This is a genomic window from candidate division WOR-3 bacterium (genome assembly GCA_016934535.1).
Classification (GTDB): domain Bacteria; phylum SDB-A; class SDB-A; order SDB-A; family SDB-A; genus JAFGIG01.
Genome location: JAFGSQ010000007.1, coordinates 57,672 through 103,995, shown reverse-complemented (window position 1 = coordinate 103,995; position 46,324 = coordinate 57,672). Strand labels below are relative to the sequence as shown.

Here is a 46,324-nt window from a genome sequence, read left to right as displayed (position 1 = left end):
GGATTTTTTCGTCTGGTTCCAATAATTCCTTTAGATCGGAATTAATTTTCTGTTTATATTCCCATGCGTTCATTTTAATCATTCACCATATAAACATTGATTCGACTTCTGTCCCTGAAACATCGGCTCCTTTTCTGACTTTTCCGTCGAGCCACCAATCTCCCTCGCTGAGAACAAAAGTGACGTTTTCTTCCTCAACTATTATAACCGGTTCGCCATTGTCTCCCCATTCAGGTATAATTTCTCCATATATTTCAGAAATTTCACAATAAGTCGATCCGATACCCAGATTTTGTCTGGTTCTGAATTTACCGCTGTTGATTTCTATTTTATAAAATCCGTCGATTGAAATATCATAAACAAATTCAATAGAAGAATTAAGCTCCGCGTCTACAACTACTATATAAATTAATTCTTCTACACCTTCGTTGTTTATAATAAAACTGTCTAAAACGGCTGAATCATATATATTTACGAGATCAAAAAAATTATTTCGAGTCATTTCCAATCTGAAAGTGCCGACTCGCCCTTTATCAATCACGTACAGTTCTCCATGATCTACGCCAGCGGCGATAAGTGATTCAATGATATCAGCGTTTCCCTTTTCTATTGCCGTTTGAAGCGGAGAAATGCCCGTTTTATCGTCACATTGATTAGGATCAGCGCCTTTTGACAACAGAAAATTCACTGTTTCCCTGTTCTCCTTATTGACAGCATTTAGAAGAGGCGTCAATCCTTCACCGTTACGTCTGTTAATATCAGCGCCGGCCAATAGTAGGCTTTCGGCTATAACATAGTCGTCCGATTCCAGAGCCTTGCATAAAGATGTATATCCTTCAGAATTCAGAGAATTGACGTCTTCGAATCCGTTCTCGGAGAGAAATGTATCCACTACAGACCTGTGATTAACGCAAGAAAACGAAAAAACGACAATTGACAATATCAAAAATACTTGTTTCACGACTTCTCCTCAGTTATAAATCCGAACTATCAGTCAATTTTTTCTATTTTTACAGTTTTTTCCCCTTCAGGTCCTGAAATTCTGCAGAACAAGACTCCCGGCGGTAAATTTTTTGATTCAAGTGGAATTGTATATCTTCCCTGAATTAGAAAACCGCGAAAAACTTGCGTAACCATTCGACCCGATAAATCGAAAATTTCAAGAGTTACGTCACCAGGTTCAGTCAGTTCGAAATTTAGAGCGTTGGCTCCGGAAAAAACAGTTTTTTCAGATCTGAAAATGAATTGCGGGGGCGTCTCTTCGTTAATTTCTACTTCTACACTCAAAGAATTTATGAGAATGACTTTTATCGCCCAACAAATATTTATTCCGTACCCCGACATGTAACTCCAATTAGTTCCCGTTCTAAAATTATCAGTTTGTGTTGGTATGCATTGAGCCAGATAACTCGCATAAAACGGAATTTCTCCATTTCCGTGCGTAAAACCGACCTCAAACCACATGTCTCCTGTGGAGTTTACCGGAATTGCCGCGGTGTCATCATAGACAACACAATTCCAACCTGTGTCACCAGTCACAGTAAATACCTTCGAATGAATTATCGGACCGGGTATAACAGGTCCAGCTCCACCATAAATATTAACAACCGCGTCATTTATAGAATTAGTGCCATTTCTGAGATAAAAATAAACTTTTTTGATTTTCCATCCATTATAAAGCATTAGTAGGTTCGAAGTATATCTGTGAGCCATTCCAAAGAAAATATTAGGCGCGGAAGCACCAAATGATCCTGTAGAATCATTTTCATCATCAAAATAAGTCAAAACAGCACAAGTATTGGCCGTGTCGATATATATCGTGTCCTGGTAATACAGTTGGTCTTTTGCATATACTGTCAAAAGAAACGGCTGATCCGTTATAGCAAGATATTCGACGGCGGCTTTTCCTGTCGAACCTGTCTTCCCTCTGAACCAGAAAAGAGTGTCGTAAGGTCTTGAGAGGCAACACACGGCGCCTGATACTGGTTGTCCCTGCGAAGTCACTAGGACGTCCAACACTCCGGACATATTATGTATCGTATCAGCATTGGTTACTGTCATAGCGACAGGCTGTTTGGAATATATCTGAGTTTCCGGATCTCCGAAAAGGTTGAACTCATTCACGCACCAGTGTTCGCAGTCGTTGAATCCCCATGTCCAATTGATAAGCTCATCTTTTGAAAGCGCGTGAGCTCTGCCTATATTTCTAATATTATTTGAAAACACTTTTTCGGCCGTTCTTATGCACATGAATTCCGAGGGCCCGAGATACGGAGGATAACCCCAGCCGAAACGCGCGTTGAACATAACAGCTATGGCTCCACCCGCCGAAGCGTTGAAAATGTATTCACCAACGCATTCTCTGCCGTCAAACCATCCAGGTTCGCAAGCCATGGAAGAAATGACAAACAGACTGTCTCCGTTTGTGAGATTCTGCATTGAGTTGTTGTCGATTATATTCGGCCAGCTTTGATAATAATACCACGATATCGAGTTAGATGAACCGTGAGCGGCAATGTAAGACCAATGGAAACCCTTGCTCAACGAATCCGAAAAACCGGCAGGATATGAAAGCGTGTCGCTCTGGTACATTTTTCTTTTAATCCAAGCGGCAGGAAGTTTGTAATTAGCAATAGAATCACAGGAAGAACTGCCGTAATAACTCCAGGGCGGGCTGACGTTGAACCATAATCCGGCTCCTGCAAATAGTGCTTTGGTTATGAAACCTGAAGGTGGAGATTGTTCGTAATCAAGTACTTTTGAGACCCAGTTCTGAACTTCTGATGTGCTGTTCAAAGGCAATCTGCCAACGTATACGTCTGAATAGAAATCACAGCTGTCTAAAATGTACTGACCGAAAATGTTGTTGTTGTTTGCGTCCCAGTCACTCGAATACGGAACGACGTCAGAAAAATATAGATCTGATGGAAGATCGTAAGTGTAACCAGAACAGCTCACTCTTACCAATCTCGCCCCTAGATTGTCGTAATCTCCCGCCAGAACGAGATATATCATGCCTCTGTTCTGGTGACAGTCCTTGACAAAATTTCTTATGCTCTCCATCAGGTCGTACGCAGGATAATTTGACAAAACCCACGCGGTGGTGACAACTTTAGCGCCCACTCCTTTCGTTATTTTCCATCTTATAAGAGGTTCAAAAGCGGCGGAAAGACCAGTCGGGCATACTATAACGTATTCGTACTCTGAAAACGCTGATTTTTTTGTGAAAGGAGAAAATCTTTCTACGTCTGAAGGATTTTCAACCATCGAAATCACGTCTTGTCTGAACACTTCGAGTTGATTTTCCGTCAGGAAAACGGCTTCCTGAAGACCTTCTTCGTAAAATACATCGATTTCAGCGCTTATCAGCAACTGTAACTGACCGGAGACAGGATTGTATCTGAAAGGAGTCACTCCGAAATTGGCGAGAGCGAAGCCCGATTTGTTGCCGGTTCTGAAATGAGTGATTTGATTTTCCGGGTAAAAAGCGTCAATTGAGTAAATTTCTGTATTGGGAGCGGTAAAAGACTGTTGGCCCATCACAGGAACAGGTCTTTGTGCTGGAAAAATGTTGTAATTTCCAAGATCCTGCCATTTTTCGTTCTTTATAATAACTTTCGTAACAATTGACGTCGGCGGCATCAACACAGTTTTGGATACACCCGGAAGATCAGGATTCCCGGGTATTGAAGAAGTGGAACCGCCAGTCAAACGGATGAGATCATATTGACCGACTTTTTCAACGTAAAAATCGCTACTTTGAAAGTTGATCGAAATATTTATAACTCCAGCAAACACATACGACGCAAATAAAAAACTTATAAATACAAGCGTCATCTTTTTCATCGTTCGCCTCCTGAATTATTATATAATTTGTAGCTACAGAGCATATAATTTTGTAAAAAAATTATCATTCATCGTAATAAGAATCAATGTACGGAATCATCAATGGTTTTAATAGCTTTTTTTCGTCCAATGAGTAAAAATTAGCATAGCCAGTGTCATTATATTCTGTTCCTGAAAATCTGAATACAAATTTTGACGAATTATAGTCTGTTTCTATCAATCTTGCAAATGAAAAAATGGGGGCTTTGAATATAGGTGCTCCCTTCAATTGGGGATTGTCGTAAAAATCAACACCCCTGGGATCAATTACATAAAATCCATCAGGTCTAAAAGGCCCTAAAACCACGTAAATATATGATATGCACCATGGTATGCCAACAACAGACAAAGACTCAGCGCTGTTATCAGAGGCCATTCCGTATAGCTCCGCACCTACATCACCTATGTCCAAATAATAGGATTGAAACCTAAAATTTGATGGAGTAGGCTCTAAATCACTGAAATTCCATACTATTGCTCCACAATAATTTTTATTGAAATAGGGTCTGGAATCAGAAGTCCTGAAGAAGAAATTATCGTAAACTCCTTTCAAGGGTTCCGCAAAATACTCGTTTTCGTAAACCTCCGGAAGAGGAAGAAGGGATCCGCAATAATATTTTAGGGCTGATTCAGATTCCTCATCCTCAAATACAACTGAAATTTTGCCCTGACCTATTGAATTGGCCCATGAAGAACCAGTGAAAAGAGGGTAACTCAATCTGAACACTTTATCGTTGTAATCCGATGTCAGGGTGTAAGACTGGGAAAATTCCACAAGTCTCGGCCTGTTTCTCATAAAATCAACTTTCCAACACGCGAGAACTGAGACAGGCTCCATTATGGGATAAGATCTGTCTTCCGGGAAAAAAATCTCTTTGTAATATATTATTTCACCTTCTTCCGGTTCATTTTCGTTTAAAACTTTTATCGCGTCGGAAAAATCTTCCCAGGACATGTCCTTTTTTAACGAATTGTCGTAAAATGAGCAGAAAACAATTTCTATGGTCGCTTCCAAACCGTCTATTTTTACAGAAAAATCCATTTTTTGCCCGTTGTCGTCACTGCTATCCATTTCAATGAAATCGTAATAAATCGGATAAAAAGGAGTCCGAATACTCAAAGGGAACGCCATCATGACTTCCGAATTTGTTTCTATATCGTTAAAGACAAAAAGGCATTTCAGTTCAGCCGAATAAATACCCGTGTCTTCGCTTATGACAATGAGGACGTCTTCGTACGACATCTCCACTGAGACGGAATCCTCTTTGAAAATGACTGGAGACGGTCCCGATGAAACGGATCCCAGATAACCCGCATCAGAATAAATAAATGAATTTGAAAGACCGGACACAATCAAAAAAATAAAACCGCCCTTCAATTCGGCTAAAAACTTTTTTTCTTTATTTTTCGAGACAAAAAACAAGTTCACCCCCTTAGAGGTTTAACTCAAACAGTCCCGTAACAATCATTGAGATGAGCAGGACTCCCAGTATTATCCTGTAAAGAGCAAAATATTTCAATGAGGTTTTTTTCAGGACGGCCATGAAGGTCTTTATCGAGGCGGCGGCGACGACGAAAGATGTTATAAATCCTGCCGCAAGCAAAATGCCGTTATCACCTCTGAAAATGGCTTCTCTCGATTTGAAAGCGTCGTATAAAAAAGCTCCGGTCATCACAGGGACAGCGGCTATGAAAGAATATTCGGCTGAAGTCTTAACGTCCAATCCGCGAATCAGTCCGCCTGAGATCGTGCTTGCCGATCTCGACATGCCCGGAAAAAGAGCAAGCACCTGAAACAATCCTATTACCAAAGCGTCTCTATAGGATATAGAATCAATTCCATCTTTGCCTTTACGGCAATATTTTTCGGCAACTGCCATCATGATGCCCCCGGCTATCAGAGCAAACGAAACCGTCAGGGGATTGAAAAGATATTGTTTTACAGCCGAATGCAACAAAGTGCCTGCAACAACAGCGGGAAGCGAAGTCCAAAAAAGAGATATGATCGCCTTTTTGCCGTAGAATCCTTGTTTCGAAAAATTGAAAACTCCAATGAATCTATCTTTGTATAGCATGACAACGGATAAAATAGCGCCGAACTGTATTATCACTTCAAAAGCCTGTGCAAACTCTCTGTCCCTGAAAGGCATGAAAGCCTCGGCAATTATAAGATGCCCAGTAGAAGACACAGGTACAAACTCCGTCAGACCTTCAATAATTCCCAGAATAAAAGATTTTATCAATTCGACTGTCATTAGTATAAATTATCAGATCAGTAAATATTTATAAACATTATTTTTCCTTGTTTTTGATAAAATATATTGACTGAATTTTCTGTTTTTTCTTTAAAACCATCATTTAAGTTGATGAATGTATGAATTAGATATAACATATCTTTTTATAATCGAGAGGTGACGATGGAATTTTACTGTATGTTCGAAAATATTGTTTTTTATCCGAAAATAACAGACGAAGGTTCATGTCCGAAGTCCTGATATTCTGCTCGATAATGGCGATAATTACACCTGAATCAGTAGAAAACATAGTCCAGGACGTTAATTCAAAGAACCTGACGTCCGGACAGCGTATCGCACATTATTCGGAACTTTTTCTCGGGATAGAATACTATCTCGGTCCTCTCGGCGAAGGAGAAAACGGTTTTCCGGACGACGACCCTCTGTACGATTTTTCCAAAGTGGATTGCGTGACTTTCTGCGAACAGGTGCTTGCTCTTTCATTGACAGAATACGGTTTCAGCGATTTTCTAGAAATTTTAAACCACATAAGATACAGAGAAGGAATAATTTCATTCGAGACGAGAAACCATTATTCATACATCGACTGGCTGCCGGCCAACTCCTGGATATGCAAAGACGTAACGGGTTGTTTTCATGCAACTTGTTCGATATCAAAGACAATTGACAGATACGCTTTCCTCACGGAACACGGGTTCTCTCCCTCCGAATCCTTCCCGGCAAACGATGCGGAAATCATTTACATTGACAAGTCTTTTCTTGCAGAATTACCCGGCTTCCTCGAGGACGGAGACCTGATAATGATAGTCTCCGGAAAGCCTGGAATTGACATAGCTCATTGGGGCTTTTACATTAAAGAACCGGGTGTTTTCAGGCACGCCTCGATGAGCCGTAAATCAGTGACCGATCTTCCGTGGTCTTCTTTCACATCTTACATGAGGTCTAAAGTTGATTTTATCGGCGTTACAATCGTCAGAGTCGTTGAACATCCCTTCATCTACTGGCGGGTGGTATATGATTCTTCCTTTTGACGTCTATGTCCTGAGACAACACGCTGTCCCATTCATTCTCTCGTTTTTTGTCTACACTTTCGTTCTGATAATGAACCGACTGTTCGAACTCGTAGATCTTATTTTCGGAAAAGGACTCGATCCGGCGACGGTCGGGTTGATATTTCTTTACAGTCTGCCATTCATTATAGCCATTACTGCGCCCATGGCTTTTTTGACTTCCGTCCTGGCGGTTTTCGGAAGAATGTCCGAAGATTTCGAGATCATTTCAATGAAAGCCCTGGGCATCAATCCTTTGAGACTTCTGCCCCCCTTAAGTCTTTTTGCAGCCGTTTTTGTCGTTGCGATGGTGTATTTCAACAATCACATACTTCCTGTCACAAATCACAGAGTTAAAATCCTTTTACTCGAGGTCGGAGAAAAAAGACCTGTTGCCGAACTGGCTCCGAGGAGTTTCATATCGAATTTTCCTGGTTACCTGCTTTATGCAAGAGCCATAGACAAATCCTCCCATCCGGCTAAACTTGAAGACGTGCTTCTGTACAGTAAAATCGACGACGCAGTGGGCAACACGGAATTCATAATTTCCAGAGAAGCGTTTATTTCGATAGACAGGGACTGGAACCTCGTCACATTTACGATGACCGACGGCCAAAGGCATATACTGGGTCAGGAAGGGGCGTATTGGAGCATGGATTTCGACACGCAGATGATAAATATCTTTCTGCCTCCCGAAGCGAGACCCGACACTTCTTACAGAGGCGACAGGGAGATGTCCGCTCAAGAAATGGCTGAAAGGATAAGGACATGGAACCGGGAACTCGACTCGCTGAGAAATTACAAGGATTCCGCCGTTGCCGCCTCTTTGATTCCGCCCGATGAAATATTACTGTCTTCCGCCGACATTCAGATTCAGACAATAGAAAGCGAGATAGACAGGTACTCGGTTGAAATTCACAAAAAATATTCTCTTCCCTTCGCCGCTTTCACGTTTATATTCCTCGGAGTGCCTTTGGGTATACTGACGCGCAAGGGAGGCATGGGAGCAGCTTTTGGGATCGCAATACTAATTACAACCGTATACTACATCTTCATAGTCGGCGGTGAAACCCTCTCAGACAGAGGATTTCTAAACTCACTAGTGGCGATGTGGTCCGCCAACATTTTTTTTCTAGTTCTCGGTTTATGGCTTTATTGCGGATTTTTCTTCGACTCCATACATTTCTGGAAAAGATGAAGATTATAGACGGCTACATATTTTCAAAATACATTAAATTCGTTCTCATGGGAGGTTTCGGTTTTATCTTAATTTATATCACTGTCGACCTGATAGATCACATACACGTTTTTCTCGACAGAAGCGTTCCTCTTATAATAATTTTTAAATATTACTACTATCAAATACCGTCCCTGTTGGTTCTGCTTACACCGGTCGCTGTTCTTCTTTCCTGTTTTTTCACACTCGGCAAGCTTTCGAAGAATTTTGAAATAATAGCGATGCAGGCCGTCGGAATAAGTTCCTACAGAATAATGCTTCCCGTTATCATATCAGCTTTCTTCATTTTTCTCGTTCTTTTTTATTTGAACGAATTTTTCGTGCCTCAATACGCCCGAAAATTCATTTACACGAAAGAAGTGGAAATATACAGATCTCAACCGCCGTGGTTCACTCAGACCAGTGATTATTCTTTCAGAGGCAGAGAAGACGATTACTATTTCGCGAAAACTTTCGATCCGGGAAACAGATACATGGAAAGACCTACGGTTATTTTTATTGACGGCAGTTGGAAAGTGAGAAAAAAGATAGATTCCGAAAAAGCCCTGTGGACGGGCGAAAAATGGGTTTTCTACAATTGCTGGGTAAGAGTTTTCGATCCGGAAAAATCCGTCGGAGAATCCGGTTACGAAAGATGCTTTTTCTCAGCCGAGACTTCATTTAACTCGATAGCACCGCTTGAGGAAATGATAGTGAGACAGATAAGACAGGACGAGATGTCAATCAGGGAGCTCAGAGAGTATCTTTCCAAAGCCCAATCTTCGGGTGCAAGACCTGAGATAATCAGGAAAATCATTGTAGACATGCACAAGAGAGCTTCCTATCCGGCCGCCGCTTTTGTCATATCTCTTTTGGGGGCGCCTCTGGCTCTTGACAGACGCAGATCCAGCATAGGAGTCGGCTTCGGTCTAAGCCTTCTGATATCATTCGTTTACTGGGGTCTGCTTCAGATAGGAATCTCAATGGGTTATGCGGGCGCGCTCGATCCTTTTATAGCTTCATGGGGTACTAATATATCCTTTACTGTGTTCGGAATATGGATGTTTTTGAAAATAAGAAGATGAACCTGCTTTCGATATCCATAGTCCATTATGGTGACGGCAAACACACATCAAACCTGCTCGAAAAGCTCTTTTCAGATACAGATCTTCCTGAAAACACCGAAATCCTGCTTGTAAAAAACTCACCTCTCGATATTTGTCTCCCCTCGAATGTCATATCAATCGAACCGGGTAAAAACCTCGGTTTCGGCGAAGGACACAACGCGGCTTTCAGAAATTCAAACGGATCGCTCTTCATGGTCCTGAATCCTGACGTTTTGCCCGGAAAAAATTCGGTGGTCTCGCTCGTCAAATTTATGGCTGAAAATCCTCACGCGGGAATAGCCGCACCGAAACTTGTTCTTCCTAACGGTGAAAGGCAATTTTCAGCGAGAAAATTTTTCAACATTTTTGACGTCATCTTTTCCAGAGCCCCTGTTAAGAACAAAGAGTCAAGGACTTTTTATGCCAGACACCTGATGAGAGACATCAATCTTAAAAAACCAGAGAAAGTAGACTGGGCCGCAGGAGCTTGCCTTTTGATAAGACGGAGTTTGGCCGAAAAAAGAGGCTTCATTTTCGACCCCAGGTATTTTATATATTTCGAAGACGTAGATCTGTGCCTTTACTGCAAAAGATCCGGAATGCATGTCTTTTATGTTCCCGGAAGCGAAATGTTTCATGTTCACAAAAAGGAAAGCAAAAATATTTTCTCCCGCGCGGCTCTATATCACGCTTCGAGCACTTTAAAGTTTGTAACTAAACACTGGGGACTCCCCCAAAACTCCTGACATGCTGAAAAATTTTACAAAACCCAAAGTCGTTTTGAGCAGATGCGTCGAATTCGATTCCTGCCGCTGGAACGGAGCAATGATATCCAGTCCCGTCGTCAGAAAGTTCATCGGCTTTTTCGATTTTATAACGGTCTGCCCCGAATACGAAATTGGGCTGGGAGTTCCAAGGAAGCCGGTCAGGCTGATCCTGAAAAATGGAACAACGACGATGATTCAGCGCGGAACGGGAGCAGATCTGACAAAAATAATGCGGAACTATTCGGACGGATTTCTATATTCTCTAAAAGACGTCGACGGATTCATTCTCAAAGACAGATCGCCTTCGTGCGGAATAAAAGACGTAAAAATCTATGCCTGCGCCGAAGATACACAGCCGCTGAGTTTGAAAGGTTCGGGTCTTTTTGGGGAAAAGTCGAGAGAATTATACGGACACCTCGCCATCGAAACCGAAGGCAGGCTCAATGACAATGGAATAAGAGATCTTTTCCTCACCAAACTTTATGCTCTGGCTGAATTCAGGGTAATCTCACAAAAGCCTTCAATAAAAGGTCTGGTCGATTATCACTCCGACAACAAGTATCTATTCATGAGTTACAATCAGTCCGCTTTAAAATGTCTTGGAAAAATAGTATCAAATCCCTTTAAAGAACCGGTTATATCGGTTTTTGACAAATACGTAAAAATCCTGCCCAAGGTTTTTTCACGGCAATGCAGGAAAGGATCTGTCGTCAACGTCCTATTGCACGGATTCGGATATTTTTCAAAAAAACTATCAAAAAGAGAAAGAGATTATTTTCTCGGAATTTTAGACAAGTATTCGAATGACCTGACAACATTAAGCGAATGCAGATCGGTGTTGATGTCCTGGATAATCAGGTTTGACGAGAACTATCTGGCGCGCCAGACTTTTTTTTCACCTTATCCTGAAACAATTTATTAGAATTTCAGTCACAGTACGTTTCGATAACATTTTCCGCTATTGAAAACAGGAAAATACTTATTCCCGTCGAAAACAGCATGCCCGTACTGTACTGTAATATCCAGGATGAAGAGATAAATCCGAGCAGTTCAGCGATCCATTCCAGAAATATAAATACGGAGAAAACAGTTATTAACGCAAGATGTACCGGCCATATCCCCGGATCAAGATATCTTCTTAATAAAGGGTAAAAAACTGCACCGGTAAAAAAAAATCCGAGATCAATACCCGTACATCTGAAGCACACAGCGGCCGGCTGTCCGAAATAATGAGGGCATCGTTCAGGAAGACCGTGACAAAGGACTTTATAGAAAATCCTGATTTTCAGTGAACCAGCTTGTAATCCGCATGAATCCAAAAAAGCCGGAACAACTCCCAGAAGCCAAACCAGGAGAAATAATGTGCTGAAACTCAAAGCCCACAGAGGGTATTTCTTCCTGTCCGCTTCGAAGAATTTCATCCGGCCTTTTCGTTTTCGAATCAGCCAATCAGACACATTTTTAAAAGAGCCATTCTGACGAAGAGGCCATTCTGAACCTGTTTGAAATACAACGACCTCGGATTAGAATCCACTTCAGATGATATTTCGTCAACTCTCGGAAGAGGGTGTAGAAGGATCGAATCCTTTTTCATAGCATTTACAATTTCATTATCTACTATAAATTTTCCTTTTGCTTTTTCGTAATCGTCCGGCCTGTCGAGGAGCCTTTCCCTCTGAATTCTAGTCATGTATATGACATCGACTTTGGAAGCGACATCCTTCAGGTTTTCCGATTCTTCCCAGCTCACGGCATGTCTGTCGAGATACTCTTTGATGTCGTCCCTCATTTTAAGACATTCGGGAGAAACGAATACTATTTTCACCCCCTCGTATTTGGCCAGGAGATAAGACAGTGACCTCACTGTTCTTCCGTTTTCGAGATCACCCACAAGAGCGACGCTAAGATTTTCGATACGAGAAAAATTCTGTTTGATTGTATACATGTCAAGCAAAGATTGAGTCGGATGCTGGCCGGATCCGTCTCCGGCGTTAATTACAGGCACTGTCGCGACCTCTATGGCGGCTTTGGCCGCGCCGCTCTCGTAATGCCTCAGAACAATCAAATCCGAATAAGACTGAAGCGTCCTTATCGTGTCGTGCAGGCTCTCTCCTTTGGCCGCGGAAGAGAATTCCCGGGCGTTTTCAGTCGACACTATTTCGCCTCCGAGCCTAAGCATGGCCGATTCAAAACTGAGCCTGGTTCTCGTACTCGGTTCATAGAAAACTGTTGCCATAATGTTATGTTTCAATATGTCGCTTCCGCCTGAAAACGCTATCCTCTCCATCTCTTCAGATTCCCTGAATATTTCTTCGAGCATTTCTTTGTTGAACTGTTGAGACTCTATTACATGTTTTATTTTCATGCCGCCCTCCAATATCCGTTTTTAGTGAGTATCAAACCAGCTTTCTCCCCAGGCGGCGGAAACCGTCAGGGGAACGTCAAGTTTCACAGCATTTTCCATTGTATTTTTAACTATCTCCGCCGTTTTTTCAACGGATTTTTCATTTACTTCAAAAAGAAGCTCGTCGTGAATCTGCAGCACGAGCTCGGCTTCTTCTCCTTTCAGAGCTTCGGTTACGCCGATCATTGATATTTTTATTATATCGGCAGCCCCCCCCTGTACGGGCGTGTTGAATACTTTTCTTTTTGCCTTCTCTCTTTCTTTCATGTTCCTGCTTTCAAGGCCGTCTATCATTCTTCTTCTTCCCGTAAAAGTTCTTATCTCGCCGGTTTTTTCAGCTTCATTCACCAGTTCTTCCTGCCAATTTTTTATTCTGGAAAATCTGTTGAAATAATCATCTATGAAGTTCCTCGCTTCTTTGAGGGAAATTCCCATGTCTTTCGAAAGTTTAAACGGAGACATTCCGTAGAGAACACCGAAATTGACCGTCTTTGCAAGATTTCTTTCTCTCGTTCCGATTTTTTCAGGGTCCAGGGACAGAATTTCCGAAGCGGTTCTTGCATGAATGTCTTCTCCGTTTCTGAAAGCATCCAAAAAAGTCTTGTCCCGGGACAGGTGAGCCGCCAATCGGAGTTCAATCTGTGAATAATCGGCCGAGAGCAGTTTTTTTCCTTTGGGAGCTCTGAAAGCTTTTCTGATTTCTCTCGCCCTTGGATTTTTCATTGGTATGTTCTGCAAATTCGGATCGTAGGAGGAAAACCTTCCCGTAGCAGTCGCGCGCAGATCGAATTTGCAGTGGAGTCGCGAATTTTTGTCCAAAATGCAGGGGATGACATCTATGTATGTCGAAAGCATTTTGGAAATGAACCTGTGCTCGAGAATCATACCGACCAAAGGGTGAAGAGCCTTTATCTGCTCTAAAGCGTATGAATCTGTCGAAAATCCCGTTTTTGTCTTTGTCACGGGAGGCAGTTTAAGTTTATCAAAAAGCAAGTTTGCGAGTTGTTTGGGAGATCGCGGATTTATGTTGCAGTTTGCTTCTTTCCGGATTTCTTCCTCAATTTTTTTCAGGTCTTCTGAAAAAACCGCGCTCATTTTTTCGAGATAAGCCCCGTCAATGAATACCCCGGCTTTTTCCATTTTCGTCACGATGGGGATCAGGGGTTTTTCAATATCACGATACAGAGCGTAAAGCCCTTGTCCGATCATTTCTTTCTCGAGTTTTTTCCAAATAACAGGCAGAGAGCAAAGGGAGGTTTTAAAATCCGCAAATATTCCTTCGTGTTTTTTGACAAGAGAAACACAATCGTAAGGACCGCTTTCTGGATTTATAAGATAAGAAGCTGTTCCGGCGTCCTCAAAGACATGCGGCATAAAACCGGCCGTTACAGCTGTTTTTTTTATGTCGTCGCTAACCAAGATATTATTTCCGGCGATTCGCTCCAAATCTCCTGCCGAAACTTCCTGGCAAACATCTTTTTGAAGCACGAACAAACGATCGTCATCACAGGATGCTGCCGCAATTCCTTCAATATCCTCCGTACTGAAATCATGTGGAAAAAACTGCGGATTTTCTTTCAGTTCCAAGCCGAAATCTCCGGCTATTTTTTTCATTCCCCATTCCTTTAAAAACTCAGCCGCTTCAGGCGACACCGGAGTGTTTTTAAGATCTTCCGGAGCAGGTATTGAAAGGTCTGTTTTCAATTCAACCAATATTTTTGCTTTTTCGATCGTTTGCCTGCTTTGTTCGATGGATTTGGCTATCCTTTCAGTCGCGTACATTTTCGGATTTTCGATAATCGTTTCAATATCACGGCCATTTTCCAAAAGTTTGGCCGCGGTTTTAGAACCTATTCCAGGAACTCCTGGTATGTTGTCACTCGTGTCTCCTGTGAGAACAAGGAAATCTTTTATTCTCGAAGGAACGACGCCGAATTTCGCGAACACAGCCTTTTCGTTCATCACGTCCCAGTTGCCTGATTTTCCAGGATATATGAGCGAGACTCCCTTTTTTACGAGTTGAGCCAGATCCTTGTCTCTCGTCACAATAAAGATGTCGCCAAAGGAGCCGTATGCGGTAACAATTGAAGCTATGATATCGTCCGCTTCGAAACCCTCCATTCTCAATACCGGGTATCCGAAATACGGCAGACCTCCTACGAGACTTTCGATTTGTTTTGCGAGAGATTCAGGCATTCTCTCCCTGTTGGCTTTGTATTCTTCGAAAAATTTCCGCCTGAAAGAAGGTTTTGTGCCGTCGAAAACGGCCACCACATCATGCGAGGGAAAAGATTTCCTCAAAGACACGAGAGTATTGAGAAAACCGTAAATCGCCCCGCTTTCTCTGCCGTCCGGAGCCTTCAAATCGGCTTTCTGAAGAGCGAAGTAGCTCCGGTAAGCGATGGACGAAGAATCAATGATTATCAATTGTACAGCCCTGATTTTTTTACGTAATTATTCAGTTCATTCCCCAACAGATGTTCCGTTTCGAGGTGTTTTTTAACAAGGCCTCTGATCTCCGACGAAGACACGTCCAATCTTCTGTCAATAAAACTGAGCCTGCTTTCGGGTATGTCGGGTTTTTCTTCTTCAACTCCCCTTCTCATGACAATGAATCCAAGGGAATCTTTCAGTTCGGAAGATTTTTTCCACGTATTTATAAGTCTGGCCTGATCCATGCCAATCATTAGAAAATAATCGTTTGATTCACCCAATTGCTTTTTAATAAAATTCACTGAGTCATAAGTGTAGTTTGGCTTTTCGAGCTTCTCTTCCAGGTCGGAAATCGATATGAACTTGAAATTTTCCGATATAATTTCGCAAAAACGGATTCTTTCACTGAAAGGCGCAATGGGCATGGTTTTGTGACATGGAGTGTGATTGACCAACCATACTATTTTTTTTATTCCCAATATATTGTAGGCGTCCACTGAAAATATCAGATGACCTATGTGAGGGGGATCGAAACTTCCTCCGAAAATCCCCGTCTTCACTTATTCCTCCCGGGATTCTTCGATCGTGTCCGGCGAGAATGAATCGGTGGATTCGGTTATGGGGAGTCGAGAAAGCATTTCCCTCGCTTTTTCTGCATATTCGGTCTGATATTCCGATGCGTCGAGAAAATATCTGCGAGCGCTCGAAAGGTTTCCGGTTTTAAGAGCGGACAACGCTGCCTCGTACAGCGCTTGAGAAATATAATCTGAATTGGGATACATTCCGGCTGCGGTAACAAGGACTGCGAAAGCCGATTCGTGTCTGTTCATTTTTTTGTAAACTTCCGCCTCGTATATCAGTTTTCTAAGTAAAATATTTTCACAATGTCTCACGCGTTCAACGGCTTCCTGTGTTCGTTCGTCTGAAGGGAATCTCGCTAAAAAGAGACTGTATGTTTCCAAAGCGTATTTCAGCTTCAGAAGGTCCCTTTCAAAAGACGGCGATGATTTCTCATAGGAGCTCGCCCAATAGTACACGGTGCTCGATATAAGCGTATCGGAGGGGTATTTATTGTAAAACACTTTAAAAGTTTCAATTGCATCATCGTATTTTCCATCCATGTAATACGAAAGGCCGGACATGAATAAAGCATAGCTTTTATATCGCGTAAAATCAAAACTCAGATAAACGTAGTTGAAGGCTTCGGCGGCTTCTCCGTAATCATTGCTTTCGAACAATTCCCGCGCGACAGACAAAGCGGCTTCTTCATCAGTGTATCTATCCAGGTTGATCCTTTTAGGCGAACATCCGGACGCCGTTATGACTGCCACAACGAAAATAAATGTCTTTTTCACTTTTACTCCTAAATATTTTGCAGTAATTTGATGGCTTTTTCTCTGATAACCGAGCTTCTTTCAATCTCTAAAACCCTCTCGAGATACAGTCTTCCCTTGGCGTAATTTTCTGAAGCCACGTATAAACTTCCTGCAAGCCAGGCCGCTTCGGCAGAAGTTGTTCCCTGAGTCAGAAAAGACGCTTCAGAAAGATAATTGAGGGCTTCACCCTGTCTCCCTTTTTCGATAAGTTCCTTTGACATTTCGACCAGTATGTCAGCTTTATTCTGCATTATTTGTATCTTGTCGGCGTCAGGTTTTATTATTGCCGAATCGAGCCACGCAACTGCGATCTCGTGCATTTTTTTGTTTTTATAAATTTCACCGAGAAGTATGCAGGCGCTAAGAGAAAGTTCTTCGTATTTGAGTGATCGTGATAAAGTGCTCAATGCGTTGGCCGTGTCAGCTTCGAGAAGAAAAGATCTGGTGATTTCAGGGAGCAATTCTCTCGCAACCGCATTTTGTTCAATCAAAAATAATTTCTTGGAAAAATATATTTCCTCGGAAAATCTTCCTTCGAAAGATAATTTATCGATTATCTGCTGATATCTCATTACGATCGTATCTTTGAAATCTCTTCTCTGATAATAAACATTTTCAAGAGTCCCCGAAGAGCTCGCATACTCTCCGAGTTTTATATCTATGTCGGCTGAAAGAATCATGCCTTCAATTCTTTCATTTTCGCCCAGTTCTTCCGAGGAAAGGGAAGAATCGAGAACAACTTTCGCCCTGTCGTATAATCCTTCATAATAGAGCTGTCTGGCTCTGTCTATCCTTGCTTCCTGAGTTTTTTGAGAGCACGATAGTGTGAGCAAAAAGCACAAAAGCGCTAAAGAATTATATATTTTTCTGTTCAAATAGATTGTCAAGCGAAGGGACATTTGTCTTTATCTTGCGTTTGATGTGCGGAAAAGCGTCATCTATTTCGACTTTTTTGTATCTTATTTCTCCCGATTCTATAGCTTTTAACTGCGCCTCGAGAAAACTTTTTATCTGAGCTTTTATGCTTACCCTGTGTGTGTTGAGGGCTGAAATCTCACTCGTTATTTCCACAACCTGAGAACGGGCTCTCTCAACGATCGTCTCTCCCTGAAGTTTTGCGTTCTGTATTATCAGTTCAGCTTCCTGTTCGGCATTTTTTCTTATCTGCTCGGAAGATTTTTGAGCCGAAGTGAGGGTGTTCTGCAGAGTGGATTCCATACTCTTGTAATCTTCAAGTCTTTGCTCTAAATTCCTGAGCTGCTCTTTAATAGACATATTCTCCCTGTTCAGGCTTTCGAGCTGATCAGCGACTATTTCAAGAAAGCTTTGAACCTCCTGAACGTCGAGTCCGCGGAAGGTCTTCCTGAACTCCATCTTTCTTATTTCTAGCGGTGTGATTCCCATATCAATACCTCTTTCCAAAAAGGGCCGTACCCAGCCTTACCATCGTACTGCCTTCCTCGACAGCAACAGTGTAATCCGAACTCATTCCCATCGAAAGAGAACAGAGTCCGAATTTCTCTTTTATTTCAAAAAGAACAGAAAACTGCCTTCTTGTCTCAACTTCACCGGCGTATAAACCCGCCATGCCCATCACACCCTTTAATTCTATATTCTTACAGCTAAAAATATAATTTGTCAAATCGTCAACTTCTTCAGGTTTTACTCCGGACTTGGTTGTTTCTCCGGAAACGTTAACCTGAATAAAAACGCTGTATTTACACGCTTTTTCTTCAGGATTAATTTCGGCACATTTTTTTTCAAGTTTCTCTGCCAAAGCTAAAGAATCTACGGTCTGTATCACGTCAAAAAGTTTCAGCGCTTTTTCAACTTTGTTCTTCTGTAAATGTCCTATGAGATGTTTTGTAAAAGTATCCCGCTTGTGACTCAACTTCTCCCATGCTTCCTGCACTTTATTTTCTCCGATGTTCCTGATTCCTTCTTCCGCAGCCATATCAAGCGCAAGTCTTCCGAAATTCTTCGTCACCGCGAGAATGGCAACTTCACTTGGATCTCTCGAAACTCTGCGGCAGGATTCGTAAATATTTTCTCTCACAATCTTCAGGTTTTCCCTGAACGTTTCCGTTTCTAAAACTCTCATCCGTTCAGTTGTTTTGCCTTCTGAGGTAAGCCGGTTCGGTCAATTCATCAGAATTGTACAAATCGAGTTCGTCTTCTATAGGCCTGTTCTTCCTCATCCTCTGTCTTTTGTTAAACACTTCTTTTTTACGGTTTTCCCTGTCCTCATCGTTCTCTTCTGCCGTATCATCTCCTTTTTCTATTATTTCTGCTTCAAACAGATCTACCTGGTCTTCTTCAGGCGTCCAGATAAAATTCTTTTCGAGAGAATTTTTCTTATCAGAATCACTGCTTTGTTCACCGGTAAAAAATCCTTCCACCCTGTTTTCTTTCCTCGATTTTTTAGTTCCGATACCTGTAGCAATTATTGTAATCTCTATCCTGCTGTTGTATGTGGTGTCGTATCTGATCCCGAATAAGATTTCTTTGTCAGTGTCGTCTCCGATTTTTTCCTGTATGAGCTTCATCACGTTGTCTATCTCTTCGAGTTTGAGATCGTCAGGTCCTGTTATGTTGACAAGAACACTTGAGGCTTCGGTGATGGATACATTGTCGAGAAGAGGTGAATTGATGGCTTCGTTAGCGGCCTGTACGGCTCTGTCTTCGCCTGTACCGTATCCGATGCCCATGAGCGCTTTTCCTCCTTTTCCCATCACTCTTTTTATGTCGGCGAAGTCCAAATTTATATGTCCCTGTTTAATTATCAAGTCAGAAACGCCTTTTGTCGCTTTTACAAGCACGCCGTCGACATATTTAAAAGCGTCTTTTGCCGTGATCTGTTTGGAATAAAGAGTTCTTATGTTGTCGTTATGAATCACCAGAATTGTGTCAGACGATGAAGAAAGATCCTTAACTCCCCTGGTTGCGACATCATATCTTTTCTTCCCTTCCCAGTTAAAAGGCAGAGTCACAACCGAAACTGTCACTGCTCCCGATTGTTTTGCCGCTCTGGCGATTATCGAAGACGCTCCCGTGCCGGTTCCGCCTCCCATACCCGCTGTTATGAAAACCATATCGATGCCTTTGAAAATCTCTTCGATTTCTCTCATGCTCTCTTCCGCCGCCTTCTTGCCTTTTTCAGGATCAAAACCGGTGCCGAGTCCCCTTGTCGTCTCTTTACCTATTTGAATTTTTTTCTGGGCTCTGGACTTTATGAGATCCTGCAGGTCCGTGTTCACAACAACGATGTTCACGCCTTCAATGCCCTCTTCAACCATTGTGTTCACAGTATTTCCACCGGCTCCTCCGACTCCTACAACCACTATCTTAGCCAGCGGAAGTTCTTGCGGGGCCATTTCGAATATACCCATATATTCCTCCTTCATATTCCATTTAAAAAATGTTTAATTGACGCTTCGTTTATCCGGTCTAAAAGAAATCGCTTATCCACTTTTTCAGTCCTCCTACTATTTTTTTCTTTTTTTCTTTGTCCCCCTGGGATCCCGTTTCTTCCTGATCTGAAATCGAATATTTTATCAGTCCGAGAACCGTCGAGAATGCTGGCGATGAGACCGCTTCAACCATCCCGAGAAGATCGTCTCCCGGGATTCCAAGCCTGACCGGTAGTTCGAATATCTCTTCGGCGACCTCTATAATCCCTTTGAGATTCGCTGTTCCGCCAGTGATTACGACTCCGGACGCCAGGTTGTGCGCGTATTCACTGCGTTGGATTTTTCTGAACGAAAAATCGAGAATCTCTTCCACTCTGGCCTCGACGACATCGTGCAGTCTTTCAGTCGTGACTTTTCTGTTACCCCTTCCGGCGGTCGCTTGTATGTCTATAACTTCTTCCGGGTCAACGTATGTCGGGTGGGCAGAGGCTTTTTCTTTTTTAATTTTTTCAGCAAAAGCGTAAGATGTTGCCAAACCCATAGAAATGTCCCTCGTAATGGAATCCCCGCCCAGCTTGACAAGCCCCACATCCCTGAGAGAACCGCCATACCAGACGGAAATATTCGTAACTCCTCCTCCTATGTCGAGAAGAGCTATGCCTTGTTGCCTGTCTTCCTCGCCCAGAACCGCATAAGAAGAAGCGAGAGGCTGCAGTATCATTGATTCCACGGATAAACCCGAACCTTCGACTGCTTTTCTTATGTTTCCGAGCGCAAGGCTGGATGCCGTTATTATATAAATTATTGCTTCCAGCCTCATACCCATCAATCCGACCGGATCGATAATGTTGGGCTGATTGTCTACTATGAAATCCTGAGTCAACGTGTGAATTATCTCTCTTTCGGCCGGAATGGCTATCCCCTTTGCCGATTCTTTCACTCTTTCGACATCGGCTATGGTTATACCTTGTTCCTTGCTCGTTATCGATATAACGCCTTTACTCGCTATTCCTTTTATGTGCTCGCCTGTCACTCCAATACTTACAGGACCCGCCTGAACTCCCGCCATTACTTCAGCGTCATGAATCGCGTTTTTTATCGAAGAGATTGTTTTGTCAAGGTTTATGACCACTCCGTGCCTCATTCCTTCGGAAACAGCTTCTCCTACACCGATCACGTTAATTTTATTTCTCGATGCTATTTCAGCTATTACGGCGCAAACTTTACTCGAGCCGAGATCCAAAGCGGTCGAAATCATTTTTTTATCCATAATTCAGCCCCCGTAACAATCTTTGTTATTGGTTAAAGCGGACCTTTTGAATATCAATAGTTCTCCGGGGGAACTCAAATCGTAACAATACTTTCGGTCCCACCAATCAGTTCCCCTGACAGTCATTAATATTCTGTACGATAAAACAAAATCCGAATACCCGAAATAAGCGTACACTCCGTCTTTGGTTTTCACCGACAGACCTTTTTTGCAGACTATCACTTCGCTCAAAAAAGGGAAATTAATTCCTTGCGAACAAACAGACGCAACATCTTTCAGTATTCTGTCCTCTTCGGTCAGGAATAAATCGCTTTCTGTGTACTCGTTCATTGTTTTCGCTCCGAGCAATGCTTTTGATGAATCTATCGGCAATATATAACCGTCCGCGTCTACTCCCTTGCCGTTTCCAATATCCAGTGAAGGATATCTTTCAATTATTTCAATCTCCAGAGCGTTAGGTCCGGACTTTCTCACCAGTATCTTTTTTGCGAAAATCTCTTTTGACAGATTAAGCTCAGCCTCCGACAAATTGACAAAAAATACGCAATCTCCTTTTGAAACACCTGCTATCTCGAATATTTCATGAGAACTCAGTTCAGTGTTTCCCCTCACTATAACGGATTCAACTCTGAAAAAATGCAATTTTCCCGCTGCTACTCCGGCCGAGAACAATGTCGCTGTCAGAAACGCGAAAATAACCGCTTTAAATTTCTTTGGATTTTCCATTTTCATCGTATATCTTTAATTCTGTTTCAAGCGTTATTGAGAACTTTCTGAAAACGTCTTCTTTGACCGCAGTTACTGAATCAACAAAATCGGAGCATTTGGCTCCTCTGAGAGGGATGAAGTAATTTGCGTGCCTGTCTGAAATCATGACGTTTTTTATTATCTTTCCTTTCCACCCTGCTTGTTCTATCAGTTTACCGGCAGGCGGACTTCCGAAAGGATTTTTGAAAATACAACCGGCTGTTCTTGAGTTCCTCGGAAACCTCTCGCTTCTGAATTTTTTTATTTGAGTGATCGTCGATTCAATTTCGGAAACCTCCGCATTTCGCAATTCAAATTCAACACCGAGTATTATTTCATGTATGCCTTTTCTATAGCCGAACTGGTCCTTCGAGATTTCAAAATAATCCTTGCCTCTCGTTTTAACTCTTTTAACAAAATCTCCCGTGACACCCCATTTTGTGCCGGCGTTCATGTAAACAGCGCCTCCGACTGTTCCGGGTATTCCGTAAAGGCATTCAAGACCAGACAAGCCTGCTTCTCTTGATTTCCCTATTATTTCCGAGAGCGCTACGCCTGCTCCTGTACGGATCATGTTGCCTTCCAGAACAAAACTTCTAAAGCTCCCCGAAAGCTTGACAATACATCCTTTGAATCCCTTGTCGCTAAAGAGAATATTGCTGCCCGCACCCAATATGATGTATGGCAGATTATTTTTTTCACAATATGTAATAATTTTATCAAATTTCTGCTCATTATCAACATAACAAAAATAATCCGCTTTTCCGCCCAATCTCAAAGTCGTGAATTCAGCGAGATCGATTTTTCTCAAACAATCAATCATTTACTGTTCCCTTTAACATTTCTGTAATTTCATCCCTGTAAGAATCAGCATCTCCGGCTCCCAATAGAGCCAAAATGCCTCCTGAAAACGATTTTTTCAGAACAGACATCAATTCTTCCTTTGATCCTGTCACGCAGACTTCTTTACCAAGGGTTTTCAGGTCGTCGGCAATTAATTCCGAAGTCACTCCCGTCATCGGTTTTTCTCTTGCGGGATAAATCGGCATCAGTATAATGTTATCGGCTTTTAACAGCCCCTTAGCAAAATCCAGATGGAATTCTTTTGTTCTCGAGTATAGATGAGGTTGAAAAACAATCGTCAGCTTTTTATCGCCGGTTTTAAGAGCTTCTATCGAGTTTTTCAATTCAGTCGGATGATGGGCGTAATCACTTATAAAAGTACAGAAATCCGAATCAAAAACCGTTTCCATCCTTCTTCTGACTCCCGAAAAGCTCTTTAAAGCTTCCGCCGAATCCATCGGAGAAACGCCCATAAGTTCAGCTACGGCTAAAGCGCAGGACGCATTTCTGAGGTTGTGTTCTCCCCGCATGCGGATACTTATTTTTTCTCCTCTCATGAACAAACATTCATCTTCTATGACGTAGCGTATGTCGCAGGCAGGCGATTCACCCAGCGTCACCGATTTTACTGTTTTTGAATTGGCAATTTCAGCCGTCAATTTGTCGCAAACGTTCAAAAGGCATTTTTCAGAATTTCCGGCAAATTTCAAGAATGCCTCCGATACATCTTTTTCTCCCGAGTAATATTTTCCGATGTGATCAGCTTCTACTGAAGTTATGACTCCTATATTCGGATTAAACAGAAGAAAAGTCCTGTCGCTTTCGTCAAGTTCGCAAACCGCCGCGCCATTTTCCGACCATATCAGTCCGCTTTCCCATCCCACCGGTGATCCTCCGGTGATTCCGAGCACGTCTTTATTGTTATACATTAAAATATGCACAAGCATTGAAGACGTGGTGGTCTTCCCGTGGGTTCCGGCTATTCCAGTCAGTATCCTGCCCTCAAGCTGTTCTCTGAGAGCTTCTCCTCTAGATTGTATTTTGATCCCTTTTTTCAAGGCCTGGGATATCTCATTGCACGATTCATCCACGGCCCTCGAAAAAATCACCCTGGAAACACCTTCGAGATGTTTTGTCGAATGACCCGCAGACAATACGATCCCTTCTTTTTTGAGAATTTCGGCATTTTCGTTCAGATTTCTGTCACATCCGGTGACATCAAAGCCTTTTCTTTTCATAATGATAGCCAGAGGGGTCATCCCTGCTCCGCAAATACCGATCATGTGAACCATTTCAGGATTCATTAAGTATCTCCTCGGCAATAATTTTCACTGAGTCTTTCTTTCCGGGACAGAGTACCGATGTTCCCTCTGAATTCAGGATTTTTTTTATGTTTTCGTGAAGGGATTCTGCCGTGAGTTCATTTTCTCTTATTACGACGCTTGTACAAAGATTTTCGAGCTGGCGGGCGTTGTCAGCCTGATGCCCTCTGGCTATTGCCAAAGGAATGAGTACTGCAGGTTTTCCGGCAGCAAAAATCTCAGCGACCGTTACGGCTCCGGCTCTCGATACGACTACGTCGGCACAGGCGTAAGCCGATGCCATGTCTTCAATATAATCTCTGACTATGACGTCTTCTCCGCATCGCGCGTATAGTCCTTCGGAAAATTTACCCGCGGAAGCGATCACCTTTGCGTTCTGAGGTATGCCGAATTTCCTGTACATTTCATAAAATGCTTTTTCTATAGTAGAAGATCCCTGACTTCCTCCGAACACGAGAATTATCTTCGAGTCACCTGAAAGTCCGAATTTTTTCACCGCTTCGGATTTCGGGACATTCCCAATCGTTCGCCTAACAGGACTTCCCGAGTATAGGGTCTCAGAAATACCGGGCATGTATTTTTCAGTCTCCTCGAATGATAAAAATATTTTTTTTGCGCTTCTTGCAAAAAAACGAGTTGTCATTCCTGGTTTGACATCCGCTTCTAAAATATAAAAAGGCACCGAAAGCAAACAGCAAGTCAGCAAAACGGGAACCGTCGCAAAAGAACCCGTGCCGAGAACGGCAAAAGGCTTTATTTCAGATATGTGTCTTCGGCAATAAAATACACCAAAAATGAAGGAAACCGCTGAAGCGGCTTTTTCGAGAATCGTTCTTCCCGCCCAAGGCCTGCTTCTGACTTTCTCGAAGTGAAATCCTGCCCTTGTTACTATTGTCTCAGCGAGTCCCCTGTCGCTTCCGATGAAAAACAAGCCGCATTTGCCCCTTAGTTCTTCCGCAAGGGCAAGCGCGGGATAAATATGCCCTCCAGTCGCTCCGACAGCAATGAGCAGTCTTTTCTTTTTCAACGCGCTTTTACCGCCTTTTGTCTTTGAGTCAATCTACTGCCGACAAAAGTGTTAGATTTGTTCTTTGTACTGAAAAAAATCATTTCTCTTTTTTTTATCATATTTTCATTCATCTGATGGCTTTTCGAGAGAGCCGATATGTTAAGCATGATTCCAAGCATGAACATATTACTTACCATTGAAGTTCCGCCGTAAGAAATAAAAGGCAGAGCCAATCCCGTCGCTGGAAGCGAACCGATGCTGATGAATGCGTGTATAATGGCGAAAATAAAAAAATTGACCGATATGCCCATGGCGAGAAAATAAAAATATCTGTCTTTGTCTTCGAAAAATAACGCGATTCTAAAACCTGTAACAAGTATTACAAAATACAAAGACATCACGAATAGAGCGCCGACAAGCCCCATTTCTTCTCCTATTGCGGCTATTATCATATCTCTGTCCACCTCAGGAATAAATGATCCGTTTTTGAGTTCTCCCTTGCAAAGACCTCTTCCAAACAGACCTCCGTTGGCGAAAGCAAGGATGGAATTTTCTACCTGCGAATTTTCATCAGTATCTACTTCCTCTCCTCTGAGCGTCACTACGTAATTTTTTATTCTCTTGTCTATGTGCTTGAACCTGCTTCCGGGAAGCATATAAAGCAAAACGCCGATCGCTAAAACGCTGAAGATGAGGACGAAAGAAAATTTAACAGGCACTTTGCCGACGAAAAAGAACACGAAAACAAGCAAAATAAGGACAAGCGCTGTCGATACGTCAGGTTCAACAGCGATCAGGGCAATTATCCCGCCGATCACTATCAAAAGCCCCCACGACCATTTCGCGTTTTTTTCTTTTATTCCGCTGTACTTTCTCCTTATGTAATGAGAGACATAGAATATCAGTACGATTTTTGCCAGTTCGGACGGCTGAAAATTAAATGGGCCTAGCCGCAGCCATCTGTGGGCTCCGTTGATGTTCGTACCAAAAAGAATTACTGCAAAAAGCAGAACCGTAATCGCCAAAGAAAAAAATAAAATTAAAGCTGTGTTGTCGGTTTTTTTCAAAGGAAGGCAGAACGCTATCAACAAAGCCATAAAACCGATTCCAATGTTCATAAGATGTTTATAGGGAGTGCTTGAAGTTCCGAAACTGAAAACGGAGGCTTTTTGATGAGCCGAGAACATGGCTACAATACCGATAGCCAGCAAGACAGAAACAGTAATCAAAAGTGCGTAATTTGCGTTCTTGAATTTGCATCTCAGACGGTCTTCATATTTTTCCATAATGTTCCTCGATGGCACTTTTAAAAGCTTCCCCCCTGTCTTGAAAATCCCTGAACATGTCAAAGCTTGCCATGCCGGGATTGAGTATTACCTGGTCTCCTTCTTCGGCTATTTTTACCGCCGCTTCAACAGCTTCGCGCATTCCTTTTACGGATTTATGAGGCACGTTCATTTTTTTCAGTTTTAAGGACAATTCGCCTGAACTGGCTCCTATAAGAACCACGAATTTTGTCAACTCTTTGCATGTTGCCGCAATAACGCTCAAGTCTGTCTTTTTTGCTTTCCCACCAACTATAACTACGGAGCCTTTGTATGCTTCTAGCGATCTTCTGAAAGCGGCTTCGTTAGTGCACATAGAATTGTTAACAAATAGTATTCCGTCGAACACGCCTACTGTCTCAAGTCTATGAGGAAGTCCCTTGAAGCTTTTGACTGCTTCGATGATTTTATTGGGTCGGGCTCCAATAAAATATCCTGCAAGCCCTGCTGCAAGTATATTTTCAAGATTGTGGCTTCCTCTGAGGAAAATATCTTTTTCGTCCACTGAAAATTCCACTCCGGCGTCAGGTCTGAAGACCGCCTTATTATTTCTTACAAAACCACTGACCCTCCTGTCCTCGTTTCCGAAGAAATATCTTCTGCACGCGGCTTTTTCGGTCATCCTGGCAATGGCTTCGTCGCTGAAATTGAGAATTGCAAATCCTTTTTCTTTCACCCTCCCTATCAAATCGGCTTTGAGAGAAGCATAACTGTAAATGTTCCCATGCCTGTCAAGATGATCGCTTGATATGTTAGTCCAAATAGCCGCGTCTGCTTTGAAATCTGAGACGTGTTCCATTTGAAAACTGCTTATCTCCGCGCTGACCCATTCATCAGGTCCCGCAATCAATGAAATTTCTGAAAGAGGAATTCCCGGAGCCAAATTTCCGCCAACATGGCATATCATTCCGGATTCATTCAATATATGAGCTGCCAGAGCCGTGGTTGTGCTTTTTCCGTTTGTACCGGTTACAGCCAGAAGTTTGCCTTTCATGTTTATCTGCGCCAGTTCTATCTCGGAAATGATTTTAATTTTTCGATTTGCCGCCACTTTCAATACAACGGAATTTTTGTCTATCCCCGGGCTCACTACTGCGTAATCACAAGCGTAGGCCTTTTCAGTGTGCCCTTTTTCTTCAAAATCAATTCCCAACGAATTTAGGACTTTTTTATTATCGGCAGTTATCGGATTCTGATCGGTTACAAAGACAGTGCTGCCCATTGCGGACAGAAGTTTGGCGGCGGCTATTCCGCTTCTTCCTGCACCTATGACTGTCGCTTTTTCCATATCTCACCTGATCTTTAATGTGCTGATGCCGATTAGAGCAAATAAAATAGCAAGCAGCCAGAATCTGACGACTATTTTACTCTCGGACCATCCGCATTTTTCGAAATGATGATGTATGGGAGTCATCTTGAATATTCGCTTTCCACCGGTTATTTTAAAATATGAAACCTGCATGATAACCGACAATGCTTCCAGAACGAACACACCTCCCACAAACACCAGCAGTATTTCCTGCTTCAGAAGAACGGCCATTAAACCCAGCGCTCCACCCAATGAAAGAGAACCGGTGTCTCCCATAAACACCTGGGCAGGATGAGCGTTAAACCACAAAAATCCGAGGCACGCACCGAAAGCTGCTGCTCCGAAAACAGTTAATTCTGCGGCAGACGGATCGAAACCTATGTGCAAATATTGCGAAGCCTTAATATTTCCAACTATGTATGCAACGACTGAAAATGAAGCAAAGGCAGTAGCCAAAGAGCCGGCGGCCAGACCATCGAGCCCGTCCGTTATGTTTACTGAATTAGACGCTCCGAGTATTACTGTAAGAATGAGTGGAATATAAAACCAGCCGAAATCAACCACAAGGTTCTTAAGAAAAAGAGCATTAGTCTGCGTTACTTTCAGCTCTCCATGAGAAGGAAATTTAAAAAGCACGAGACCGACAAAACCGGCCAAAAGTATCTGCCCCGCCAGCTTGTATTTCCCTCTCATGCCTTTTTTTCTTTTCATTTTCATCAAATCGTCAAGAAATCCGAATAATCCAAGCCACAGCAGAGAGGACAGAAGTATTATGACGTTTCTGTTTGTAAGATCCCCCCAAATCAACACAGATATTATAATCGAGACAATCATCAGTATTCCGCCCATGGACGGAGTTCCTATCTTTTTTTCATGGCCTTCGGGTGTAAATTCTCTGACTGTCATACCGGTTTTGTATTTTTTAAGTTTTCTTATTACTATTGGTCCTGCGAAAAATGAAATTACGAGAGAAGTTATTACTGCATATGCCGATCTGAAAGTTATATAACCCAGTATATTCAGTACAGAAAAAGATTCCCTGAATTGGAACAGCAACTTAAACACTTGCGCCGCCGTTTTTCAATGATTTGGCTATCATATCGAGCTCCATCGCCCTGCTTCCTTTTATCAGCACGACGTCTCCTTTTTTCATTATATTATTAAGTACATCCAGCGCCTGCTTCCAATCTCCCGCCTCATGAAAGATTGTTTTGCCGTTATTCTTGAATCCCTCTTTTACATGCTTTGCGTAAACGCCTACAGCGATTATTTGAGAAAAACCTTTTTTTGACGCACTCGTGCCGGCTTGCTCGTGAAATAAACCGCTTTCTTTTCCGAGTTCTTTCATATCGCCTATCACGGCAATTTTCCTTCCTTCGTAAGTCCCGGAAACGTATTCCAAAGCTGCCTCGAGAGCAACGGGGCTGGAGTTGTATGAATCGTTTATGAAAACAACTCCGTCAATTTCAAATGTTTCAAGCCTGTTCGGAAGCAGTTTCATCATTGCAATATTTTCTGCCATTCGCCGCATTTCAACACCAAGCAGACTTCCGACTTTTATAGCCGCAAGAGCGGCATAAAGTCCTGATTGACTGGGGACATTTACAGTGAAGTCTTGATTTTCTATTTTAAATTTGGTTTCGTTTTTTCCATACAGAATGCGTGTAATATTCTGACTCCGGATCCCGAAGTAAATCACATCACTGACCCGTGCATTTTTTATTTCTGCAAGCACGTCGTCATCTCCGTTGAGTACTGCCAAACCACCAGGGCCGAGATTTTCCAGTATTTCCATCTTTGCCTCAATGATATTCTTCAAAGAACCGAATATTTCAAGATGAACCGGAGCTATTTTAGTAACGACGGCTATGTCAGGTTCGGCAATTTTACAAAGCCTTGTTATATCTCCTTTTTTTCTCGCTCCCATTTCAAGGACGAATATTTCAGCTTTTTTGACATTGTTGAGAACAGCCATAGGAAGACCGATTTCAGTGTTCAGATTTCCTTCGTTGGCGACGACATGAAATTCTGTTTCCAGCACTGCTTTTATAGCTTCTTTCGTCGTCGTTTTTCCTAAAGAACCGGTTACGCCAATTACTTTGGCTCCGGAAACTTCGATTCTTTCTCTGGCCAGTTTTCCGATAGCTTCTATGCAGTCATGAACTAAGATCGAGGGTCCTCTGATTTTTTTTTCGCACATTACTGCGACAGCACCTTTTTTCAGCGCTTCTTCCGAGAAGACGTGTCCGTCAGTTTTCTCCCCTTTGATCGCCACAAATATTTCACCTCTGCGGATAATTCTCGAATCAACAGAAAAGCCAATCGCTTTTTTTTCAATTCCTGTATTTTCGACTGTCGCCCCTGTTATACCGGCAATATATGCTAGTTCGAATTCCATCCTAACTCCCTGAGGGCTGCAGCTGCTTCCTCTCTGTCGTCAAAGTCGATTACTTTATCTCCGCTTATCTGATACGTTTCGTGACCTTTACCGCAAACGACCACTACATCGTTTTTTTTAGCTTTCCTTATTGCAACCCTAATCGCTTCTTTTCTATCTCTTATAATCAGCGGTTTTGCTGACATTCCGTTTTCGATTTGTGAAATTATTTCATCCGGGTCTTCGCTTCGAGGATTGTCATCAGTCAGAATGATCAGATCTGAATATATCTCAGCTATTTTTCCCATGAGAGGTCTTTTGAGACTGTCCCTGTCACCTCCGCATCCGAAAACAGCAATCAACCTCGAAGGCTTCATGGCTTTAATGCTCGAGAGTAAATTCTCCAAAGCGTCAGGTGTATGCGCAAAATCTACGAACACGCTGAACGTAGCGTTAGATCGTATTTTTTGCATTCTTCCCGGGATTTCTTCAACACTTTCCAAACCTCTCTTGATGACATGAGTTTCAATCCCGAGTTTAAGAGCACATAATGCCGCTCCAGCAGCATTCAGAATGTTAATGCGCCCCGGTATTTTCAGTTCAATTTCAAAGTTCGCCCCTTCTCCCATGAAAAGGAAAGTGGAAAATTTTAAATCCGATTCCCCGGGTTCTATCCAATAATCCGATCCGTTTATCATGGAATAAAAATAAACGGGCTTCCTTGCAGCCTGCAGGATTTCACTTCTCCTTCCTACTGACGAATTGACACATGCAAAAGAATCATTTTTCATGAGCGAAAATATTTTCAATTTTGCCTCAAAGTATTTTTCCACATCGCCGTGCCAGTCGAGATGATCGTGGCCAAAACTTGAAAATATGACAGTATCAAATTTGACCTTTTCCACTCTTCCCATAGTTAGCGCATGAGAAGACACTTCTATGACCAGGTGACTGACGTTTTTATTTTTCATTTTTCCAATAATTCTGAATAACTCAACTGCAGGCGGAGTTGTATTGAAAGCCTTTTCGACTTCTCCGGGAAAGTAATGCCCCGTTGTCCCTATCATACCCGTGATATATCCCGCTTTATCGAAAATAGATCTGAGCATGAAAGCAGTGGTCGTTTTTCCGTTAGTCCCCGTAATACCGTTTAGAACAAGGGAATCAACAGGGTTACCGTAAATAAAATCAGCCAACTCGATCGATGTTTTTTTTACGTCGCGGCAGATTATGTGAGGCACTTCAAAGTGAATACCGGAGCAATTTTCCGAAAGGATCGCAACGGCGCCTTTTTCAACGGCTTTTTCCGCCCATTCAACTCCTCTTGAATTGTTTCCGTTTAATGCGACGAACACGTCGCCCTTTTCAACAGTTCTCGAATCCGGTCCTATACCGTGAATTTCAATTTCATCTGCATTAGCGCCCATTATCTTCAGATATTGGAATTTTTGCTTTATCTCCTTTAAAGTTCTCATATCTGGGTTCTCGCTGTCTCTATAACAGTCATGGTATAAATTATATAATTGGCGATTTCTCTGAAGACCGGAGCGGCCACTGCGCCGCCGTAGTAAGCTCCTCTGGGTTCTTCAATGACAACACATATTACATAATCAGGGTCTTCAGCTGGAAAATAACCCATAAAGGAGGATATGTAAGCGTCTTCACGGTAGCCTCCGCTTTCAGAAGCTATTTGAGCTGTTCCGGTTTTCCCGGCTATTCTCATGCCTTGTACGCGTGCGCTTTTTCCCGTTCCGGTTTCAACCGCTTCTACAAGGAGAGCTGTAAGAGTGTCTGTAATTTCTTCGGGCAGAACTCGCCTTAGTGTGTCGGTTTTTTTTATTAGCGTACCCCGTAAGGGAGAAACAATGCTGTCTACTATTTTCGGCCTTATCAACAGTCCGCCGTTGGCAACAGCTGCATAAGCCGCAGCCATTTGCAAAGGAGTTACAGACAAACCCTGACCGAAAGCCACGGTGGCAAGTTTCACCTCTATCCATTGACTTTCTTCGGGGACGGAACCTCTCGCTTCGTGGGGAAGATCAATGTCCGTTTTCTCGCCGAATCCGAAAAGCAGCAAGTGTTTATACAGAGTGCCCGCCCCTGTCTTCCTCGCGACCGTTACCATTCCTACATTCGATGAATGTATAAAAGCCCCTCTGAAATCGAGCGGCCCGTGAATCTCTGCGTCTTTTATTACGTAGTCTCCAATCTCAATTTTGCATTTTCCGGTTTCAACAATTTCATCGAGTTGAACCGAATTTGATGCAAGAGCGGCTCCGGCGATTATTAGCTTAAAAGTCGAACCCGGTTCGAACTGCCAGTCGACTGCCATGTTAATATTCCTTTCCCCTACAGTGACCATAGCCCTCACGGCGCCAGTGTTCGGGTCAATTATCACAACAGTTCCGGATTTTGCCGAAAAACGCTCCACGGCATTTTTTAAAGCCACATAAGCGATGTCCTGCACATCCATGTCTATACTTAAATAAACATCGTCTCCCCTGAATCTCGGTCTTTCCAATAAAGAAGCCCCCAGATACAAATTCCCCCTTTGTGTCAGCGACATGACGGCTGTGTCTTTGCCACCTCTCAGGAAATTATCGAAAGTATACTCGATACCCGATATTCCTATGTTCGCAGGATCGACTAATCCTATGAGATTGCTGAAAGATCCTGCCCTCCCGTAATATCTTATCTGATCATAAAACACCCCCACTCCGGGGATCATTTCATCTTTTACCGAACGGCTTATATCGTCCGATGCGTCCCGCATTATCCAAGTGAATCCGCGTTTATTGGTGGCAATTTCCAACAATTCTTCGGCTCTCATAACTCCTATATTTTCAAGTCTTTCGGCGCATTCCTCTTTGTTATCAATACTTTCCGGATACATAAAAACTGAGACTGTCTTATGGGAATAGGCAATGCATCTGCCTTTTCTGTCCAAAATTGCACCTCTTAGAATTTCAGGTGAAAAACTGTACGCTGTCATTTCCCTGGCCTTCTGACGGTAATTTTCTGAGAGAGCTACTTTTCCGGATTCGAGCGCGAAAACGAACAGTAAAGCGAACGCTAAAAAAGACAATATTTCTATTTTCGGATGTTTGCTGATTTTTTTAATCATCCGAAGAACCTTCCAAATCAATTATTGCTATAGACGCCGATTCGCTTGTTTCTACAAAGAAATATCCGAGAGTTTCCGAAAGCGACCTCAGGATTTCAGCTGAAAAAAAACTGTCGTCCAAAACTATCTGACCCTTCAACAATTCCTGTTTTTTCCTGTCGATTTCTCTCTCCATTGAAAACGTTTCGTTCGTCAAAGTCATTGCGGTTGATCTCTGAGTAACTGTCAGTATAAAACCCGCGAAAACGAATAATCCGGACAGCCCGGCCCCGATCAAAATCTTCTTCATCTTAAAAACTCCGCGCATCTCAAATGAGCGCTTCTCGATTTGCTGTTTTTCGCCTTTTCATCCTTTGAAGGTTTTACCACGTGTTTGAAAATCCTCGAGGCAATGTTCCGCTTTTCCCATTCGAGAAAACGGCTTTTTACAATTGAATCTTCCTGGGACTGATACGAAATTATAACGACCCTTCCGCCGGGATTTACTATACCGGGCAATTTTTCCAAAAGCAGTTCGAGTTCGGTGATTTCATCATTCACGGCCATTCTGAAAGATTGAAAACAGCGTGAAAGTCTTTTCGCCGCATCGTGCCTGGATCCTTTTTTTCTTATCAGGTCCGTAAGATCCCCGGTGGTTCTTATCTCATTTTTTTTTTCAAATATGGCTTTAGCCAGCGACTTGGCTTCGTCTCTTCTCCCTGAGACGGAAAGAATGCCGCGGAGATCCTCTATTGACGAATCCTTTATTATTTTTTCAAGACTGATTTTCTGATCTTTGTCCATTCTCATGTCGAGAGGGGTGTCAAATTTGTAACTGAAGCCTCTGTCAGAAACAAGCTGCATGTTCGACATGCCGAGATCAGCGAGCACGCCGTCGAATCTTTCATTATTTTCTGTAAAAGCATCCAATGCAAGCGAGAATCTCATGTGGAAGAACTTATGATCGGTGTTAAAATTTTTCAGTCGTAAGTCGGAATACTCCAAAGCTTCTTTATCCCTGTCAACACAAACAAGATACGAAGGTTTCAATGACCTCATTATCCAGTAGCTATGACCACCCTGACCCGCAGTCAAGTCTAGAAACCTTCCGCCGTAAAGAACCGAGAAGATCGAAACTACAAAGGGAACCATAACCGGATCGTGAACACTCCGTGAAGAATCCTGAGTTATAATCATTTTGTCAGGTCCGAAGTCCAGTTATAACCGGATAAATTCAGGACCGTAAGAAAATAATCGTTGACATTTTTCAACCTCAATTTCTTCCCTTTCGATCTCAGTTTTGTCTTGAGGGTTTCAAGGAGTACTCCGGTTTGAAAATGCATGTAATCCAGATTTTCCAGATCTATGACTATTTCGTATTCGTCTCCCTGAATCAATCTCTCGAGTTTGTTCATCTGAGAAGGCTTGTTGAAAGGATCAAAACCTCCGGATATGTGTACGACTTTCCTGGTTATTCTTTTTCTCACTTCAAATTCCCAGGCTTTCAAAATAGTCAACAATATTTTTGTCTATTTTTTCCATGACGGGCATATAGTTTGCATGAGACCAAATCTCGATAACATTCCCTCTTCCTACCGCAGTCATCTCTCTCTTGATATCTGCAAAAGATAAAAGTTCGGCAGGTATCTTCATTCTGCCTTTACCGTCTATGTCCATATAATCGCCTGATCCAATGAAATACCGCAGGACATTGCGTACATCATTTTTACTGGCGGGAAGACCAAGAAGTTTTTTTTCGAATTCCTCCCAGTCCTGGACCGTGTAAAGGTTTAGGCAACGGTCAAATCCCCTCGTCAAGAACATTTTGTTTTCATTGAGATCTTTCCGGTATCTGACAGGCAGGAAAAAACGGCCTTTATCGTCTATTGTGCATTTGTGCGTTCCATAAAAACCCATTTTTACCCCTTTTTACCCATTTTGTCCCACTTGTTATTAAAATAAACATGCGTAAAATTGTCAAGTATTATTTTTTATATGTAGAATTAACACCTTATAATACTTGTTAAAGGTAATCGAAAAATTCTGTTCCAAATAATTCAAATATAATATATTCTTTAGTAAAAATATGGACAACACCCCGCTCGCAGAAAAAATAAGACCTAAAAGCCTTTCGGATTTTTTTGGTCAAAATCACATATTGTCCGAAGGAGCTGAGCTTAATTCATGTTTCAAAAAGAATAAATTTCCTTCAATGATTTTTTGGGGACCGCCGGGATCAGGGAAAACCACTTTGGCAAAACTGATATCAGTGTCGAATCCGAACGTCCCATTTTACACTGAAAGCGCTGTTCTGATTGGAGTAAACAGAATCAGGGAAATCGCTTGTTCTGGTGTTTCAGGGATATTCGGACAATCTTTTCTTTTTCTCGATGAAATTCACAGATTTTCAAAATCACAACAGGACGTTCTCCTACCTTTCGTGGAATCGGGCACAGTCACTTTAATAGGCTCCACGACCGAGAATCCTTCCTTTTACATCAATCCGCCCCTGCTTTCAAGAGTCCGGCTTTTCATTTTCACTCCCCTGTCTGAAGAAGAAGTTATGAAAATACTAAAAAGAGCCGTTAAAATGACTGCCGGGCAATTTTTATCCGACAAAATCCTTTTAAAAATTTCCGACGCATCGGAAGGCGACGCGAGAAGAGCGATTAATCTGCTCGAATCAGTTCTTTCGGAAGACAACCGCGAGACAGAAATCGAGAAAAGACTTGAAAAGATTCTTCTTTTCGACAAAAGAGGGGATTATTTTTACGACATGATAAGTGCTTTCCACAAGAGCGTGCGATCCAGCGATCCCCAGGGATCATTGTATTATCTTGCGAGGATGATACTATCCGGAACCGATCCTCTATACATCTTGAGGAGAATGATACGTATAGCTTCGGAAGACATAGGTATGGCTGATCCCAACGCACTGACGGTAGCCGTTCAAGCCCGTCTCGCGTTCGATTACGTAGGTATGCCGGAAGCAGAACTTGCTCTGGTTGAAGCCGCTGTTTATCTTTCTACTGCGCCAAAGTCAAATGCTCTTTATTCTGCATGGAGCCGTGTTAACTCTACGATCAAAAAGACGGGAAATCTTCCGGTTCCTTTGCATCTCCGAAACGCACCGACAAAACTGGCTGAAGAATCTGGCCACGGCAAAGATTACAAATACGACCACGATTTCCCGGACGCCTTCTCGGGACAAGTGACTCTTCCTCCGAAAGTTTCCCAACTTTCATTTTACAATCCTTCGGACAGAGGTTTTGAAAGTGAAATAAAAAAAAGAATTGCTTTTTGGAACGGGAAAAGGCGGAAAATAAATGTAAGAAAAGAATAACGCCGACCGATTATTTATATTTTTTTATCCTGTCCTTTATGTCAGAAAAATCCGGATAAACTTTCATCACTTGGAAATACTGATGCTTCGCTTTTTCTTCCTCTCCGTTTTCTTCGTATAAACTTCCGAGAAGATACCTTATTCCGACAAGTTCATTTTCATTAAACTCGTTTCTTGAAATCACTTCCTCGAGTTGCCTGACAGCGGCGTGTTTCTTGTCGAGTTCGAGAAGGCAATTGGCTATCATTTCAATGGATTTAACGTAGGATTTTTTTGATTTTGTTGCTGTGTTGAATTCTTCCATGGCTTCTTCGATCAAACCCATCTCCTTGAATGTAATTCCGAGATCGTAATGAGCGTCGAAGTTTTCCCTTTCAGAAGAGCTAATGCTTTGATAAACCTCTTCTTTGAATTCGTCAATCAGCGTTCCCACGCTGTCTGCACTCATTCTGCTTTTTGCATGTTCGTGTTCGAGCAACTCGCTCAAGTCCAGGGATTGATGGTAAGGCTCTGCTTCAACAGGTTTCGATACATCTCTCGATATGACGCCGGGATTATCCGGTGCGATTTTTCTAAGTTTCTTCATTGTTTCTTCAGCGTCAACAAACGCTCCCCTCAGTTTTTGACAATCGTAAAGGGAAATATAGGCTTTGACTGCTTTTTCTTTATCATCCATTTTCAGGGCAATTTGAACCATTTTTTGTCTAGGTCTCAGTTCAAAAGGCCTGAGATCGACTATTTTATCATAAAGTATCCAGGCTTTTTCGAGCTGGTTCTCATCGTAATATGCTTCGGAAGCCTGATACAGATAATCTACAGCTTCTTCGACTTCACCGACTGAAAGCAAAAGGTCTGCTTGTTCTTCAAACTCTTCCCACGTTGATCTTTCGGTGAGCATTTTGTTCTGAGTTTCTTTGAGATCTCCTATCCCCTTGCTTTCGAGCATATCTTTTGCCAGCTCCGCAGCCAGATTGTTCCAAGAATCGACACCTCCTTCAAGAAGCGAATCAAGTGACAAGGACTGATCGAGAGAAGACATCGCTACTGTGTCTTCTCTTCTCTTTACTTTTTCATTAACTTCGATTCTCTGGAGGCTGTCCTGAACAAACACATGATCCCCCGCTTTGACATCTTTTATCTCCCTGATAAGTTCGTCCAGATCCAGGCCTGATAGCAAATCCTGGGTAGTATCAGCCGATTCGGCAAATTCTGATTTAGCTTCTTCGGTATTGTCTTCCATCAGTTCAAAAAAATCGTCCGTCTGTCTGGGTGCTGGTTCAGACGCGGCAAAAATCCGTTCCACGGGAACGACTTTACCGTTTTCTTTCGTCTTTTGAGCTTTCTTTGTTTCGAATATGTCTTCAAGTGACAAACCCCGGTCAATTTTTATGTCGCTTATGTCCAGTTCAATTTCCTTTACAGGTTTTGCTTTTATATCTTTTTCTTCTCTTTCAAATTCAACTTCAATAATTTCTATCCCTTCTCCGATTTTCGACAAGGTGGGAAGAGGAGCCAGTTGGGAGTCCTCAAGTTTTATTTCTACGTAAGGGTTCGCTACGGCCTCGGATTCCTTTTGTGCGACAGGAAAATCATCATAAAAATTCTGTGTTATCGTAGAGGCAATTTCCTCATTGTCGGCTGTTTCTTTAGCCTTTTCAATTTCTTCCGTGACAAATTCGCCGAGCATGAACCCGAAATCCCCCCGCTCTTCTCCCGCCTCTCTCTTTTCTTCTTTTCTTTCGCCGGTTATTACTGTTGTCATTTTTGACTTCATGGCTTCGATCTTTTTTTCAATTTCTTTAACGGCTTTTACTTCATTTTCTTTTTGAAAATATTTCTTCATGAATTCGTAATTTTCAACAACTTTTTGGTATTGCCCTTTTTGTTCCAGAAGGTCCGAATACTTAGCCCTGATTTTCATGTTCATGGGTTCAAGTTCGACGACTTTGTCAAAAGATTTGAAAGCCTCGTGTAGGTCATTCTGTTCGATTTTCCGGAAACCGTAAGAAGTCAATTCTTTTATGGCTTCCGCAATCATATTCTGTTTGAGGTAAAGTTGAGCTTTGTCGAAACCCAGTTCCTCCTCTTCGCCTTTCATTATTCTCGTCGACAATCTGGTGTATATACCCAGAGCTTCCCTCAGCATGTCAAGTTTTTCGTAGAGTTTCGCCGACAGTAAAAAATGTTCTTTTGCATCTTCGATTCTGTTAGTTCTTTCGAACAAATCGCCAAGTTGCTTGTGAACTTCGGGATCATCGTTTATTTCGAGAAGTTTCTTGCATATAACAATTGCTTCGTCGTATCGTTTGAGGCGTGTATAATCCGCCGCTTGTTTCAAAATCCTTTTTTCGTTTTGAGACAGTGGCATTAAAAAGCGTCTCCTTTTCTGAAACCAAGCATCTCTGCCACTTCGGCGACAAGATTTTCTGAGATGGGTTTTTGGTTGACGAGAGCCCCTTCAAAGAGAAGATTGTCACATAGTGAGTTTGTAGTTCTGGGACTGCCTTTTGAATATTTGAATATCAGAGAGTAGGCGTTCTGAGTAAATATAAAAGGATCCCCTCCCGCAGTGACGAATCTGTGCTGAATATATTTCACTGTCGATTGAAAATCCATGGCGTTAATCACAAGTCTCAAAGCCGCTCTTTGAGCGAGAGATTCATTTTTTTCAAAATGATGTAAAAAGTCAGGCGTTCCGAAAAGGACAAATGTCATAATCCTTCTGTTGCCTCTTTCAAGGTTTAAAAATCCTCTGATTTCCTCAAGTTGATCCGGATTGGTCATTTTATTGGCTTCGTCAATGAGAATGACGGTGTGTTTGTCTTCGTTATCGAAAAGCAGCAGTCTTTTTGTCACGAGGGCAAGAGCTTCTGTCTTGTCATCGGGAATTTCTCTCATTCCGAGAAGACCGGCGATCCTTTTTACAAGCCAACCCGGTTCGAATTCGCTGTGCATCAGCACCAGAAGTCCTGATTGAAGATTTTTATCGCTTCTCAGAAGATGCAGAAGATGTCTCGCCATAGTCGTCTTTCCGGATCCCACTCCTCCCGTGAGCACTCCGAGCCCCTTCCTGTCCTTTGCTATCCTCAAAAGGCGAGAATAGATCCTTGTGTATTCATTGCCCGGATAGAAAAATCTGAGATCCGGAACATTGTTGAAAGGATCTTCTTTAAGCCCGTAAAAATCCCTGTAGTGCATATATTCTCCTGTCATTACAAAAAATCAATGTTTCCTTCCGGTTCCTCGTCAGAAAAAGGATTTTCAATAACCTTTGAGTCCGGAACAGAAAATCCCGGAAATTCTTTCCCGGGCGTTTCATTGAGTTTCTGTTGATATGTGCTCGGAATGGAATCATCCTTCTCGATCTTGACATTGTCATCCTGCATATTCTCTTTTGTCCCTGTATCATGCTTAACCGGTTCATTGATCTGATCGGCTTTGTCTGCATGAGGTTCAAGTGCAGGAATATTTTTTATTTCCGGAGTATCCTCAGTTATAGCCAAGGATGCGTTCGTTTTTTGTATGAAATCATCTGACACTTGATTCATGTCTGTGCTCGGGGTGATCGAGTGAGGAGCGCTTTCGTTTTTGGTATATAATCCGATGGTTGTTTTCGATTCGTCTGGATTTCTGGTTTCTGAAAAAAGATCCGTTTTCTCCATTGTCGTCATAATCTCCCTTGTAAGATCGAGAACATCCTGATCAGTCGAAATAGGTTTGCGCACCTTTATTGATTTTATTTCACTTTGATTTATCCTGCCGGAACTGAGAAAAAAGTCCATGACCTCGTTGGCCCAGTCTATGTCCAGATTTGACAGTTCTGAAAAAAGATTCTCGATATAGGTCTTTCTCTGTCCTACGGAATATGTCAGGACTGAAAGAAGATATTCGTTCTTAGTTTGCTCGTAAAGAGCTCTTTTAAACAGGGACTGCGCGAGTTTTACGTGGTTTTCGGGAGCTTCAACGGGAATACTGTCGTATATGCCGTCAATGAAATTTATAACAGTTTCAGAAATGCTTTTGCCTGTACTGCCCGAAAAATCAGTTTTATGACCGTTGTCTAAAGTTTTTTTCAATTCTTTGACTTCGATAAGTCCTCCGTAGCCGAGTCTTTCGAGTGATTCTATGGAGTTCTTTAACTCGTCGAATCTTCTGAGTTCGACTGCTTTTTTTGCTAATTTTATGTAAGAATAAGCGGCGTTCTCATTTGAACCTATCTTTTCGAGATATTTCGGCACAGAAAAATCGAGTCCCTGGGCTACGTCTTTGGCTGAAACAGTTTCTATCACTTTCTTGGTTTTAACTATGGTGATAATATCTTCAAGCATTTTAAGTACTTCTGTATTCTGCTTGACATACTGTTTCAGGGATTCTATGTACAGAACGACGCTTTCGGCGTCGGAACCGTATGTTATAAAAACATCCCTAATGACATCGAACAATCCTGACCAGAACTTGGCTTGTATCGAAATCCTGTTTTGAACCTTGAAATAATTTCTGTAGTTCTTTTTCGAAAACACCCTCATCAGCTCCATAAATGCTAGACACTCGAAAAAATCATGTTTTTTTATGTATTCCTTTATGAGTTCTGACGATATGTCTTCGCCTCTTTTTTTCTGACCGGTGTTGAAATAAATTACAGATCTGAATTCCAAGGAGATGTCTTCTTCCTGCATTTTTTCGCTGAACCTGAGAGCTTCTTCCCATTTCCCGGTTTCGAAAAGCTTTTTAAATATTTCGACTTCTTCTTTTTTCATAATACCGATCTGATGACCTTTCCGTTTTTGACAACGATTTTAACCGGATTACTGCCGACAAAATAAAAAAGTTCATTCAAATACGGTGCTTCTACGAATATTATGTCTGCCTGTAATCCTTCTTTCAACATTCCTGCCCTGTTTTGTATTCCTGCAGAATATGCTGCGTTGACAGTTATCGAGTTGAGGACCTCTTCGAACGACATTGCCATTTTTAAAACCGCAAGACTTCCTATCAACCAGAGGGATTGAATGGGGCAGCTCCCGGGATTGAAATCCGTTGCAAGTGCTACCACACAGTTCCCTTCGATCGCCTTTCTCGCGGGTGCGAATTTATTCTGATTCAAAACCAGCTCGCTGCCGGGAAGTAATATCATGACAGTATCCGTTTTCGACAGTTTTTCAATGTCTTGCTCATTCATTTCAATGCAGTGATCCACAGACGAAGCGCCAAATTCGACGGCGAGATCCGTAGTTCCGGATCTCGTAAACTGTTCAGAATGAAATTTCATTCTGAGACCGTTTCCGACCGCCGATTCGGCTATCTTTCGAGCGTCTGAAACACTAAAAGCGCCTTTTTCACAGAATACGTCGCAGTATTTTGCCAACCTATTTTGAGAAATCTGCGGTATCATCTTTTCTGCAACCAGATCAACATACGCGTCTTTTTTGTTTTTGTATTCATCAGGTAAAGCGTGAGCGCCGAGAAATGTCGGGACAGTATCTACAGTTCCTTTTTTTGAGAGATTTGATATTACCTCCAGCATTTTAATCTCGTCTTTTTCAGTCAAACCGTAACCCGATTTAATTTCAACTGTCGTTGTTCCGTTTTCGATGAAAGAATCCATTAAGCCCGAGGAAAAAGCTTCAATATCATTGTAAGAAGCATTCCTTACGCTTTTGACTGTGCTCAGGATGCCTCCGCCTGATTCAAGGATTTCCAGGTAGGTTTTTCCCCTGGTTCGTTCGTAAAACTCGTCGACTCTCGATCCAAAAAAAACAGAATGAGTATGAGAATCTACAAGCCCCGGAAGGGCGGTCAAACCCTCCGCGCTGAATACCGCATCGACATCAGAAGCGCCGTATCTTCCCGAAGGAAAAATCTCCCTGATAACTCCGTTTTCAATAAGTATATCTACACCGTCCCTTAATCCGATTTTACTCAAATCGCCGCCTCTTTTCGGGACGTCACCTTCATCCATAGACACGACCCGAGCTATGTCTTTAAAAAGCTTTCTCATCCTATATAACCGGTCCTTTTAAACCGCCCTTGAAATCAATACATGTCAGTTTTTCACCAATTTAGGAATAACATCTTAATCTGAACATGTCAAGTTTATGCAAAGTTATGAAATCTTGTGTTTGTTTAAGTATTTATTTGAAAACAAACGGCAAAGAATATATAAATAAATATTAAAGGAGGTTTTTTAACTGATTTCTTCTTTTTTGCTTATTATTGTTTGTCACGTATTTTTTCCCGAAGAAAACAAGTTTTCCGGCTTTTCTTACGGCGGCGAAGCGAATTCAACCGGTTTTGATGTAATTAAATATGAATTGGATCTGGAATTTTTCGAGCCTTTCGATTCTTTAGAGGGCAAATGCAGGATGAAATCCATAGCCATGCGTCGTCTGTCGTCTGCGGAATTCCATCTCGGAACAAAGATGCGGATTGACAGCGTCATTTTTCAAGAGCTCAATCAGGCAAATTTTTCCAGGACCGGAGACACAGTGAATTTACATTTTCCGAATCCCGTCGATTCCGGTGTTGCGTTTGAAATTACGACCTATTATTGTGGCAGACCTGAGTTCGGTCTCTATCAGGCTTTTGGTGGTTTTTTCACTGATGTGGAAGTTTTACAGGCTTCAAAACAGTGGTGGCCCTGTGTGGATTTTTGCGGTGAGAAAGCTGACAGCGGGATAAATGTTTCAATTACCGTCCCCTCGGCGCTGTACGCTGTTTCAAACGGGAATCTCGCATCCATCGACACAGTTTACGGCCAGAAGTTGAAATACAGATGGGAACACAATTACCCTATTGCGACTTATCTCGTGGCGGTTATGTGTTCGGATTATACTTTACTTGAAAAAAACACTGACGCCGGCAACCTAATTTACTATTCGATAAAAGGTCACGAAAACCTCGCGCAACTAATGCTGGACAGTTCAGAGATAATAATCGGTTTTTTTGAATCCATAATAGCCCCTCATCCTTTTTCGAAAGAGAAAATAGGTCAGTGTCAGTCGGGAGGCAGAGGAGCGATGGAAAACCAAACATGCATCAGGTATTCTCCCGGAAGCTGGTCGGCCACTCTCGTTCATGCCCACGAAATTGCGCACACTTGGTGGGGAAACGCAGTAACTTGCAGCGATTATTCCGAGATGTTCATAAACGAAGGCACCGCATCATATTACGAACTCCTCGCCGCTTATGAGATCAGAGGTGAAGCTGCTTTCAGAGAAAGGCTTCTGTACATGAGAGAATCTGCTCTGAACTGGGACGATAATTACCACTGGCCGATAATCGGCAGTCCGAATCCTTTCGGCCTGAACGTATACTGGAAAGGCGCATGGTTTTACAGGATGCTTAGAGAAATTGTCGGAGACAGCGTTTTTTTTCTTTCAATGAAAAATTTCTACGATTGTCATATCTGGAAAAATGCTTCTTCCGAAGATCTTCTCGCCGCTTTTGAAAACACGAGCGGAGAAAATCTCGCCTGGTTCTTTGATCAATGGCTGAGAGGTGTTGACTACCCGTGCCTGTATTTCCGATGGAATGTTGAATGTGATTCCTTGAAAATTCTAATCTCCCAGTTTTCCTGGAGCGGAAAAATTTACAGACTTCCTCTCGAAATAGCGGTATGGAAAAATAACGAGATATACTGTTCGTATGAAACATGGATAGAAAGCGACAGTGAACTGATCAATCTCGGCATAATAAATCCGGATTCAATCACCCTCGACCCTGACGACAAGCTTTTTTTCAGAAAAATCCCTGTTTTACGCGAAGAAACGGCTGAATTTGAAATTCCGATGATATTCCGGAGGCACGGAACTTCAGGTTTTACTGCGTTTTCTTTTTTATACGATGGCTCTATTTTCGTATACGACGTTTCGGGAAGAAAAGTGTTCTCAAAGTGCATTTCTCCGGGAGAGGCGTTTTTTTGGCAGGGAACGACTTCAAGCGGATCAACTTTACCTGACGGAGTTTATTTCGTAAAGACAGATGATGAAGCTTTTCACTTGAGTATTCTTATTTTAAAATAAACGGTAAAGATAAAATGAAAGAACTTTTTTATTTTTTGCGCGGTGTAACTTGACGCCGCAATCAGGTGTAATTATGCATCCCGATGAAAGGATATACCTCTCAGGTATCGCCGGCTCGGGGATGTTCACTCTTGCCGCTTACCTTTCATCAAAAAAATATCTTCTAACAGGATCCGACAGGCTTTTCGATTCCGGCAGAGCCCAGATTCGCAAAAAGTGTCTCGCCGGCCTTGGAATAGATATTGTCAGAGAAGACAGTGACGCTATAAGTGAGTGTTCAATCCTTGTGAGAAGTCCGGCTGTGGAGAATTCGACTCCGGTTATAAGAAAAGCAACGGCATTGAAATTACCCGTATATTTGAGATCTGAAATTCTTGTTTCGTTGATAAAAACGGGGAATTCGATTTGCGTGGCGGGAACCAGCGGCAAGACGACAACGGCCGTGATAATCGGGCACATATTCAGGCATGCGGGGCGTAAACCTGCAGTTTTAACAGGGAACGAAGGTTCACCGCCCGATTTTAAAGATACCGAAAATTTTTTCATTGTCGAAGCCGATGAAAGCGATGGCACTCTTCCGCTATACAGACCGGATACCGGATTGCTGTTGAATATTTCGAGTGATCATTTTGACACGGATAAGCTCAGGAAGCACTTCACCGATTTCTGCCTCAACAGTAAAAAGTGCCTGGTTCACACTTCCTGCGCTTCAAGCATTTGTTGCGGCACTGTATACAGTACTGAAAACAGGATTCTTTCGCGGCAAAAAGAATCACAAGGGACAATCTGGACCGAATTCGTAAGCAATGATGAAGTATACAGAATCCCTCTTTTCGGCGACCACAACATCGAAAACTGCATGTCGGCAAAAACTGCGGCGCTCGAGAACGGAATAGACCTTTCTGTAATAAAAAGTGCGCTGGAATGCATACCAGTCATTAAAAGAAGACTCGAATACAAAGGGAAAAACGGCGGCACCTGTATTTACGACGACTTTGCACACAATCCGGCAAAAATAAAGGCTTCTCTTAAAGCCCTGAAAGAAATTCATGAAAATCTTTTTGTAGTATTCAAACCTCACGGTTTCGGCCCGCTGAAGAATTTCGGATTTGAAATCGCGAAGTCTTTTTCAGATTCCCTCGGGAAATGCGACCGACTTCACATTCTCGAAGTATTCTATTCCGGAGGAACTGTGACAGAAAGACTATGGGATTCAAAATTTCTCGAAAAAACAGTAAAATCGCTCAATAAGGAAGTAGCAGTCACTGAAGGAAATATCAATTTAAAGAGACTGGATTTCTCTTCTTTCGGAGCCCTTGTAACCATGGGCGCGAGAGATCCCGAGCTAGGAGAATTAACAGATGAAATCGCAGAAAAAAAGCCGGGACAGTTATAGACCGGGTCACAGAGAAAGACTCAGGCAAAAATATTTGGAACAGGGTATTAATTCACTTTCAGATACTGACATTGTCGAGCTTTTGCTGACCTTCGGAGTTCCTCGAAAAGACATGCGGGCTCAGGCCATGGAAATTTTAAGAAAATTCGGATCTCTTTACGCTGTCTTCAATGCGGCTCAAGAAGAACTTACTAAATTCGAGGGAGTCGGAAAATCTGCCGCATTCGGAATTTTATTCGCCGCCGACAGTTTCAAAAAAGCGCACGAAGAAAGCGTAAAAAAAATCGAAATCAGGATAGACAATTACAAAAAAGCTGTCAAAGAAATCGAAAAGAGGTTTTCGTGCTCTTTGGGTGCT

The 46,324-nt window shown here is 42.4% G+C and carries 41 protein-coding genes (1 of these 41 running past the window's edge); 9 read left to right on the top strand and 32 right to left on the bottom strand.

Features of this window, described 5'->3' with window-relative positions; genetic code table 11:
* Positions 1 to 82 precede the first annotated feature (82 nt).
* The 4 genes from JXL83_01490 to JXL83_01475 form a co-directional block, all read right to left on the bottom strand.
* Positions 83 to 961, bottom strand: coding sequence for an ankyrin repeat domain-containing protein (locus JXL83_01490; GenBank protein MBN2362788.1), 879 nt, complete (start codon positions 959 to 961; stop codon positions 83 to 85).
* A 29-nt stretch (positions 962 to 990) separates the two neighbouring features.
* Positions 991 to 3,846 (bottom strand): hypothetical protein, encoded by a 2,856-nt coding sequence (locus JXL83_01485; protein ID MBN2362787.1) that lies wholly within the window; start codon positions 3,844 to 3,846, stop codon positions 991 to 993.
* 64 nt (positions 3,847 to 3,910) lie between these two features.
* On the bottom strand, positions 3,911 to 5,308 hold the full coding sequence (locus JXL83_01480; GenBank protein ID MBN2362786.1) for a hypothetical protein: 1,398 nt from the start codon (positions 5,306 to 5,308) through the stop codon (positions 3,911 to 3,913).
* Positions 5,309 to 5,318: 10 nt separating this feature from the next.
* Positions 5,319 to 6,140: an undecaprenyl-diphosphate phosphatase gene (locus JXL83_01475; protein MBN2362785.1), complete on the bottom strand. Its 822-nt coding sequence runs from the start codon at positions 6,138 to 6,140 to the stop codon at positions 5,319 to 5,321.
* 224 nt (positions 6,141 to 6,364) lie between these two features.
* Between JXL83_01475 and JXL83_01470 the strand changes: the two genes are divergently transcribed.
* Genes JXL83_01470 through JXL83_01450 form a run of 5 tightly spaced genes read left to right on the top strand, consistent with a single transcriptional unit; the run spans position 6,365 to position 11,200 of the window.
* On the top strand, positions 6,365 to 7,171 hold the full coding sequence (locus tag JXL83_01470) for a DUF1460 domain-containing protein (GenBank protein MBN2362784.1): 807 nt from the start codon (positions 6,365 to 6,367) through the stop codon (positions 7,169 to 7,171).
* Positions 7,155 to 8,387 (top strand): LptF/LptG family permease, encoded by a 1,233-nt coding sequence (locus tag JXL83_01465; GenBank protein MBN2362783.1) that lies wholly within the window; start codon positions 7,155 to 7,157, stop codon positions 8,385 to 8,387. The genes JXL83_01470 and JXL83_01465 overlap by 17 nt, the downstream gene beginning before the upstream one ends.
* The gene (locus JXL83_01460) at positions 8,384 to 9,490 is read left to right on the top strand and encodes an LptF/LptG family permease (protein MBN2362782.1); all 1,107 of its coding nucleotides are present in this window, start codon (positions 8,384 to 8,386) and stop codon (positions 9,488 to 9,490) included. The genes JXL83_01465 and JXL83_01460 overlap by 4 nt, the downstream gene beginning before the upstream one ends.
* Positions 9,487 to 10,257, top strand: a complete 771-nt coding sequence (locus JXL83_01455) for a glycosyltransferase family 2 protein (GenBank protein ID MBN2362781.1) — start codon at positions 9,487 to 9,489, stop codon at positions 10,255 to 10,257. Before JXL83_01460 ends, JXL83_01455 begins: the two co-directional genes overlap by 4 nt.
* 34 nt (positions 10,258 to 10,291) lie before the next feature.
* Positions 10,292 to 11,200 (top strand): DUF1722 domain-containing protein, encoded by a 909-nt coding sequence (locus tag JXL83_01450; GenBank protein ID MBN2362780.1) that lies wholly within the window; start codon positions 10,292 to 10,294, stop codon positions 11,198 to 11,200.
* A 4-nt stretch (positions 11,201 to 11,204) separates the two neighbouring features.
* Here the strand turns inward: JXL83_01450 and JXL83_01445 are convergent, their stop codons facing one another.
* Genes JXL83_01445 through mraZ form a run of 24 tightly spaced genes read right to left on the bottom strand, consistent with a single transcriptional unit; the run spans position 11,205 to position 35,123 of the window.
* Positions 11,205 to 11,699 carry a DUF2085 domain-containing protein gene (locus JXL83_01445; protein MBN2362779.1) on the bottom strand — a complete coding sequence of 165 codons (495 nt, stop codon included), beginning with the start codon at positions 11,697 to 11,699 and terminating at the stop codon, positions 11,205 to 11,207.
* A gap of 20 nt (positions 11,700 to 11,719) precedes the next feature.
* Entirely contained in the window at positions 11,720 to 12,643 is a 924-nt protein-coding gene (pyrB, locus tag JXL83_01440) for an aspartate carbamoyltransferase (protein MBN2362778.1), read from the bottom strand.
* Between the two features lie 21 nt (positions 12,644 to 12,664).
* Positions 12,665 to 15,109 carry a hypothetical protein gene (locus JXL83_01435; protein ID MBN2362777.1) on the bottom strand — a complete coding sequence of 815 codons (2,445 nt, stop codon included), beginning with the start codon at positions 15,107 to 15,109 and terminating at the stop codon, positions 12,665 to 12,667.
* On the bottom strand, positions 15,106 to 15,675 hold the full coding sequence (gene nadD / locus JXL83_01430; GenBank protein MBN2362776.1) for a nicotinate (nicotinamide) nucleotide adenylyltransferase: 570 nt from the start codon (positions 15,673 to 15,675) through the stop codon (positions 15,106 to 15,108). Before nadD ends, JXL83_01435 begins: the two co-directional genes overlap by 4 nt.
* The gene (gene bamD / locus JXL83_01425; GenBank protein ID MBN2362775.1) at positions 15,676 to 16,470 is read right to left on the bottom strand and encodes an outer membrane protein assembly factor BamD; all 795 of its coding nucleotides are present in this window, start codon (positions 16,468 to 16,470) and stop codon (positions 15,676 to 15,678) included.
* 8 nt (positions 16,471 to 16,478) lie between these two features.
* Complete coding sequence (locus tag JXL83_01420; protein ID MBN2362774.1) at positions 16,479 to 17,324, bottom strand: hypothetical protein; 846 nt, start codon at positions 17,322 to 17,324, stop codon at positions 16,479 to 16,481.
* A gap of 22 nt (positions 17,325 to 17,346) precedes the next feature.
* Positions 17,347 to 17,895: a DivIVA domain-containing protein gene (locus JXL83_01415; GenBank protein MBN2362773.1), complete on the bottom strand. Its 549-nt coding sequence runs from the start codon at positions 17,893 to 17,895 to the stop codon at positions 17,347 to 17,349.
* A gap of 1 nt (position 17,896) precedes the next feature.
* Positions 17,897 to 18,592 (bottom strand): YggS family pyridoxal phosphate-dependent enzyme, encoded by a 696-nt coding sequence (locus JXL83_01410; protein ID MBN2362772.1) that lies wholly within the window; start codon positions 18,590 to 18,592, stop codon positions 17,897 to 17,899.
* Between the two features lie 4 nt (positions 18,593 to 18,596).
* Positions 18,597 to 19,880, bottom strand: a complete 1,284-nt coding sequence (gene ftsZ, locus JXL83_01405; GenBank protein MBN2362771.1) for a cell division protein FtsZ — start codon at positions 19,878 to 19,880, stop codon at positions 18,597 to 18,599.
* Between the two features lie 58 nt (positions 19,881 to 19,938).
* Positions 19,939 to 21,171 carry a cell division protein FtsA gene (gene ftsA, locus JXL83_01400; GenBank protein MBN2362770.1) on the bottom strand — a complete coding sequence of 411 codons (1,233 nt, stop codon included), beginning with the start codon at positions 21,169 to 21,171 and terminating at the stop codon, positions 19,939 to 19,941.
* Between the two features lie 3 nt (positions 21,172 to 21,174).
* Complete coding sequence (locus JXL83_01395; GenBank protein MBN2362769.1) at positions 21,175 to 21,903, bottom strand: FtsQ-type POTRA domain-containing protein; 729 nt, start codon at positions 21,901 to 21,903, stop codon at positions 21,175 to 21,177.
* A complete protein-coding gene (murB, locus tag JXL83_01390; protein MBN2362768.1) occupies positions 21,875 to 22,741 on the bottom strand; it encodes a UDP-N-acetylmuramate dehydrogenase in 867 nt (288 codons plus the stop codon). The genes JXL83_01395 and murB overlap by 29 nt, the downstream gene beginning before the upstream one ends.
* The gene (gene murC, locus JXL83_01385) at positions 22,734 to 24,065 is read right to left on the bottom strand and encodes a UDP-N-acetylmuramate--L-alanine ligase (protein MBN2362767.1); all 1,332 of its coding nucleotides are present in this window, start codon (positions 24,063 to 24,065) and stop codon (positions 22,734 to 22,736) included. The genes murB and murC overlap by 8 nt, the downstream gene beginning before the upstream one ends.
* Positions 24,055 to 25,110 (bottom strand): UDP-N-acetylglucosamine--N-acetylmuramyl-(pentapeptide) pyrophosphoryl-undecaprenol N-acetylglucosamine transferase, encoded by a 1,056-nt coding sequence (locus JXL83_01380; protein ID MBN2362766.1) that lies wholly within the window; start codon positions 25,108 to 25,110, stop codon positions 24,055 to 24,057. The genes murC and JXL83_01380 overlap by 11 nt, the downstream gene beginning before the upstream one ends.
* Complete coding sequence (locus tag JXL83_01375; GenBank protein MBN2362765.1) at positions 25,107 to 26,378, bottom strand: FtsW/RodA/SpoVE family cell cycle protein; 1,272 nt, start codon at positions 26,376 to 26,378, stop codon at positions 25,107 to 25,109. The genes JXL83_01380 and JXL83_01375 overlap by 4 nt, the downstream gene beginning before the upstream one ends.
* Complete coding sequence (gene murD / locus JXL83_01370) at positions 26,365 to 27,705, bottom strand: UDP-N-acetylmuramoyl-L-alanine--D-glutamate ligase (GenBank protein ID MBN2362764.1); 1,341 nt, start codon at positions 27,703 to 27,705, stop codon at positions 26,365 to 26,367. Before murD ends, JXL83_01375 begins: the two co-directional genes overlap by 14 nt.
* 3 nt (positions 27,706 to 27,708) lie before the next feature.
* A complete protein-coding gene (locus JXL83_01365; protein MBN2362763.1) occupies positions 27,709 to 28,791 on the bottom strand; it encodes a phospho-N-acetylmuramoyl-pentapeptide-transferase in 1,083 nt (360 codons plus the stop codon).
* The gene (locus JXL83_01360) at positions 28,784 to 30,124 is read right to left on the bottom strand and encodes a UDP-N-acetylmuramoyl-tripeptide--D-alanyl-D-alanine ligase (protein ID MBN2362762.1); all 1,341 of its coding nucleotides are present in this window, start codon (positions 30,122 to 30,124) and stop codon (positions 28,784 to 28,786) included. The genes JXL83_01365 and JXL83_01360 overlap by 8 nt, the downstream gene beginning before the upstream one ends.
* Positions 30,109 to 31,578 (bottom strand): UDP-N-acetylmuramoyl-L-alanyl-D-glutamate--2,6-diaminopimelate ligase, encoded by a 1,470-nt coding sequence (locus JXL83_01355; protein MBN2362761.1) that lies wholly within the window; start codon positions 31,576 to 31,578, stop codon positions 30,109 to 30,111. The genes JXL83_01360 and JXL83_01355 overlap by 16 nt, the downstream gene beginning before the upstream one ends.
* Entirely contained in the window at positions 31,575 to 33,227 is a 1,653-nt protein-coding gene (locus tag JXL83_01350; protein MBN2362760.1) for a penicillin-binding protein 2, read from the bottom strand. Before JXL83_01350 ends, JXL83_01355 begins: the two co-directional genes overlap by 4 nt.
* Positions 33,220 to 33,516 carry a hypothetical protein gene (locus JXL83_01345; GenBank protein ID MBN2362759.1) on the bottom strand — a complete coding sequence of 99 codons (297 nt, stop codon included), beginning with the start codon at positions 33,514 to 33,516 and terminating at the stop codon, positions 33,220 to 33,222. Before JXL83_01345 ends, JXL83_01350 begins: the two co-directional genes overlap by 8 nt.
* A complete protein-coding gene (gene rsmH, locus JXL83_01340) occupies positions 33,513 to 34,403 on the bottom strand; it encodes a 16S rRNA (cytosine(1402)-N(4))-methyltransferase RsmH (GenBank protein MBN2362758.1) in 891 nt (296 codons plus the stop codon). Before rsmH ends, JXL83_01345 begins: the two co-directional genes overlap by 4 nt.
* Entirely contained in the window at positions 34,400 to 34,714 is a 315-nt protein-coding gene (locus tag JXL83_01335; GenBank protein MBN2362757.1) for an STAS domain-containing protein, read from the bottom strand. Before JXL83_01335 ends, rsmH begins: the two co-directional genes overlap by 4 nt.
* Positions 34,695 to 35,123 carry a division/cell wall cluster transcriptional repressor MraZ gene (mraZ, locus tag JXL83_01330; GenBank protein MBN2362756.1) on the bottom strand — a complete coding sequence of 143 codons (429 nt, stop codon included), beginning with the start codon at positions 35,121 to 35,123 and terminating at the stop codon, positions 34,695 to 34,697. The genes JXL83_01335 and mraZ overlap by 20 nt, the downstream gene beginning before the upstream one ends.
* Positions 35,124 to 35,292: 169 nt before the next feature.
* On the opposite strand from mraZ, the gene JXL83_01325 reads away from it, so the two are divergent.
* Positions 35,293 to 36,549, top strand: a complete 1,257-nt coding sequence (locus JXL83_01325; protein ID MBN2362755.1) for a replication-associated recombination protein A — start codon at positions 35,293 to 35,295, stop codon at positions 36,547 to 36,549.
* Between the two features lie 10 nt (positions 36,550 to 36,559).
* Here JXL83_01325 and JXL83_01320 read toward each other — a convergent pair whose 3' ends face one another.
* From JXL83_01320 to JXL83_01305, 4 genes are read right to left on the bottom strand one after another with little or no spacing between them, the layout of a single operon-like run.
* On the bottom strand, positions 36,560 to 38,917 hold the full coding sequence (locus JXL83_01320) for a hypothetical protein (GenBank protein MBN2362754.1): 2,358 nt from the start codon (positions 38,915 to 38,917) through the stop codon (positions 36,560 to 36,562).
* On the bottom strand, positions 38,917 to 39,747 hold the full coding sequence (locus tag JXL83_01315) for an AAA family ATPase (GenBank protein MBN2362753.1): 831 nt from the start codon (positions 39,745 to 39,747) through the stop codon (positions 38,917 to 38,919). Before JXL83_01315 ends, JXL83_01320 begins: the two co-directional genes overlap by 1 nt.
* Positions 39,748 to 39,761: 14 nt before the next feature.
* Positions 39,762 to 41,306 carry a hypothetical protein gene (locus JXL83_01310; GenBank protein MBN2362752.1) on the bottom strand — a complete coding sequence of 515 codons (1,545 nt, stop codon included), beginning with the start codon at positions 41,304 to 41,306 and terminating at the stop codon, positions 39,762 to 39,764.
* Positions 41,303 to 42,547, bottom strand: a complete 1,245-nt coding sequence (locus tag JXL83_01305) for an imidazolonepropionase (protein MBN2362751.1) — start codon at positions 42,545 to 42,547, stop codon at positions 41,303 to 41,305. The genes JXL83_01310 and JXL83_01305 overlap by 4 nt, the downstream gene beginning before the upstream one ends.
* Positions 42,548 to 42,752: 205 nt before the next feature.
* Here JXL83_01305 and JXL83_01300 point away from each other — a divergent pair, with 205 nt between their 5' ends.
* From JXL83_01300 to radC, 3 genes are all read left to right on the top strand, one after another.
* Positions 42,753 to 44,570, top strand: coding sequence for a hypothetical protein (locus JXL83_01300; GenBank protein ID MBN2362750.1), 1,818 nt, complete (start codon positions 42,753 to 42,755; stop codon positions 44,568 to 44,570).
* 73 nt (positions 44,571 to 44,643) lie between these two features.
* Positions 44,644 to 45,966 carry a hypothetical protein gene (locus tag JXL83_01295; protein MBN2362749.1) on the top strand — a complete coding sequence of 441 codons (1,323 nt, stop codon included), beginning with the start codon at positions 44,644 to 44,646 and terminating at the stop codon, positions 45,964 to 45,966.
* A protein-coding gene (gene radC, locus JXL83_01290; protein MBN2362748.1) for a DNA repair protein RadC crosses the window boundary here: on the top strand, positions 45,932 to 46,324 show its 5' portion. The gene runs 321 nt beyond the window's last position; 393 of the gene's 714 nt are visible here — the first part of the coding sequence; it begins with the start codon at positions 45,932 to 45,934; its stop codon lies off the right edge, out of view. The genes JXL83_01295 and radC overlap by 35 nt, the downstream gene beginning before the upstream one ends.

Excerpts from the sequence above, each read along its gene's own strand:
- JXL83_01485 (MBN2362787.1), bottom strand. The coding sequence starts at position 3,846 with ATGAAAAAGATGACGCTTGTATTTATAAGTTTTTTATTTGCGTCGTAT.
- JXL83_01475 (MBN2362785.1), bottom strand. The coding sequence starts at position 6,140 with ATGACAGTCGAATTGATAAAATCTTTTATTCTGGGAATTATTGAAGGT.
- JXL83_01470 (MBN2362784.1), top strand. The coding sequence starts at position 6,365 with ATGTCCGAAGTCCTGATATTCTGCTCGATAATGGCGATAATTACACCT.
- JXL83_01465 (MBN2362783.1), top strand. The coding sequence starts at position 7,155 with ATGATTCTTCCTTTTGACGTCTATGTCCTGAGACAACACGCTGTCCCA.
- JXL83_01460 (MBN2362782.1), top strand. The coding sequence starts at position 8,384 with ATGAAGATTATAGACGGCTACATATTTTCAAAATACATTAAATTCGTT.
- JXL83_01455 (MBN2362781.1), top strand. The coding sequence starts at position 9,487 with ATGAACCTGCTTTCGATATCCATAGTCCATTATGGTGACGGCAAACAC.
- JXL83_01445 (MBN2362779.1), bottom strand. The coding sequence starts at position 11,699 with ATGAAATTCTTCGAAGCGGACAGGAAGAAATACCCTCTGTGGGCTTTG.
- pyrB (MBN2362778.1), bottom strand. The coding sequence starts at position 12,643 with ATGAAAATAAAACATGTAATAGAGTCTCAACAGTTCAACAAAGAAATG.
- JXL83_01415 (MBN2362773.1), bottom strand. The coding sequence starts at position 17,895 with ATGGGAATCACACCGCTAGAAATAAGAAAGATGGAGTTCAGGAAGACC.
- JXL83_01410 (MBN2362772.1), bottom strand. The coding sequence starts at position 18,592 with ATGAGAGTTTTAGAAACGGAAACGTTCAGGGAAAACCTGAAGATTGTG.
- ftsZ (MBN2362771.1), bottom strand. The coding sequence starts at position 19,880 with ATGGGTATATTCGAAATGGCCCCGCAAGAACTTCCGCTGGCTAAGATA.
- ftsA (MBN2362770.1), bottom strand. The coding sequence starts at position 21,171 with ATGGATAAAAAAATGATTTCGACCGCTTTGGATCTCGGCTCGAGTAAA.
- JXL83_01395 (MBN2362769.1), bottom strand. The coding sequence starts at position 21,903 with ATGAAAATGGAAAATCCAAAGAAATTTAAAGCGGTTATTTTCGCGTTT.
- murB (MBN2362768.1), bottom strand. The coding sequence starts at position 22,741 with ATGATTGATTGTTTGAGAAAAATCGATCTCGCTGAATTCACGACTTTG.
- murC (MBN2362767.1), bottom strand. The coding sequence starts at position 24,065 with ATGAATCCTGAAATGGTTCACATGATCGGTATTTGCGGAGCAGGGATG.
- JXL83_01375 (MBN2362765.1), bottom strand. The coding sequence starts at position 26,378 with ATGGAAAAATATGAAGACCGTCTGAGATGCAAATTCAAGAACGCAAAT.
- murD (MBN2362764.1), bottom strand. The coding sequence starts at position 27,705 with ATGGAAAAAGCGACAGTCATAGGTGCAGGAAGAAGCGGAATAGCCGCC.
- JXL83_01360 (MBN2362762.1), bottom strand. The coding sequence starts at position 30,124 with ATGGAATTCGAACTAGCATATATTGCCGGTATAACAGGGGCGACAGTC.
- JXL83_01355 (MBN2362761.1), bottom strand. The coding sequence starts at position 31,578 with ATGAGAACTTTAAAGGAGATAAAGCAAAAATTCCAATATCTGAAGATA.
- JXL83_01350 (MBN2362760.1), bottom strand. The coding sequence starts at position 33,227 with ATGATTAAAAAAATCAGCAAACATCCGAAAATAGAAATATTGTCTTTT.
- JXL83_01345 (MBN2362759.1), bottom strand. The coding sequence starts at position 33,516 with ATGAAGAAGATTTTGATCGGGGCCGGGCTGTCCGGATTATTCGTTTTC.
- rsmH (MBN2362758.1), bottom strand. The coding sequence starts at position 34,403 with ATGATTATAACTCAGGATTCTTCACGGAGTGTTCACGATCCGGTTATG.
- mraZ (MBN2362756.1), bottom strand. The coding sequence starts at position 35,123 with ATGGGTTTTTATGGAACGCACAAATGCACAATAGACGATAAAGGCCGT.
- JXL83_01325 (MBN2362755.1), top strand. The coding sequence starts at position 35,293 with ATGGACAACACCCCGCTCGCAGAAAAAATAAGACCTAAAAGCCTTTCG.
- JXL83_01320 (MBN2362754.1), bottom strand. The coding sequence starts at position 38,917 with ATGCCACTGTCTCAAAACGAAAAAAGGATTTTGAAACAAGCGGCGGAT.
- JXL83_01315 (MBN2362753.1), bottom strand. The coding sequence starts at position 39,747 with ATGCACTACAGGGATTTTTACGGGCTTAAAGAAGATCCTTTCAACAAT.
- JXL83_01310 (MBN2362752.1), bottom strand. The coding sequence starts at position 41,306 with ATGAAAAAAGAAGAAGTCGAAATATTTAAAAAGCTTTTCGAAACCGGG.
- JXL83_01305 (MBN2362751.1), bottom strand. The coding sequence starts at position 42,547 with ATGAGAAAGCTTTTTAAAGACATAGCTCGGGTCGTGTCTATGGATGAA.
- JXL83_01295 (MBN2362749.1), top strand. The coding sequence starts at position 44,644 with ATGCATCCCGATGAAAGGATATACCTCTCAGGTATCGCCGGCTCGGGG.